The organism is Trinickia violacea, from assembly GCF_005280735.1.
GTDB classification, from domain to species: Bacteria; Pseudomonadota; Gammaproteobacteria; order Burkholderiales; family Burkholderiaceae; genus Trinickia_A; species Trinickia_A violacea.
The window spans coordinates 1,539,235-1,596,905 of record NZ_CP040078.1; the positions used below are offsets into that span (position 1 = coordinate 1,539,235).

Annotated in this window: 47 protein-coding genes and 1 pseudogene (2 of these 48 only partly in view); 36 read left to right on the forward strand and 12 right to left on the reverse strand. The window is 62.8% G+C overall.

Features of this window, described 5'->3' with window-relative positions; all coding sequences use genetic code 11:
• On the reverse strand, positions 1-713 hold the 5' portion of the coding sequence (locus FAZ95_RS29050; RefSeq protein WP_137335898.1) for a response regulator transcription factor. It extends 34 nt beyond the left edge of the window; the window shows 713 of its 747 coding nt (coding positions 1-713); the start codon lies at positions 711-713; the stop codon falls past the left edge of the window.
• 200 nt (positions 714-913) lie between these two features.
• Between FAZ95_RS29050 and msrB the strand changes: the two genes are divergently transcribed.
• The 3 genes from msrB to msrA all read left to right on the forward strand — a co-directional run bounded on the left by msrB (position 914) and on the right by msrA (position 4,152).
• A complete protein-coding gene (gene msrB / locus FAZ95_RS29055; RefSeq protein WP_137335899.1) occupies positions 914-1,426 on the forward strand; it encodes a peptide-methionine (R)-S-oxide reductase MsrB in 513 nt (170 codons plus the stop codon).
• A gap of 81 nt (positions 1,427-1,507) precedes the next feature.
• Positions 1,508-3,367 carry a cytochrome c biogenesis protein DipZ gene (locus FAZ95_RS29060; RefSeq protein ID WP_137335900.1) on the forward strand — a complete coding sequence of 620 codons (1,860 nt, stop codon included), beginning with the start codon at positions 1,508-1,510 and terminating at the stop codon, positions 3,365-3,367.
• A 47-nt stretch (positions 3,368-3,414) separates the two neighbouring features.
• The gene (gene msrA, locus FAZ95_RS29065) at positions 3,415-4,152 is read left to right on the forward strand and encodes a peptide-methionine (S)-S-oxide reductase MsrA (RefSeq protein WP_137335901.1); all 738 of its coding nucleotides are present in this window, start codon (positions 3,415-3,417) and stop codon (positions 4,150-4,152) included.
• Between the two features lie 28 nt (positions 4,153-4,180).
• On the opposite strand, the gene FAZ95_RS29070 is transcribed toward msrA, so the two are convergent.
• Complete coding sequence (locus FAZ95_RS29070) at positions 4,181-6,697, reverse strand: PAS domain-containing sensor histidine kinase (protein WP_217497483.1); 2,517 nt, start codon at positions 6,695-6,697, stop codon at positions 4,181-4,183.
• Positions 6,698-6,945: 248 nt separating this feature from the next.
• Between FAZ95_RS29070 and FAZ95_RS29075 the strand changes: the two genes are divergently transcribed.
• Together FAZ95_RS29075 and FAZ95_RS29080 are read left to right on the forward strand one after the other, a co-directional pair.
• A complete protein-coding gene (locus FAZ95_RS29075; RefSeq protein WP_137335903.1) occupies positions 6,946-7,584 on the forward strand; it encodes a response regulator transcription factor in 639 nt (212 codons plus the stop codon).
• A gap of 77 nt (positions 7,585-7,661) precedes the next feature.
• Positions 7,662-8,000, forward strand: a complete 339-nt coding sequence (locus FAZ95_RS29080) for a response regulator (RefSeq protein WP_254700329.1) — start codon at positions 7,662-7,664, stop codon at positions 7,998-8,000.
• Positions 8,001-8,006: 6 nt separating this feature from the next.
• On the opposite strand, the gene FAZ95_RS29085 is transcribed toward FAZ95_RS29080, so the two are convergent.
• Both FAZ95_RS29085 and FAZ95_RS29090 read right to left on the reverse strand, forming a co-directional pair.
• Entirely contained in the window at positions 8,007-8,549 is a 543-nt protein-coding gene (locus FAZ95_RS29085; protein ID WP_137335905.1) for an ureidoglycolate lyase, read from the reverse strand.
• 31 nt (positions 8,550-8,580) lie between these two features.
• A complete protein-coding gene (locus FAZ95_RS29090) occupies positions 8,581-9,522 on the reverse strand; it encodes a LysR family transcriptional regulator (protein WP_137335906.1) in 942 nt (313 codons plus the stop codon).
• Positions 9,523-9,715: 193 nt separating this feature from the next.
• Between FAZ95_RS29090 and FAZ95_RS29095 the strand changes: the two genes are divergently transcribed.
• The 3 genes from FAZ95_RS29095 to FAZ95_RS29105 all read left to right on the forward strand — a co-directional run bounded on the left by FAZ95_RS29095 (position 9,716) and on the right by FAZ95_RS29105 (position 13,060).
• Positions 9,716-10,408, forward strand: coding sequence for a DUF2848 domain-containing protein (locus tag FAZ95_RS29095; protein ID WP_137335907.1), 693 nt, complete (start codon positions 9,716-9,718; stop codon positions 10,406-10,408).
• Positions 10,409-10,413: 5 nt separating this feature from the next.
• Positions 10,414-11,775, forward strand: a complete 1,362-nt coding sequence (locus FAZ95_RS29100; RefSeq protein ID WP_137335908.1) for an amidase — start codon at positions 10,414-10,416, stop codon at positions 11,773-11,775.
• 157 nt (positions 11,776-11,932) lie between these two features.
• Positions 11,933-13,060 (forward strand): branched-chain amino acid ABC transporter substrate-binding protein, encoded by a 1,128-nt coding sequence (locus FAZ95_RS29105; protein ID WP_437437794.1) that lies wholly within the window; start codon positions 11,933-11,935, stop codon positions 13,058-13,060.
• Between the two features lie 41 nt (positions 13,061-13,101).
• On the opposite strand, the gene FAZ95_RS29110 is transcribed toward FAZ95_RS29105, so the two are convergent.
• Positions 13,102-14,808 (reverse strand): thiamine pyrophosphate-dependent enzyme, encoded by a 1,707-nt coding sequence (locus tag FAZ95_RS29110; protein WP_254700330.1) that lies wholly within the window; start codon positions 14,806-14,808, stop codon positions 13,102-13,104.
• Positions 14,809-15,055: 247 nt separating this feature from the next.
• On the opposite strand from FAZ95_RS29110, the gene FAZ95_RS29115 reads away from it, so the two are divergent.
• From FAZ95_RS29115 to FAZ95_RS29135, 5 genes are all read left to right on the forward strand, one after another.
• Positions 15,056-15,955 (forward strand): LysR family transcriptional regulator, encoded by a 900-nt coding sequence (locus FAZ95_RS29115; RefSeq protein ID WP_137335911.1) that lies wholly within the window; start codon positions 15,056-15,058, stop codon positions 15,953-15,955.
• A 133-nt stretch (positions 15,956-16,088) separates the two neighbouring features.
• Positions 16,089-16,763 carry a histidine phosphatase family protein gene (locus FAZ95_RS29120; RefSeq protein ID WP_137335912.1) on the forward strand — a complete coding sequence of 225 codons (675 nt, stop codon included), beginning with the start codon at positions 16,089-16,091 and terminating at the stop codon, positions 16,761-16,763.
• 30 nt (positions 16,764-16,793) lie between these two features.
• Positions 16,794-17,810 (forward strand): phosphotransferase, encoded by a 1,017-nt coding sequence (locus tag FAZ95_RS29125; RefSeq protein ID WP_137335913.1) that lies wholly within the window; start codon positions 16,794-16,796, stop codon positions 17,808-17,810.
• A gap of 42 nt (positions 17,811-17,852) precedes the next feature.
• Positions 17,853-18,617, forward strand: a complete 765-nt coding sequence (locus tag FAZ95_RS29130) for an SDR family oxidoreductase (RefSeq protein WP_137335914.1) — start codon at positions 17,853-17,855, stop codon at positions 18,615-18,617.
• A gap of 56 nt (positions 18,618-18,673) precedes the next feature.
• The gene (locus tag FAZ95_RS29135; RefSeq protein ID WP_137335915.1) at positions 18,674-19,918 is read left to right on the forward strand and encodes an acyl-CoA dehydrogenase family protein; all 1,245 of its coding nucleotides are present in this window, start codon (positions 18,674-18,676) and stop codon (positions 19,916-19,918) included.
• A 93-nt stretch (positions 19,919-20,011) separates the two neighbouring features.
• On the opposite strand, the gene pdxR is transcribed toward FAZ95_RS29135, so the two are convergent.
• The gene (gene pdxR, locus FAZ95_RS29140) at positions 20,012-21,559 is read right to left on the reverse strand and encodes a MocR-like pyridoxine biosynthesis transcription factor PdxR (RefSeq protein ID WP_137335916.1); all 1,548 of its coding nucleotides are present in this window, start codon (positions 21,557-21,559) and stop codon (positions 20,012-20,014) included.
• Between the two features lie 123 nt (positions 21,560-21,682).
• On the opposite strand from pdxR, the gene FAZ95_RS29145 reads away from it, so the two are divergent.
• Positions 21,683-22,321 carry an FMN-binding negative transcriptional regulator gene (locus FAZ95_RS29145; protein WP_137335917.1) on the forward strand — a complete coding sequence of 213 codons (639 nt, stop codon included), beginning with the start codon at positions 21,683-21,685 and terminating at the stop codon, positions 22,319-22,321.
• A gap of 41 nt (positions 22,322-22,362) precedes the next feature.
• Here FAZ95_RS29145 and FAZ95_RS29150 read toward each other — a convergent pair whose 3' ends face one another.
• Positions 22,363-23,349 carry a zinc-dependent alcohol dehydrogenase family protein gene (locus FAZ95_RS29150; protein WP_137335918.1) on the reverse strand — a complete coding sequence of 329 codons (987 nt, stop codon included), beginning with the start codon at positions 23,347-23,349 and terminating at the stop codon, positions 22,363-22,365.
• Positions 23,350-23,460: 111 nt separating this feature from the next.
• On the opposite strand from FAZ95_RS29150, the gene FAZ95_RS29155 reads away from it, so the two are divergent.
• Together FAZ95_RS29155 and FAZ95_RS39585 are read left to right on the forward strand one after the other, a co-directional pair.
• A complete protein-coding gene (locus FAZ95_RS29155) occupies positions 23,461-24,330 on the forward strand; it encodes a LysR family transcriptional regulator (RefSeq protein ID WP_137335919.1) in 870 nt (289 codons plus the stop codon).
• Between the two features lie 453 nt (positions 24,331-24,783).
• Entirely contained in the window at positions 24,784-25,182 is a 399-nt protein-coding gene (locus tag FAZ95_RS39585) for a hypothetical protein (RefSeq protein WP_175425802.1), read from the forward strand.
• Between the two features lie 1,140 nt (positions 25,183-26,322).
• Here FAZ95_RS39585 and FAZ95_RS29165 read toward each other — a convergent pair.
• The gene (locus FAZ95_RS29165; RefSeq protein ID WP_137335920.1) at positions 26,323-26,994 is read right to left on the reverse strand and encodes a TetR/AcrR family transcriptional regulator; all 672 of its coding nucleotides are present in this window, start codon (positions 26,992-26,994) and stop codon (positions 26,323-26,325) included.
• Between the two features lie 63 nt (positions 26,995-27,057).
• Here FAZ95_RS29165 and FAZ95_RS29170 point away from each other — a divergent pair, with 63 nt between their 5' ends.
• From FAZ95_RS29170 to FAZ95_RS29180, 3 genes are all read left to right on the forward strand, one after another.
• Positions 27,058-29,199: an alpha/beta hydrolase fold domain-containing protein gene (locus tag FAZ95_RS29170; RefSeq protein WP_137335921.1), complete on the forward strand. Its 2,142-nt coding sequence runs from the start codon at positions 27,058-27,060 to the stop codon at positions 29,197-29,199.
• Between the two features lie 106 nt (positions 29,200-29,305).
• Positions 29,306-30,970 (forward strand): long-chain-fatty-acid--CoA ligase, encoded by a 1,665-nt coding sequence (locus FAZ95_RS29175; protein ID WP_137335922.1) that lies wholly within the window; start codon positions 29,306-29,308, stop codon positions 30,968-30,970.
• A gap of 270 nt (positions 30,971-31,240) precedes the next feature.
• Positions 31,241-32,386, forward strand: coding sequence for a porin (locus FAZ95_RS29180; protein ID WP_137335923.1), 1,146 nt, complete (start codon positions 31,241-31,243; stop codon positions 32,384-32,386).
• 25 nt (positions 32,387-32,411) lie between these two features.
• On the opposite strand, the gene FAZ95_RS29185 is transcribed toward FAZ95_RS29180, so the two are convergent.
• Positions 32,412-33,092, reverse strand: a complete 681-nt coding sequence (locus tag FAZ95_RS29185; protein WP_254700331.1) for a Crp/Fnr family transcriptional regulator — start codon at positions 33,090-33,092, stop codon at positions 32,412-32,414.
• 215 nt (positions 33,093-33,307) lie between these two features.
• Here FAZ95_RS29185 and FAZ95_RS29190 point away from each other — a divergent pair, with 215 nt between their 5' ends.
• The 7 genes from FAZ95_RS29190 (at position 33,308) to FAZ95_RS29220 (ending at position 41,137) form a co-directional block, all read left to right on the forward strand.
• Complete coding sequence (locus FAZ95_RS29190) at positions 33,308-34,951, forward strand: fatty acid--CoA ligase (protein WP_137335924.1); 1,644 nt, start codon at positions 33,308-33,310, stop codon at positions 34,949-34,951.
• Between the two features lie 29 nt (positions 34,952-34,980).
• Entirely contained in the window at positions 34,981-35,457 is a 477-nt protein-coding gene (locus tag FAZ95_RS29195) for a MaoC family dehydratase (RefSeq protein WP_137335925.1), read from the forward strand.
• 46 nt (positions 35,458-35,503) lie between these two features.
• Positions 35,504-37,210 carry an alpha/beta fold hydrolase gene (locus FAZ95_RS29200; RefSeq protein ID WP_137335926.1) on the forward strand — a complete coding sequence of 569 codons (1,707 nt, stop codon included), beginning with the start codon at positions 35,504-35,506 and terminating at the stop codon, positions 37,208-37,210.
• Positions 37,211-37,281: 71 nt separating this feature from the next.
• Complete coding sequence (locus FAZ95_RS29205) at positions 37,282-37,704, forward strand: phasin family protein (RefSeq protein WP_137335927.1); 423 nt, start codon at positions 37,282-37,284, stop codon at positions 37,702-37,704.
• A gap of 59 nt (positions 37,705-37,763) precedes the next feature.
• Positions 37,764-38,606 (forward strand): poly(3-hydroxyalkanoate) depolymerase, encoded by an 843-nt coding sequence (phaZ, locus tag FAZ95_RS29210; RefSeq protein WP_175425892.1) that lies wholly within the window; start codon positions 37,764-37,766, stop codon positions 38,604-38,606.
• Positions 38,603-39,892: a DUF445 domain-containing protein gene (locus FAZ95_RS29215; RefSeq protein WP_254700332.1), complete on the forward strand. Its 1,290-nt coding sequence runs from the start codon at positions 38,603-38,605 to the stop codon at positions 39,890-39,892. Before phaZ ends, FAZ95_RS29215 begins: the two co-directional genes overlap by 4 nt.
• A gap of 177 nt (positions 39,893-40,069) precedes the next feature.
• On the forward strand, positions 40,070-41,137 hold the full coding sequence (locus FAZ95_RS29220) for a purine-nucleoside phosphorylase (RefSeq protein ID WP_137335928.1): 1,068 nt from the start codon (positions 40,070-40,072) through the stop codon (positions 41,135-41,137).
• Between the two features lie 29 nt (positions 41,138-41,166).
• Here the strand turns inward: FAZ95_RS29220 and FAZ95_RS29225 are convergent, their stop codons facing one another.
• The 3 genes from FAZ95_RS29225 to hppD form a co-directional block, all read right to left on the reverse strand.
• Positions 41,167-43,869 carry a winged helix-turn-helix domain-containing protein gene (locus tag FAZ95_RS29225; RefSeq protein WP_254700333.1) on the reverse strand — a complete coding sequence of 901 codons (2,703 nt, stop codon included), beginning with the start codon at positions 43,867-43,869 and terminating at the stop codon, positions 41,167-41,169.
• An 89-nt stretch (positions 43,870-43,958) separates the two neighbouring features.
• Positions 43,959-44,378 (reverse strand): RidA family protein, encoded by a 420-nt coding sequence (locus tag FAZ95_RS29230; protein ID WP_137335930.1) that lies wholly within the window; start codon positions 44,376-44,378, stop codon positions 43,959-43,961.
• Positions 44,379-44,413: 35 nt separating this feature from the next.
• Entirely contained in the window at positions 44,414-45,442 is a 1,029-nt protein-coding gene (gene hppD, locus FAZ95_RS29235) for a 4-hydroxyphenylpyruvate dioxygenase (protein WP_254700334.1), read from the reverse strand.
• 115 nt (positions 45,443-45,557) lie between these two features.
• Here hppD and FAZ95_RS29240 point away from each other — a divergent pair, with 115 nt between their 5' ends.
• The 10 genes and pseudogenes from FAZ95_RS29240 to FAZ95_RS29285 form a co-directional block, all read left to right on the forward strand.
• Positions 45,558-46,022, forward strand: coding sequence for an Lrp/AsnC family transcriptional regulator (locus tag FAZ95_RS29240; protein WP_137335932.1), 465 nt, complete (start codon positions 45,558-45,560; stop codon positions 46,020-46,022).
• Between the two features lie 97 nt (positions 46,023-46,119).
• Positions 46,120-47,037, forward strand: coding sequence for a LysR family transcriptional regulator (locus FAZ95_RS29245; protein WP_137335933.1), 918 nt, complete (start codon positions 46,120-46,122; stop codon positions 47,035-47,037).
• Positions 47,038-47,159: 122 nt separating this feature from the next.
• Positions 47,160-47,600: a MarR family winged helix-turn-helix transcriptional regulator gene (locus FAZ95_RS29250; RefSeq protein ID WP_137335934.1), complete on the forward strand. Its 441-nt coding sequence runs from the start codon at positions 47,160-47,162 to the stop codon at positions 47,598-47,600.
• Between the two features lie 406 nt (positions 47,601-48,006).
• Complete coding sequence (locus FAZ95_RS29255) at positions 48,007-49,515, forward strand: efflux transporter outer membrane subunit (RefSeq protein ID WP_137335935.1); 1,509 nt, start codon at positions 48,007-48,009, stop codon at positions 49,513-49,515.
• A 69-nt stretch (positions 49,516-49,584) separates the two neighbouring features.
• Complete coding sequence (locus FAZ95_RS29260; protein ID WP_137335936.1) at positions 49,585-50,745, forward strand: HlyD family secretion protein; 1,161 nt, start codon at positions 49,585-49,587, stop codon at positions 50,743-50,745.
• A 17-nt stretch (positions 50,746-50,762) separates the two neighbouring features.
• Positions 50,763-52,319, forward strand: a pseudogene (locus tag FAZ95_RS29265) (DHA2 family efflux MFS transporter permease subunit).
• Between the two features lie 109 nt (positions 52,320-52,428).
• Positions 52,429-53,613, forward strand: a complete 1,185-nt coding sequence (locus tag FAZ95_RS29270) for a thiolase family protein (RefSeq protein WP_137335937.1) — start codon at positions 52,429-52,431, stop codon at positions 53,611-53,613.
• A gap of 273 nt (positions 53,614-53,886) precedes the next feature.
• Complete coding sequence (locus tag FAZ95_RS29275; protein WP_137335938.1) at positions 53,887-54,909, forward strand: IS110 family RNA-guided transposase; 1,023 nt, start codon at positions 53,887-53,889, stop codon at positions 54,907-54,909.
• 340 nt (positions 54,910-55,249) lie between these two features.
• On the forward strand, positions 55,250-56,689 hold the full coding sequence (gene katE2, locus FAZ95_RS29280; protein ID WP_137335939.1) for a catalase KatE2: 1,440 nt from the start codon (positions 55,250-55,252) through the stop codon (positions 56,687-56,689).
• A 481-nt stretch (positions 56,690-57,170) separates the two neighbouring features.
• Positions 57,171-57,671 carry the start of a DUF2345 domain-containing protein gene (locus tag FAZ95_RS29285; RefSeq protein ID WP_254700335.1) on the forward strand. Its footprint extends 1,872 nt past the window's final position, so only the first 501 of its 2,373 coding nucleotides appear in the window; the start codon lies at positions 57,171-57,173; its stop codon lies beyond the right edge, outside the window.

Consider the following 57,671-nt stretch of genomic DNA (forward strand, 5'->3'; position numbering starts at 1 on the left):
GGCGAGTCGCCCGGCGCGGCCAACTTGTAGCCGCGCCCCCAGACCGTCAGGATGCGCTCGGGCTCGGCCGGGTCGGCCTCGATTTTCGTGCGCAGCCGGTTGATATGGGTGTTCACGGTGTGTTCGTAGCCCTCGTGCTGATAGCCCCACACGGCGTTGAGCAGGTCCATTCGCGAGAACACCTTGCCGGGATGCTGCGCGAAGTAATAGAGCAGGTCGAATTCGCGCGGCGTCAGTTCGATGGGCTTGCCGTCGACGCTCGCCTCGCGCGTCAGCGGATCGATCGTCAGGCCGGCGATGCGCAGACTGCCCGCGTCGATTCGCGAGTCTTTCGCCATGGCTTCGACGCGTCGCAGCAGCGCCTTGACGCGAGCCACCAGTTCGAGGACCGAGAACGGCTTGGCAAGGTAGTCGTCAGCGCCGAGTTCGAGGCCGAGTATCCGGTGCACTTCGCTCGAACGCGCGCTGGTGATGATGATCGGCGTATAGCGCGTCATCGCGCGGGCGCGCCGGCAGATTTCCAGGCCATCGACGCCGGGCAGCATCAGATCGAGGATCAGCGCGTCCCAGCCGCCTTGCTCGAGCAGGCGCAGCCCCTCGTTGCCATCGGCGCTGTGCACGACTTCGTAGCGCTCGTCGCGCAGATGCAGACTCAGCACGTTGGCGATGTCGACGTCGTCTTCGACGATCAGGATGCGCTTGGGGTGGTCCATGGAGGGCTTCAGACGCGAGTGAGAACGAGGTTCAAAGCGTTGAAAACAATGGGCGCGAGCAAAAGCCGCCCATTGCGCCATTGTGCAAAATTTCCGGCCGGCGAGTTATCACAATTAATTTAACTTTTCGTGAGGACTTCGACATCCCCGGCGCTCTAGGATGGGGCCACTTTCCGCAGATTCGCGTCAAGGAGCTCATCATGCAAAGCAGAAGGCGCTTCCTGTTTTCAGGCGGGGCAGCCGTGGCGGCGCTGGCGGCAGCCGGCCGTTGGCGCCCGCTGGCGGCCGCACCGGCGGAGGCCGGCAAGCCGGCCGGCAGTTTCGAAGTCGTGCATACGGACGCGCAATGGCGCCAGTTGCTGACACCGTCACAGTATGCGGTGCTGCGTCAGGAAGGCACGGAGCGACCGTATAGCAGCCCGCTGAACGACGAGCATCGCGCGGGCATGTTCAGTTGCGCCGGTTGCCGGCTCGATCTGTTTGCGTCGCGCACGAAGTTCGACAGCCACACCGGCTGGCCGAGTTTCTGGGCGCCGCTCGAGCATGCCGTGGCGACGCGCGAAGACAGTTCATTCGGCATGTCGCGCACCGAGGTCCACTGCCGGCGCTGTGGCGGCCATCTCGGTCACGTGTTCGACGACGGTCCGCGACCGACGGGGCTGCGCTATTGCATGAACGGCGTGGCGATGATCTTCACGCCCGCCGCCGCCTGAGCGCGCGTCCTGAACGAGTGCCCTCAACCCGCCGTTCTTTCAACGACAACCCAACGGCCGGCACCCACGCCCGGAACCGACATGCTACTGATCGTTCTCGCCTATCTCGGCGGCGCCCTCACGATTCTCAGTCCGTGCATCCTGCCGGTGCTGCCGTTTGTCTTTGCGCGCGCCGATCAGCCGTTCGTGCGCAGCGGGCTGCCGTTGCTCGCGGGCATGTCGCTGACGTTCGCCCTCGTCGCGACGTTGGCTGCGGTGGGCGGCGGCTGGGTCACCCAGGCTAACCAATATGGCCGCTGGCTCGCGATTGCGTTGCTCGCCGTGTTCGGACTGACGCTGTTGCTGCCGCGCTTCGCGGACCATCTGATGCGGCCGCTGGTGAGCGCCGGCAATCGCCTGTCGAACTTCGCCCAGGGCGGCGGTCAGCAGGCTCGCGCAGGTTCGTCGTTTCGTTCATCGTTTCGATCGTCGTTTCTATTAGGCATCGCGACCGGCTTGCTGTGGGCGCCGTGCGCCGGTCCGATTCTCGGCCTGGTCCTGACCGGTGCGGCGCTGCGGGGCGCGAGCGCCGGCACGACGCTGCTGCTGCTGGCCTACGCGGCCGGCGCGGCGACGTCGCTCGCGCTGGCGCTGCTGATTGGCGGGCGGCTGTTCACGGCGATGAAGCGCTCTCTCGGCGCAGGCGAATGGATCCGCCGCGGAATCGGTGCGGCGATGCTGTGCGGCGTGGCGGCAATTGCGCTTGGCTTCGACACGGGCGTGCTGGCGCGTGTATCGACCGTTGCCACCGGCGGCATCGAACAGAAACTGGTGGATAAGCTCTCACCCGGTGCGACGCCGGCCAACGCAGCCGGCCATGATGCCGTGATGGCCGCCAACCCCGCCGCGGCTACAAGCGCCTCAGTCGACTCGGGCGCGATGATGCGCGCTGCCGCGCAGGTCGCCCCGGCAGACGCGGCCCCGTTGCCCGTCGAAGGCGTGTTGCCGCCGCTGAACGGCGCCGTCCAATGGCTGAATTCACCGCCGCTCACGGCGCAGGACCTGCGCGGCAAGGTCGTTCTGATCGACTTCTGGACGTACTCGTGCATCAATTGCCTGCGTTCGCTGCCCTACGTCAAAGCATGGGCGCAGAAATACAAGGAGCAGGGCCTCGTCGTGATCGGCGTGCACGCGCCGGAATTCGCCTTCGAGCGCAATATCGACAACGTGAAGAAGGCCACCCGCGATCTCGGCGTCGACTATCCCGTCGCCATCGACAACAACTACGCGATCTGGCGCGCGCTGAACAACGAGTACTGGCCGGCGCACTATTTCGTCGATGCGCAGGGGCGGATTCGCCATCACCATTTTGGCGAAGGCGACTATGCGGAATCGGAACAGGTGATTCAGCAGTTATTGGCCGAAGCGGGCCATCCGAGCGCGTCGAAGGTCGCGCTCGGCATCACCGGTACGAGCGCGCAAGGCGTGGAGGCAGCGGCCGACAACGCCGATATCCGCTCGCCGGAAACCTATATCGGCTACGAGCGCGCGGAGAACTTCGCGTCGCCCGGCCGTGAGGCTGAGGACAAAGTGCACACCTATTCGGCGCCAACACAGCCCGCCGTCAACGACTGGGGGCTGGCAGGCGCATGGAACGTGGGCGCCGAACACGCCACGCTCGCGGCCGCCTCCGGGCGCATCGTCTATCGCTTTCATGCACGCGATCTGCACCTCGTGCTGGGTCCGGGCAAGGACGGCAAGCCGGTCCGCTTTCGCGTGAGCGTGGATGGCGCGGCGCCCGGCGCCGCTCACGGGTCGGACGTCGCCGCCGACGGCAGCGGCACCGTGACCGAACAGCGTCTTTACCAACTTGTTCGACAAACGGGCGATGTCGCGGATCACACGTTCTCGATCGAGTTTCTGGATCCCGGCGTGCAAGCGTATGCATTCACGTTCGGCTAATCCAGGCCGGGCGGCGTAGATCAACCACTTTTTGCAGGACTGACATCATGCACACGACCTCCACACCCAAGGCTCCCCGGAGCAAGCATTCGGGCTTTGCCAGACTCGCCGCTTGCGCCGCCATTGCGGCGAGCGTCTTCGCCGCGCAGCGCATTGCGAATTCTGCTGAAGCCGCGACTAAGATTCCACCGCCTGCCCAGGACGAAAAAGTCGTCGCGACGCATAGCGAAACGGCCGTGTTCGCAGGCGGCTGCTTCTGGGGTGTCCAGGGCGTATTCGAACACGTGCGGGGTGTGAAGCAGGTCGCCGCGGGCTACACGGGCGGTGCGGCCAACACGGCGCAATACGAAACCGTCAGCGATGGCAAGACGGGACACGCGGAGTCGGTGCAGATCACTTACGACCCGACTCAGATCACCTACGGACGGTTGCTGCAGATTTTCTTCTCGGTGGCGCACGACCCCACCGAGTTGGACTACCAGGGCCCCGATCACGGTACGCAATATCGCTCGGCGATTTTCCCAGCCAATCCCGAGCAGCGCAGTATCGCCCTGTCCTACATCGCGCAACTGGAAAAGGCGCATGTGTTCGAGGGGCCGATCGTCACGCGCGTGGAGGACTTCAAGGGGTTCTATCCGGCGGAAGCCTACCACCAGAATTTTCTCGTCAACCATCCCGACTACCCGTACATCGTGATCAACGATTTGCCGAAGGTGAGCGAACTGAAGCACATGTTTCCCGACCTGTATCGCAACGACCCGGTGCTGCTGAAAGTGAGCAACTAGTTTTATTACCTGTGCAGAACCGGGCGGCCTAGCCTGCCTCTACCGCTTGCTGAGGAAGAGAATAAGGCCCAACCGGAAGAACGACGCGAAAAGTCGCCCCGAAACCGGCATTATTGGACGCGCTAATCCGGCCCTCATGGGCTTCGACGATCGAGCGGGATACCGCGAGACCGATGCCCATTCCTTTCGTTTTGGTTGTGACGAACGGATCGAAGATGCTGTCGGTTTCGCGGATGCCGGAGCCGTTGTCGACGACTTCAAGCACGACGGACTGCTCGTCCTGCGCGCTTGCCGCGATCCGGATTGTCGGCGGACGGCCGGTGTTCTCCGTGGCCTCGATGCCATTGGAGATGAGGTTGATCAGCACCTGCTGGATCTGTATCTGATCGACGAACACGGGTGGCAGGTCATCGGGAAAGTCGAAGTCGATTTCCGCGCTGCGCTTGGTCTCGTCTTCCCGCAGCAGACGCACGGCTTCGAGCACCATGTCCTTGACGTTCCGTTCGCGCTTCTGAAACGTCTGCCGCTTGAATAGCGCACGGATGCTTTGCATCGTTTCGTCGGCGGAGCGCGCATCGCGAATCAGGCTGTCGACGGATGCTTTCGCCTCGGGCAAGTTCGGCGGAGACGCTCCGAGCCAACGCCTGCAAGCCTGGGCATTGGCGATGACGGAGGTCAGCGGCTGATTGAGCTCGTGAGCGATGGAGGCGGACAGCTCCGCAACGGTGGCGATCCGGGTGGCACGGGCAAGTTTCGCCTGAGTCTGTCTAAGCCGGTCTTCGGCGCGCTTCGGCTCATCGATATCGAGGCTGAGCCCATACCACTGGACGATGTTGCCGTTCGCATCTCGCATCGGCTCGCCCGTCTGCTGATGCCAACGATAGGTGCCATCCTTTCGACGCAGCCGGGTGACGTGGCTGTACGGCTCGCCGCTCTCGATCGCATGCGTGAAGGCCCGAATCATGTCGTCCCAATCGTCTGGATGAATGGACTTTTGATAGCCGAGGTCCACGAGATCCGATACTTCGACGCCGGTGTAGTCGCGCGTTCTTCGATTGACGTAGGTAGGCTGCCCTTGCGGGTCGGTGCACCAGATCATGCCGGGAATGGTCTCGGTAATTTCACGAAGCTGATGCTCTCTTGCTGTCAAGGCTTCCTGAGCCTTGATGGCCTCGTCGATTTCAATGCCGATGAGGTACCAGTTGATGACGTCTCCGTTGTCGTCGAGCAGGGGTTCGGCCAGCAGGTGCTGCCAACGGTAGACCCCGTCGTGCTGCTGCATTCGCACGGTGACATCGACCGGTTTGCGCGCCGCGATGTGCGCCTTCCATTGGCTGCGCGCAAAGTCTGCATCGTCCGGGTGGATGAACGCCATCCAGCGCTCGCCGATGATGTCATCAATGGGTTTGCCCAACGCGGCGACGCCGACCTTGTTGACATACACGAGCTCGCCGTCTGGATTGCCGACACAGACACACGCCGGAACACAGTCGACGATGCGCCGATAGGCTTCTTCCTTCGTTCGCAGGCGGGACTCCGCGGACTTGCGGTCATGGATGTCCCAGCCCACGCCGACCCACCGCAGTAGCTGTCCGCCCTCGTCGCTGACGGCTTTGACGTGGTACAGAAACCAGCGATACGCGTCATCCGTGCTCCGCATCCGGATTTCGAGTTCCCCGGGGTCTCCTCCGGCTTTGAGCACGTTCCAGTGCGCGTCATAGGCGGCAACGTCGTCCGGATGAATCGCGGCGAAATAGGCTTCGCACGGCGGTGCGTCCGCGTTGCCGATGTAGTCGCGCAGGCTGGAATTCAGATATTCGATGGAGCCATCCGGCAGCGCTGCCCACATGTGGCCCGGGCAGAGTTCGTTCATGGTTTCGAGCGTCTGGTTTCGCCGGCGAAGCTGCTCTTCCTGGCGCTTTTGCTTGTTGATGTTCCAGTGCATGCCGTAGACGCGGATCGGCCGGTTGTGCCGGTCCCGCTGCGTATGAAGCACGGCGGCGAACCATTCGTACGATCCGGCAGCGGACAGGTAACGGCATTGGTATTCCTGTGCTTCCCCGGTCTCCTGGGCCCGGGCGAAGGCGGCGACGGGAATCCCGACGTCGTCCGGATGGGTGAGGGTGAACAAGCGACGAAGTTCGTCGAACGTTCGTCCGCTGTAGTCGAGGATCGATTGACTGACGTACTCGAGTTGGCCGTCACCGGTTCTCGACCAGATAAAGCGGCTCAACTGGTCGATCGGCAGATCGAAGGGATGGTCCTTCAGCCTGACCGTCGAGCCCGGCTGGAGCGGGCGACGCGACACGATTTCGGCGCAAATCCATACGGCGACAATGGCGATGGCAGAGTGGACGATCGAACTCGCGCTCAGAGCAAGGGAATGTGCGCTGAGCGTCGCACCGACGATGCCGAGGGAAGCGAAGCCTGCCGCCAGGCGTCCAAAGCTGCGGCCGAGGAACAGCGTGAAGAGAACGACGATGACCGGGCTGAGATAGCCCGCTACGGGGTCGAGCCATCCTGCCGTCGCGGATGCGCCGGCCACAGCGGCGCAGAGGGCGGGAGCCCGAGATGAACGTGATAATTCCATGTCAAGCAAGTCACCCTCGCGTTCGTCAGGTCAAGCAAGATAGCGGCCTCTTCCTCGCGGCACGCTCAAGCGCCGAGCTTACGTCGATCTGTCCGATTGCGGAATTACATATTCATGTAATTAGGAACGCGGTCGCCGTGCTTTTAGCGGGTAGGTCGAATCGCTATAATTTTTGCTTCGGCGCGCAGTGAAAGAGAGGTTCCATGCAATCCGCAGACGAAGCGGTCTACGTAGTGGACGACGATGCGCGAGTGCGCGAAGCACTCTCGGCGCTGCTGCGCGCCAACGGAAAAAGCGTGCGCGCGTTCAGTTCGGGCAAGGCGTTCTTGGACGCGCCGCTTGGCGATGCGGTAGCGTGCGCCATTCTCGATATGAGGATGCCGGGCATGAGCGGCCTGGAGGTTCAGAAGCTGGTCGCGTGCGACTCGCACATCCCCGTTATTTTCGTCACGGGACGCGGCGACATCCCATCGACCGTGCTGGCGATGAAGGGCGGCGCTGTCGACTTCCTCACCAAGCCGATCGACGAGGATGTGCTGATGCGCGCCGTCGACGCCGCGCTTGCCAAGGCGTGTGTGCTTCGGCGAGAAGCGGCGGATGCGGCGGCGCTCGAGGCGCGCTATCAAACGTTGACGCCTCGCGAGCAGGAGCTCCTGCCGCTGCTCGCGCAGGGTCTGCTCAACAAGCAGGCCGCGGGGATTCTTGGCATTACCGAATATACCGTCCAGGTGCATCGCGGGCACATCATGAAGAAGATGCAGGCGGATTCCTTTGCGACGCTCGTCAAGCAGGCGGGCAAACTGCGGCTCGAGACGCCACCTGCCGCGGCGTCCGAAGCCTGAAAGCCGTCGCCGCTGCGTCCCCATTCGTATCGAGCCAGAGGTCGAACATGCACAAGCCTCCGGTTCGAATCGTTGCCGTGATCGATGACGACCGGCGCGTGTTGATGTCCCTTGCCAATCTGCTGGCGTCCGGCGGTTACCTGACACGGCTCTACGAAAATGCGGAAGCGTTCTTTTCGGCGGATCACTCGGGCTTGGTCTGCATCATCACCGACCTGGGCATGCGTCCGATAGACGGGCTTCAGGTGCTGCAACGAAGCACCGAATCGCCGGCGCCGGTGCCCGTCATCATCATTACGGGCAGGCCGAGCGAGCATTCGGACGACTACTTTCTTCAGCGAGGCGCCGTTGGTTTTTTTCGGAAGCCGCTTGACGGCGATGCGTTGCTGGAACGTCTCAATGACGTGACTCCATGATGTGAGTCAGCGATTCCCGGCGTCGAGCGTGCGCGTCTCGATCGTCTTGATCGCGCTCTCACAAGCCGGCGCGCCCGTCTTCAGATGCACCACCAGGTCATAGGTCGTCGAAGGGCGGGTCAGCATCAAGCAAGTGGCATCCCTGTCCATCACACGGGTTGCATGCCAGATGTTCGGCCGCATGCAAAGACCTTTGCCGACTGGAATCTCGAACGCGCGCAGCGAATTCAAGTCCGGCTCGCCATCTTCCAGTGAGGCCGCGACGAGGTGGATGACGGGCGCCGTCAAGGGGACGATGGCCTGCTGCGTCAATCGATGCATCTCCAGCGACGTGATGGTTCTGTCGCGATTCCGGTAGGCGACCCAGAGAATTTCCGTTTCGCCCGGCGTGCCGGTGTCGAACACATGCTCGCGCCAGAAATCCGACGCGGGACTGACGAACGATGGCGTGTCGCCGTCGGTGCGGACGGGCTTGCCGAGCATCCAGCCATAAGGTTCGCAGCGTGTCGCATCAAGAGGTTCGATCGGAATGGAAGGTGCGGTCGGCATGTCGGGATAGGTGTGTGGATGACGGGATCGATCAGACGCGCGAGTCGGCAGCGGTCGGCGGGAACAGTGCGAACTCGGGCCCATGCTTCAGGCTGAAGTCGAGCACGACATTGAGCGCGAGCCGGGCGATGGATTCGGCAAGCAGGCTGTCGGGCGTGCGCGGAAACGCGGCGACGAGCGGCAGCGCGGGCACTCGATGCGTCACTTGCAGCAGCTGCAATTGACCGGCTTCGAGTTCGCGCATGACGAACGCGGGAGGCAGCACGGCGATGCCGAATCCGTCGACGACGAGCCGGATGATCGCCGCCACCGACGACAAGCAATTGATTTGCACCTGCACGTCGCCGCTGGCGGCGAACAGCGCCGTCAGGAACTCGTGCGGCGGCGAATGACGCGCAAAGCTGATTACGGGGTAAGCGGCCAGCTCGGTCTCCGTCAGCGCCTGCGCGGACAGATTGAGCGCCGGGCTTGCCATCCAGCGCATGGGAAGACTGCCGAGGGCGACGCTTGTCATGTCCGATCCGGCGATGCTCGTCGTTTGAAACGAGACGTCGATGTGGCCGTTCACCAGTTGCGTCGACAGATTGGCGGTGGTGTCGCTCGTCAACTCGATCACGAGATTCGGATATTCCTCCCTGATGCGCTTGAGGAGATCCGGCAGCCACGTATGAACGATCGATTCGATCGCGCCTAGCCGCAGCAATCCCGACACCTTCGAGCGGTCGCCGACGGCCGAGAGCATCGCCTGATTCAGCTTGAGCATCTGCTCGGCAAACGGCAACGCCTTGGTGCCGTCCTGGGTGAGCGTCGCTTCCTTGGGGCCGCGCTCGAAGAGCCGCACGCCGAGCTCCTGTTCGAGCGCCGAAATGCGGCTGGAAATCGCGGCTTGTGTCGCGTGCAGCCGCTCGGCCGTCAGACGAAAGCTGCGCAGCCGCGCCAGCCAGACGAACGTTTCCAGAAATCGCAGATTCATTCAGGGCCCTGACGAGGCTTGCGGGAATGGCCCAGTGTAGCGCCGAGGCCGGCGCCATGTGACAAGAAAATTTTCATCCGCGCGACAACTTTAATTTGTTGGACAGGCGAGCGGCGCGCGCCAACACTTCGCAACGAATGCGGGTGCCGGCGGTCCGGCTGTGAAACGAAAAGACGTTGGAAAGGACGTTGCGATGAAGAAAGTGACATGCGAAGTCGAAGGCGGCGTATCGAGGGAAGCGATGGAAGTGACGGCGAACCGGCTCGTGATCGCGGGCTGGGCCGGTCGCGATAGCGCCGAGGTCGAGCATCATATCCGCGAGCTGGAAGCGATTGGTGTGCGCCGGCCGTCGACGGTGCCGTGCTTCTACGAGGTCGCGCCTTCGTTGCTGACGACGTCGGAGCGCATCGAGGTGATCGGCGAGCATTCGTCGGGTGAGGTCGAAGTCGTGCTCGTGCAATCGGAAGCGGAGGGCTTGCTGGTCGGCATCGGCTCCGATCACACGGACCGCAAGGTCGAAGGCTACGACGTGGCGGTGTCGAAGCAGATGTGCGCGAAGCCCATCGGGCGGACGCTCTGGCGTTTTGCCGAAGTGGCGGTGCATTGGGATGCGCTGATCGCGCGCAGCTGGCGTGTCGATTCGAATGGCGCGCGCACGCTCTATCAAGAAGGCACGCTCGCGCGGCTGATGCATCCGGACGCGTTGATTCGCCGCGCGTTTGGCGCGACGTCGATGTTGGCGGACACGGTGCTCTTTTGCGGCACCCAACCCGTGCTCGGTGCGTTGACGTTCGCGCGTGGCTATGAACTCGAGCTGCACGATCCCGTGCTCGGGCGCAGCCTTCGCCATCGCTATTCGGTCGATGCGCTCGCGCATACGGAGTGACCGCGATGCACACGATCCGTCAATCAGGTGAGGCGCTTGCAACCCGGACCGTATCGGCGGGGGCGTTGCTCGACGCGAGCCTCGCCGCCATCGATGCCGATCTTGCGCGAGGGGGATCGACCTATACGCAGGTCGACCGGTCGGCGGCGCGCGAGGCGGCCGCGAGCAGCGACGCCTTCCGCGATCGCGGTTATGTGCCGTCCGCGCTGGCAGGCGTGCCGGTTTCCGTGAAAGATCTGTTCGACGTCAAAGGCCAGGTGACGAGAGCGGGATCGCGCATCTTGCGCGATGCCGCGCCCGCTGTTCGCGATGCGGCTGCCGTCGCGCGGCTGCGTGAGGCGGGGGCCGTGTTCGCCGGCCGCACGAACATGAGCGAGTTCGCGTTCTCGGGCCTGGGGGTGAATCCGCATTTCGGAACACCGCTGAATCCTGTCGACCCGACTCGTCTGGCGGGCGGTTCGAGCTCGGGAGCGGCGACGTCCGTCGCGCTCGGGCACGCGGCCGCCGCGCTCGGCACCGACACCGGAGGTTCGGTCCGCATTCCCGCCGCATTCTGCGGGCTGGTCGGCTTCAAGCCGACCGCGCGGCGCGTGCCGCTCGACGGCATCGTGCCGCTGTCGGCGTCTTTCGATTCGATCGGGCCCATCGCGCGTAGCGTCGACTGTTGCGTGCTCGTCGATGCCATCGTCTCGGGGCAGTCGCTCGATACGGCGCCGCGCGCGTTGGCGGGACTGCGGTTCGGCATCACGTCGGACTATGTCTCTGACGACCTCGACGGCACCGTGAGCACGGCGTTCAATCGCACGATCGACAGGCTGAGGCGCGCGGGCGCGTCGGTCGAGCGCTTCGCCTTCCCGGAGCTGCATGAGGTGGCCGGCCGTCATCCGCTCGCCGGCATCACAGCCGCGCAGGCGTGGGCCTGGCATCGCGAGCACGTCGCGCGCGACGCCGATGCCTACGACCCGCGCGTGCTCAAGCGGCTGCGAGTGGGGGAAGGGCGCAGCGCCGCCGACTACATCGATCTGCTCGCCGCGCGCGAGCGCTTCGTGCGCGACGCGCGAGCCAGGCTCGCAAGGTTCGACGCATGGCTGATGCCGACGGTTGCGATCGTGCCGCCTGCACTCGCCGACGTCGAACACGACGAGGCTTTCTTTGCCACGAACGCGAAAGTGCTGCGCAATCCCAGTGTCGTGAACTTCATGGATGGTTGCGCGCTGACGCTGCCTTGCCATCACGAAGACGAACTGCCGGTCGGTTTGTCGATCTGCGGGCCGGCGCTCGCCGACGCCTCGATTCTCGCGATCGCGCGCAGCGTCGAAGCGTTGTTGCGGACCGGCGCGCCGGTCGTCCCAGTCGTGCCGGCATAACGTTTGTTTATCGGCAGCGAAAGAAATTTGTCGTTGGACGCGCAATTACGGCGCACGAATACTGGTTTTCAGGCGCAGCGCTTGTCGACAGCGCGTCCTTTCACCCTACATTTCCGAAGTGAGGCAGACCGTGAACCCAACTTTCCGCTCTTTTCGCTTGATCGCCGGCGTCGTTGCGTTGGCCGCCATTCAGACGTCGGCGCACGCCGCCGACGGCACGCCGGCCGTCGTGCTAATCGGCCACGCCGCGCCGCTCACGGGCCAACTCGCCAACATGGGCAAGGACAGCGAGAATGCGGCGCGTCTCGCCATCGACGAAATCAACAGCCGGCACCCGGTGATCGGCGGCAAGCCGGTGCGTCTGCAACTGGACTCGCAGGACGATGCCGCCGATCCGCGCACGGGAACCCAGGTGGCGCAGAAGCTGGTCGATGAAGGTGTGGTCGCCGTGGTCGGCGATATCAACTCTGGCGTATCGATTCCGGCCTCGCGCATCTATAGCGAAGCGCAGGTGGTGCAGATCTCGCAGGGCTCGACGAACCCCGCATTCACGCAGCAGGGCTACAAGACGACGTTTCGCGTCGTCGCGACGGACGCCTTGCAGGGGCCGGCGCTCGCGCGCTACGCGCTCGACGCGCTGCACGCGAAACGGATTGCCGTGATCGACGATTCGACGGCCTACGGGCAAGGGCTGGCCGACGAGTTCGTGAAGGCCGCGACGGCGCACGGAGCCACCATCGTCACGCGCGAAGCGACCAACGACAAGGCCACCGACTTCCGCGCGATTCTGACGAAGATCAAGGGGCTGCGGCCTGACGTCATCATGTACGGCGGTTCGGACGCGACGGCCGGGCCGCTCGTGAAGCAAGCCGCGAACCTCGGCATAACGGCAAGCGTGCTCGGCGGCGACGGCGCATGCACGGACAAGATGGTGAGCCTTGCCGGCGACGCGATCGGCAACGTCGTGTGCTCCGAAGCCGGCCTTGCGCTCTCGAAGATGCCGAAAGGGCAGGAGTTCGAGCGACGCTATACGACGCGCTACAACGTGCCGATCGATGCGTATGCCCCCTTCGCCTACGACGCCGTCTACGTAATCTACGATGCAATGAAGCGTGCCGATTCGACTGATCGCGCCAAGATCCTGGCCGCGATGCCCGCCACGCAGTACGACGGCGTGATCGGCAAAATCGCGTTCGATCCGCACGGCGATCTGAAAGACGCGGCCATCACGATCTACCAGTTCAAGGACAAGAAGAAGACCGTGATGGACGTCATCAAAATGTAGAGCGCAGCGTGACGCCGCCGCACTTTACGTGCACTTAGGGCTCAAAGAAAATTTTCACGCACCATTTCCAGCACATCGGCCCCGCGGCCGCTCAGCACCGCGCGAACGGAGTACAGCGCCATGCCGATCACGGGCTTCGCTTCGAAGAACGGCGGCTTGACCAGTTCGAGCGGATTGGTGAGGACGTCGAGCAGCGCGGGGCCGGGTTGGGCCAGCCACTCCTGGATGGCCGCCGGCAGCTCGGACGCGTGTTGTACGCGTTTCCCCCAGAGGCCAATGGCGGCGGCCACCTTGCCGAAGTCCGGATTCTTGAGCTTGGTGAACGTGTCGAGCATGCCCTCGGACTTCTGCTCGATTTCCACAAAGCCGAGCTTGCCGTTGTTGAACACGACGATCTTGATCGGCACCTCTTCCTGGATCGCGGTGAGCAGCTCGCCGAAGAGCATCGTAATGCCGCCGTCGCCGCACATGGCGATGACCTGGCGGCCGGGCGCCGCCTTTTGGATGCCTAGCGCGCTCGGGAGGGCGGTCGCCATGGTGCCGTGCAGAAGGCTGCCGAAGATCTCGCGTTTTCCGTTGGCCTGGAGCAAGCGGAGCGCCCACACGATCGGCGAGCCGTCGTCTGCGCAAAAGAGCGCGTCATCGGCGGCGTATTCGTCGATCAGCGACGTCAGATACGAGCCGGGAATGCTGTCGTTGTGTCCGGGCACGAGCTGCTTTTTTGTCGACGCCATCGTGTCGGTGTAGCGCTGAACGTATTTCTCCTGAAACGAGGCGTCCTCCTTGCGTTCGAGGAGCGGCAGCAACGCCTCCAGAGTGGGTTGAATGTCGCCGACCGCGCCTAGCGTGATGTGATGGCGCCGGCCCAAATGCGTGGGGTCGAGATCGATCTGAACGATCTTGGCCGAGTCGGGGTAGAACTGACGCCACGCAAAGTCGGCGCCGAGCAAGAGCAGGGTGTCGCATTCGAGCAGCGCGTTATAGCCGGCCTCGTTCCCGAGGATGCCCGTCATGCCGATGTTGTAGGGATTGCCCGGCTCGAGAAAACATTTGGCGCGAGACGTGTGGGCGATCGGCGCCTTGAGGCGGTCGGCGACCGCCACGATTTCGTCGAGCGCGCCCTCGCAGCCGGACCCCGCATAGATCGCGATTTTCTTGCCGGCGTTGAGGGTCCGCGCGATCTCGTCGATCTCCGCGTCGCTCGGGCGGACAGTCGGGCGGCTATGGTGAACGCGATACGGAAAATCGTCGGACACTTCGCCGTGGGAGATGTCGACCGGCACGATCAGCACGGCGACGCCTCGCTTGGCCAAGGCGGCCTGGCACGCCATCACGGTCTTCTTCCTGGCTTGATCGGCCGTCAGGATCATGTCGCAGAACACGGAACATTCTTTGAACACTGACTTGAAGTCCACCTCCTGAATGAACTCGAAACCCATCTCGCTCATCGTCACCTGACTCGCGATCAAGACGACAGGGGCGCGATTGCGGTTCGCCTCATACAAGCCGTTGATGAAGTGCAGGCTGCCCGGGCCGCAACTGCCCGCGCACGCCGTCAGGTTGTGGGTGAAGTTCGCCTCCGCGCCCGCGGCGAAGGCGCCGGCCTCCTCATGGCGCACATGGACCCACTCGATGGAACTGCGCTCCAGGTTCTCGGCAAAGAGATTGAGCGTATCGCCTACGATGCCGTAGCAGCGCTTGACGCCCGCTTGCTCGAGAACCTCGACGATGATCTCTGCGACTTTCATACCCATATCTATCTCCGGCTTGAATGAGGATCGAGTGGGGAAAGGCATGCGGGGCGACGCAGGCCGTGAAAATCGCTCCCCTGAAGCGTTGACGATAAGGCGATCTCAAGGTCGCGCCCACCGTCCTAGCGGGTGCGCTGGATACATACCTTGGTATAGGTTCGCTTTCGATTGCGTTACGGTTGGGCCGGAGCGTCCGGCGGCTTATCATTTGCCCCGGCGCCAGCACTCTTTGTGGGAACGTGACATGCCTCTGTCAAAGGTCGATCTGAATCTGTTCGTTGTCTTCGAAGCGGTCTATAGAACGCGAAACCTGACACGCGCGGCCGAGATGCTGTTCATCACTCAGCCAGCTGTCAGCAACGCGCTGGCGCGGATGCGCAAAGCGTTCGACGATCCGCTCTTTGTCAGCACATCGAGCGGCATGATCCCGACTCCGGTTTCGGAGAACATCATCGGCCGGGTGCGCGAGGCGCTGCAGTTGCTCGATTCGAGCACGCACGTGGGAGGACTTTTCGACCCCGCCACCTCCGAGCGCACGTTTCGGCTCAGCATGACCGACCTCACGGAAGCGCTCCTGCTGCCGGCCTTGCAGGAGGTGCTGCAGCGGCTCGCGCCCGGCATGCGCATCGAAAGCTACTTCACGACGCGTCGAGAGGTGCCCGAAGCGCTGGCCAGCGGCGCGGTCAATCTGGCGATCGACGCGCCATTGATCGATGACCCCTACCTCGAACAAGAGCCGCTGGGCCGCGACCGCTACGCCTGCATGCTGCGCCACGGCCATCCGTACACCAAGAAAAAGCTGACGATCGACGACTACCTCGGGTTCGGTCATGTCCATGTTTCGAGCCGCCCGCAAGGAACGGGTCTCGTCGACGCCGAACTGAACAAGATGGGCCTGAGGCGATCGATTCAGACACGGGTTCAACACTATCTGGTCGCCCCGTTGATCGCGATGCGAACCGATCTCGTCCTCACGGCTCCCCTGGTGCTGCTGCAGCGGTATGACGCGCGTATCCTCGAACTGCCGTTCGATCTCCCGGATCTCGAGACGCATTGCTACTGGCATCGAAGCGTGACGGGAGACCCGGCTCATCGTTGGCTGCGCGAGCAGATTGGGCGTCTCATGCGGGAAAAGAACCGGTAGCCGGGCCGGATGAAGCAGGCGTGGAGCCTGTGCACTCGGTGTCACGAATAGTTATGGCCCGCTATCACAACAATAAATTTCCTGAATGACGCGGCGCTAGGTAATCTGCTATCCAAGTTGAAGCGAGGATGGCATGGCAGAACTCTATCTCGTACGGCATGGCCAGGCGTCGTTCGGCGCCGAAAACTATGACGAGCTCTCACCTTCCGGGCGTACCCAATCGCATTGGCTGGGCGAGTACTTTGCGCAGGCGAAGTTGCGATTCGATCGCGTGGTCATTGGAACGATGCGGCGGCATCGGCAGACCGCCGACGCCATTCTCGACGCCATGGAGGGGCCGCAAGCGGAGATCGCGCCAGACGCGGGCTTGAACGAGTACGACTTCCAGGCGTTGTTCGCGGCGCTCGGTGAAGCGGACTTGGCACCGGGTATGACGGCCGCAAGCTCAAAGAAGGACTTCTACAAAGGGCTCAAGCACGTGCTTCAGCTTTGGGCCGACGACCGATTGCCGGGCTGCGTTCCGGAGACATGGCGGCAGTTCCAGGCGCGCGTCGAGCGTGCGCGCAGCGACATCCAGCGCAGCGGCGGCAGGTGTGTTCTCGTGGTGAGTTCCGGTGGCCCGATCGCGGTCACGGCGCAACAGGTTCTGCAGGCGCCCGATGCCGCCGCGATTGCACTGAACATGCAGATTCGGAACAGCAGCGTTTGCCAGTATGTCTTTAACGAAAGCGCGATGTCGCTCGTCAGCCTCAATGGCGTGCCACATCTCGAACGCGCCGACCGGCATGAATTCGTCACTTACGGCTGACCTCATTCAGACAAGGACTTCCGCTAGATCATGAACGCCAGCCTTCAATTCGACATCGAAGCACTCACGCGTTATCTGACCGCGCACGTGCCCGGGTTTCGAGGCCCGATGTCCGTCGAGAAATTTGCCGGCGGACAATCCAACCCGACGTTTCTCTTGAATGCGCAAAGCGGCCGCTACGTGCTGAGGCGTCAACCTCCCGGCACGCTGCTCAAGTCCGCGCATGCCGTCGATCGCGAGTTTCGCGTGCTGTCGGCACTGAGCCGTACACCTGTGCCTGTCGCCCGTGCCTATCACCTGTGCGAAGACCGCGACGTCATCGGCAGCCTGTTTTACGTCATGAGCTACGAAGACGGGCGCATCTTCTGGAATCCGGCTCTGCCCGAAGTGCCTGTCGAGAAGCGTGGTGACATCTTTGACGCCCTGCTCGGCACGATGGCGGCGCTCCACGACGTCGATATCGACGAAGCCGGCTTGTCGGACTACGGCCGGCCCGGCAACTATTTCGAGCGTCAAATCGACGTCTGGACCAAGCAATATCGCGCCGCGCAGACGGATGATCTGGAGGCCATGGAGTCGCTGATCGAGTGGCTGCCTGTCCACTGCCCGGAGGAGACAGGAAAGCCGTCGCTCGTGCATGGCGACTTCCGTATCGATAACCTCATCTTCATGCACGATGCGCCGCGAGTTCGCGCGGTGCTCGATTGGGAGCTGTCCACGCTCGGCAATCCGCTCGCTGACATCGCGTACTTCTGCATGTGTTTGCGACTGCCGCCCGGGGGACATATCGCCGGGCTCGGTGGATTGGACCGAAGGGCGTTGGGGGTGCCGGACGAGGCGGCGATCGTCGAGCGCTACTGCGAGCTGCGGGGCATGTCGTCGATCGAGAACTGGAATTTTTACCTGGCGTTCGGTTTCTTCCGGCTCGCCGCGATCGCGCAGGGGGTAAAGAAACGCGCTTTGAGCGGTAACGCATCGAATGAAAAGGCGAGACAGGTGGGGGAGATGGCTGGAGCGCTGGCAAAGATGGGTGTGGACCTGATCTGAAGACAGGCACAAAACCGAAACGTAGAGATGTAGGAGACGAACTTGACGACTAATTTGTTCGACCTGAAGGGGAAGATTGCTTTGGTGACGGGCGCGAGCCGCGGTATCGGCGAGGAAATCGCCAAGCTGCTCGCCGAACAGGGCGCGCATGTGATCGTGGCGAGCCGCAAGCTCGAGGATTGCGAAGCCGTGGCGCGCGAGATCCAAGAGGCGGGCGGAAGCGCCGAAGCGCAGCCGTGCCATGTCGGGCGCCTCGAGGACATCCTCGCGATCTTCCAGCACATTCGTGCACGGCATGGCCGCCTGGACATTCTCGTCAACAACGCAGCGACGAATCCGTATTACGGCCACATTCTCGATACCGATCTGACGGCATTCGAAAAGACCGTTGAGGTGAACCTGCGCGGGTACTTCTTCATGTCCGTGGAAGGGGGCAAGCTGATGCGGGAGAACGGCGGCGGCGCGATCGTCAACACGGCTTCGGTGAACGCATTGCAGCCAGGCGACAAGCAGGGGATCTATTCGATCACGAAAGCCGCTGTCGTCAACATGACGAAGGCATTCGCGAAGGAGTGCGGGCCGTTGGGAATACGCGTGAATGCGTTGCTTCCCGGCTTGACCAAAACCAAATTCGCGGGGGCGCTGTTCGCCGATCAGGCCACGTATGAACACTGGATGTCCCGCATTCCGCTGCGGCGTCACGCGGAACCGCGCGAGATGGCGGGGACGGTGCTTTATCTCGTGTCCGACGCCTCGAGCTACACCAATGGCGAGTGCATCGTCGTCGACGGCGGACTGACGATCTAGCCACGCGGTCGACGCCATGCGCCGACGCCTTTAATCACGATTCTGGAAGAGTAAAAATGGATTTTGCCTACAGCCCCAAGGTCGAAGCTCTGCGCACGCAAGTGCGTACGTTCATGGACACACACATCGTCCCGCGCATCCGGCAATGGCATGACGAAGTCAGCGCGGGCCAGTATCCGGTCTCCTTCATGGAGGACCTCAAAGCGCGGGCGCGTGAGGAGGGTCTCTGGAATCTTTTCCTTCCGCATCTGCGCGATGACGAGCCCGGTACGCGCCTCACCAATCTCGAGTACGCGCCGCTGGCCGAAATCATGGGGCGCGTGTCGTGGGCGTCGGAGGTGTTCAACTGCAATGCGCCGGACACCGGCAACATGGAACTGCTCCATATGTTCGCCACGCCGGCTCAGCGCGAGCAGTGGCTCGAACCGTTGCTCGACGGCAAGATCCGCTCGGCGTTTGCGATGACGGAGCCGGCCGTGGCCTCCTCGGACGCGACCAATATCACGACGTCGATTCGCCGCGACGGCGACGACTATGTCATCGACGGCCGCAAGTGGTTCATCACGAACGCCGCCCACCCGAATTGCCAGCTCTTCATCGTGATGGGCAAAACGGATCCGGACGCGCCGAGCCATCGTCAGCAAAGCATGATTCTCGTGCCGCGCGATACGCCGGGCGTCAAGGTGATTCGCAATATCACGGTCGTCAATCACGTGGCGCCGGAAGGTCACTGCGAGATCGAGTTCAAAGGCGTGCGCGTGCCGGCATCGAATCTCCTCGGCGATGAGGGTAGCGGCTTTGCGCTCGCGCAGGCGCGCCTTGGGCCGGGACGGATTCACCACTGCATGCGTTCGATCGGCGCGGCCGAGCTGGCGCTCGAGTTGATGGTGGAGCGGGCCCAAGCGCGCACCGCATTTGGAAAGACGCTGGTTGAACACGGGACGGTCGCCGAGTGGATCGCGAAGTCGCGCATCGAAATCGATCAAGCGCGCCTATTCGTTCTGAAAACCGCGTGGATGATCGACAACGTGGGCGCGAAAGACGCTCGCAAGGAGATCTCGATGATCAAGGTGCTCGTGCCGAGCGTTCACACGGCAGTGTGCGACCGCGCGATGCAGGTGTTTGGCGCGATGGGGTTGAGTCCCGACACGCCATTGGCCGATAGCTGGACGTGGGGTCGTGCGCTGCGCTTCGCGGATGGCCCCGACGAGGTTCACTTGCAGAACATTGCCCGCATGGAGCTCAAGGCGCGGCGATACGAGCCGGGGAAGGACAATCCCTATCTGACGCCGTTCGCGTAGGGCATCGCGCACAAGCGTGTTCGGCTCGCGCCTGCAATTGCCATACCTTACTGTATGGGATGCGTGCCGGGCCCGAGCGTACCAGTGAGGCGTTCACGGTTCTCTTGAACCGGATGCCTTTCGTATAGCACGCCGTTTTCGTTTGCGTGAATTCATCACTTCAGCGATAACCGCGGCAAGACGTTGCGCAGCCGCCTTCATTTGCGCGCTGCTGAATCCCCCGAATCCAAGCACCAGGCCGGGCCGCCCTGTTCCCGGCGCGAACATCGGCGATACGGCGCGCACAGCCACTCCAGCCCGGGCGGCTAATTCAACCACTGTGCGGTCGTCCACGCCCTCCGCCAGCCAAAGGACGAGGTGCATGCCCTGATCGCCGGGTTCCAGCCATGCCCAATCCTTGGGGAGCAGCGCTTCGAGCGTTTCTATCAACTGAGCTCGATGGTCGGCGTACACCGTTCGAACTCGGCGGATGTGGCGCTCCAGATGGCCCTCCGCCATGAAGGCCGCCAGCACGTGCTGGTCAGCGTTCGGCGGATGGCGGTCCATCAGCACACGCGCACCACAGAAGGCGTCGACCAGCTCATCGGGGACGATCACATAACCGGCCCGCAACGACGGAAACAAGATCTTGCTGAACGTGCCGAGATAAACCACTCGATCCGGGGCCGATCCCTGCAGCGATGGAAACGGATAGCCCTGGTATCGGAGTTCGCTGTCGTAGTCGTCTTCCACGACCCATGCGTGGCTTGCACGCGCCCACGCCAGCAGCGCGTTGCGCCGCGCCATGCTCATCGGCATCCCTAACGGATATTGATGCGACGGCGTGACGAACGCAGCCCGGGCATGAGGCGCCAGCCGGATCCCGGCTTCGACGTCGATGCCTTCGGCGTCGACCGGTACGCGGACCATCGCATCGCGATGCCCGGTACTTTCGAGGATGGCTGTAATGCCGCGATAGGCCGGGTTCTCTACCCAGGCTTGATCGCGCGAACCCAATAGCACCTGGCGCGCGAGATAGAGCCCCTGCTGTGTTCCGCTGGTAACGATGACCTGATCGGGTTCGCAGCGCACAGAGCGCGACTTGCGCACATAGCCGGCTATCGCTTCACGTAGCGGCAGCGCGCCGAGCGGATCCGTATAACCGGCCGGCGCTCCGGGTCCCTTGGCGCGCAGACGGTTGCCGAGCCGGCGCCAGATGTCGGCGGGCGCCGTCAACCCTATGGGTACGGAAATCGCGAACGGGACCGGAGGCAGCGGCCTGAATTCGCGCGCAATCTGCGCAAACGCTGCAGCGGGCTCGGGCAAGCTGGATCGGGCTGTCCGTCGGGGGCCTGCACTTGCACGAGGTTCGCTTGCCCGATGTGGCTCGGCCAGCGCTTGAGCGACGCGCGTGCCCGCGCCTCCCTTCGATTCCAGAACGCCCTCGGCGATCAACTGCTCGTAGGCGTCGACCACCGTGCCGCGCGCCATTTGCAGCGACGCCGCCAGCGAGCGCGTGGAAGGCAGCGCATCGCCAGGCTCGATATCGCCTTGGCGCACGGCCTCTCGCAAGGCCTGCGCCAGCTGGCGGCTCAGGCTGCCAGCCGCGCGGTCCAAGGTGCCGAGAGACGGAATGTCCGCGACCCGGGCCGTTCTCGCCATAATTCTGGTCCAATAAAAATGGTCTAAACTGGCTCTTTAGGATAAACCAGTTTTTCATCAGAATGCGAACAGGAGACGTTCGAAACAGTACCGTTCAACACCTCAACACTTCTTGGAACCAGCATGTACGTACCCGCCCACTTCGATGAGTCCCGCACCGAAATCCTGCACGCGCGCATCGCCGAATATCCATTCGGCACGCTGATCACAAATGGGAAAAATGGGCTGGACGCCAATCACATTCCGTTCGAACTGGCATCGGGTGAAGGCGAGCTGGGCGTGCTGCGCGCGCATGTCGCGCGGGCCAATCCGGTATGGCAGGACGTCGCGAACGGCGACGAGGTGCTCGTGGTCTTTCGGGCCGGCGATGCCTACATCTCTCCAACCTGGTACCCGAGCAAGCACGAGTTCCACAAGCAGGTGCCGACCTGGAACTACATCGTCGTCCACGCGTACGGACGCGTCACGGTTCAGGATGACGAGCGATTCGTGCGCGGTCTCGTTGGCCGGTTGACTCGTACGCACGAGGCCTCGGAAGCCAAGCCCTGGAAGATGGGCGACGCTCCAAGTGACTACATCGATACCCTGCTCAAGTCGATTGTCGGCCTGCAGATCGACATCACGCGCCTAGTCGGTAAAACCAAGCTCAGCCAGAACAAGGAAGCAAGGGACATTCAGGGCGCGGGCGAAGCGCTCAAGGCGCGCGAAAACCATCAGATTGCCGACGCGATGCTCGCTCGAGCAGCGGGGAAGCAGGAGTAGGCGTTACGGTCGACGCGTCGGGCACGCTGACACGTTCGATCTCACGCGACGTCCACCACGATTTTCCCTCGTGCGGTGGCGTTCGTGATGGCGTCGTAGGCGAGTTCCGCGGATCGCAGGTCGAACCGGCGAGGATCGAGATTCGGCGTGAGCTTGCCGGCTTCGATCAACCGTGTGGCCTCGCGCAGCATCGCTCCGTGATGCGCGCGATGCATGCCCGTCAGGAGCGGATAGAGGGTGAAGACTCCTGAGTACGTCGCTTCTCGAAACGACAGGGGAGCCAGCGCATGCGTACCCCAGCCCAACGCGCTGACGACATGGCCAAAATGCTTGACTGCCGCAAACGACGCATCGAGCGAAGGGCCGCCGACGGTGTCGACCACGACGTCGAAGCCTGTGTCCTGCGTCAACGATGCAACGTACTGCTCGACCGATTGCGACCGGTAGTCGATGGGCGTAGCGCCCAGACGCGTAATGAGATCGTGGTCGCGTGAACTCGCTGTTGCAAAGACCTGCGCGCCGAGTGCGCGCGCCAGTTGCACCGAGACATGCCCGACACCGCCTGCCCCGCCTTGCACCAGCACAGTTTGGCCCGCTTGCAGATGGGCCCGGTCGACAATGCCGGAATAGGCGGTGATGAACGCGAGCGGCAGCGCCGCGGATTCACGCATCGACAGATTGGCCGGCTTGATCGCAAGCAGGTCGGCATCGACCGCCGCATACTGGGCCAGCGAGCCCTGAATGCCACCGACGCCGCCCGTCATACCGTAGACCTCGTCGCCGACATTGAAAGCGGTCACGCCCGGCCCGACGGCATCGACTACGCCAGCCATATCGATGCCGAGCACCAGCGGGAGCGGATGCTTAGCATGCGCTGCGCTGCCAGCGCGGATCTTGGTGTCGAGGGGATTGAGACCGCTTGCGGCAATGCGTACGCGCACCTGGCCGTGTGCGGGTTCGGGCATCGAGATTTCAGTCAATTCGAGCGGGCCGTTGTAGCGATTGAGAACGAGCGCCTGCATGGTCATAGTGGGTTCCTATCGGGTTGCTTTCCCGTCGAGCGAACGGGTCAATGCGTTCATCATGATTTATGCTAGAACGCATGTAAATCAATGTTTCTGAACATGAGCCATGCAAAAATGAATGAGCCCTACCTGGATTGGGGCGATGTCCGGATCTTTCTGGCGATTGCCCGCTGCGGCACGCTGGGGGCAGCAGCGAAGCGCGTGGGCCAGACCCAGCCCACCATGGGGCGCAGGTTGCGTGCACTCGAAGAAGCGCTTGGGCATACGCTGTTCCAGCGCACGAGCGATGGCTTTGTCCTGACGGATGAGGGCGCAGCGGTGCTTGCCTATGCAGAGCGAATGGAGGAGGAAGCGCTTGGCTTCACGCGCGCGCTCACCGGGAAAGAGACCCAGTTGACCGGACTGCTGCGAGTCTCCTCGTCGGACTGGTTCGGCATGCACATACTCACGCCGGTGTTCGCGCGCTTTCTGGTTAAGCACCCGGGCATCTCGTTGGAACTCCTCACGGATTCGCGCCTCTACAACCTCGCGCGGCGCGAGGCAGATCTGCTGTTCCGAATCACGCCGTTCGACGAACCTGACGTCATCCAGCGCAAGCTGATGCGCATCGACTATGCGTTGTACGGGCACGTCGATCTCGTCCCGCCGTCACGCGGCGAGGGTGATGGCTACACGCTGATCAGCATGGACAGCGCGTTCGGTTCGCTGCCCGACGTCGAGTGGGTCAAGCGCATGCTGCCTCGGGCCAGGATCGTGTTCGGCAGCAATAATCGTGGCGTACAGGCACGCATGTGTGCTGAAGGATCTGGCTTCGCCGTGCTGCCGTGTCCGCTTGGCGATGCGACGCCGGGCATCCGACGGGTCGATTTAGGCGAAGCGCCGCCGGGTCGCGATGTCTGGCTTGGCTTTCACCGTGATTTACGTCGCGTCGCGCGACTGCGCGCACTTCTGGATGCAACGATCGATGCACTAGCGAACGTTTGAGCGAGGCGGGCGACTTGTGCGTCCGCGTGGTCTGCGTCCGCTTCGCCGGACCGCTTTTCACACAAAGCGACCAGGTTATCGCAGCGATTGTCCTCAAGTGGCGATACGGGATTGCTCAAGCCCCCGGCCGCGCGGGATTACTCGTCCGGTAGCCGCCATGACCTTCGTCTCTTGGACGAAAGGGCAGCTGGAAACAAGGCGGCCGATTACTTTGACCCGCCTGCGCCCGAACTGCCTCCGCCGTGACCGCCCGCGCCCGCACCCGAACCGCCTGCGCCGTGACCGCCCGCACCCGAACTGCCGGCGCCCGAACTGCCTGCGCCCGAACTGCCTGTGCCGTGACCGCCCGCGCCCGAACTGCCCGCGCCCGAACTGCCCGCGCCCGAACTACCCGCGCCCGAACTGCCTGCGCCCGAACTGCCCGCGCTCGAACTGCCTGCGCCGGAACTGCCTGTGCCGGAACTGCCTGTGCCGGAACTGCCTGTGCCTGAACTGCCCGCGCCCGAACTACCCGCGCCCGAACTACCCGCGCCCGAACTGCCCGCGCTCGAACTGCCTGCGCCGGAACTGCCTGTGCCGGAACTGCCTGTGCCTGAACTGCCGGCGCCCGAACTGCCGGCGCCCGAACTACCCGCGCCCGAACTACCCGTGCCCGAACTGCCTGCACCCGAACTGCCGGCGCCCGAACTGCCGGCGCCCGAACTGCCCGTGCCCGAACTGCCTGTGCCCGAACTACCTGTGCCCGAACTACCTGTGCCCGAACTACCCGTGCCCGAACTACCCGTGCCCGAACTACCTGTGCCCGAACCGCCCGCGCCCAAACTGCCTGCCCCCGAAGCACCTCCGCCGTGACCGCCTACAGGCTGTCCTTCACCCAACCGCAATGAAGCGGAATTCGGAGAAGGTGCATCGGGGTGATCGACCGAAGCGGAAGACACGGGCGGGGCGAGCTCATCACTGTCACTTGCAGTTCCCTGGGCAGGAGGTGACGATGATTCCGCGACATAACCAGACGAAGACGCTTGTTGCGTCGGAGATGTGGGTTGGGTGATCCCAGGCGCATGCGGCGCGATTGCATTCACGTGCGGCGCCGAATGGCGGCGATTCCGTGTGGCGGCATAGCTTGCTTGACCACGCTCTCGCGTAACCGACTGCGGCGCAGCAGAATCCGGAGTAGGCCCAGCGCGGTAATCGGACGGAGCGGAAGACACAGGCGGGGCCAGCTCAGCACTGGCAACCGCGGTTTCGCGAGCGGGAGGCGACGGTGGTAGCGCGACATGACCCGACCAAGACGTGTGTTGTGCTGGCGACGTGGGTCCGATGATCCCGAGCGCCTGATCAAAGTCGAACCGATCGCCGTACGAGACGATACCCATGACCCCGACAGCCAATGCGCTTGCCGACGCAACCCAAAGCGCAAGGCGTCTGCCCCGCGCAGGCGGAGCGGCCTTGATGTGTGCATCCGGGCTACCTGCACCCGAATGCGCAAGCTCGGCTTGCCTGAACAGTACAACACGCTTCGGAGCGTTTCGTCTGATCCTTCCATTCGCTACGTTCATGTGCTGTCCCCTTGCATTCCGCCACGGCAATCGGAGCGGTGTACCGGGTTTTCTATCGTAGGCCTTTGAGCTATGAAAACGCTCGCCATCTTCGTGGCCGATCTCGACGGAGTCGCCGACCACAATGCAGGTGGAGCATTCGCTGTGCCTGCTAGGCCGAACCCCAATCGAAGTGTGAGATCGTGGACATAGCTTGGGCATACGCGTCGACAGAAGATCGCGGAAGCGCTAAACGACGGACTTCGCAAGGCAATCGAAGCGCGGGGGAAAAAGTCTGCCTACCCAATACCATTCATGTGAAGAAGCCGGGGTGATTTAGCAGCACGAACCGTCGACGTGCTGGCAGGTGGTTGGCTGATGGACGAGGCCGACCAGCTCCAGCGGCTATCGTCCGAGAGCAGCGCCTGGATCATCGGGCCGATGTCGTTGGGGTCTACCGCAAGAGCGACTGCGTTTCCTCCGACGGCTCCGCGGTCAGCACGCTTTCGAAGGTGTCCATCAAACTGGACACTGCATATTGCGGAGACCAAAGCGTTCCGGAATCCTCATTGTCTCGACTGGCTTCCCAGGCGGCCAACGCGGCATTGCCATAGATGCCCACCAGCGACAGCCGGTGATCGACGATCGCCGGCGGAATATCTGAAAGCAGATCACGGAGCAGGGCGTTGCAGCGCTGATAGCCCAAATTCCACTTGTTTTCCAAGGCCTCTCGCAAGAACGCGCGATTGTTCAACTGCAGGTTGGCGATCATGCGGATGTATGTCGCCTGCCCGGTGCGATCCGCCAATTCGAGCATCGGATAGAGCAGCGCGCCCAATACCGCGCGCACGTCGATCCCTCCCTTTGCCTCCAATTTGTCGAGACGAGTTTGACGGTCCTCGTCGATGAGACGCGCACCGTCGACCACCAGCTCGCGCGCCAACTCCAGCTTGTTCCCGAAGTAGTAGCGCAGCGAGGCGCTGTTTCGCTGCTCCGCAGCCGAGATGATGTCCTGCACGGACACGCCATCCAATCCGCGCAGCGCGAACAGGCGTTGGGCTTCTTCTTTGAGTCGAGCCCGCGTCTCCGCTCCATCCGAGCGAAGGGTTTTCCCTGACGTCGTCATTACTTTACCGTGTCGAGTTAATTAACTACACTGGGTTAACTAACCCAGTAGGAGAAACTTAGCATGAAAGTTGTCGTCGTTGGAGGAGGCATTGGCGGGCTCACGACCGCTCTGGCGCTGCTGCGCCACGGCATCGAGCCGATTGTACTGGAGCGGGCGCCGCAGTTGACCGAGGTGGGGGCGGGCGTCCAGATCGCCGCGAACGGCACGATCGTGCTGCGGGAATTGGGGCTGGAACCGGCGCTCGCGAAGGTCGCGACGGTGCCGGAGCGCTTCGACTATCTCGAGTTGTCGACGGGTCGTCTCTTGTACGTCGCCCCGCTCGGCAAGGAGGCCGAGGCGCGGTATGGCGCATTGCTCTACAACGTTCACCGCGCCGATTTGATCGATTTGCTCGCGAAGGCTTTGCCGCCCAACGTGGTGCGGCTCGGGGTGGAGTGCGCGTCGGTTTCTCAGGATGACGAAGGCGCTTACGTCACGCTGCAAAACGGCGAAGTGATCCGCGGCGACGCCGTGATCGGCGCGGATGGCATTCACTCCGCCGTTCGTACGGCCCTGCGGGGACCCGAAGAGAAGCAGTTCGCCAACATTCTGATGTGGCGCTCGCTGATCCCCGCCGACCGACTCGCCGGTCTGCGGTTGCCGGTGGCGGGGAACAACTGGTTCGGCGTGGGCAGGAACATCGTCTCGTACTGGGTGCGCAAGGACCTCTACAGCATTCTTGCGTCGGTGCCGGCCACTGAAGTGAGCCGCGAGTCGTGGACGCAGTCCGGGGACGTCGCGCAACTGCGGCGCTCGTTCGAGGGTTGCGAGCCGACCGTCAAGAAGATGCTCGAAGCCGTGGACTCGACGTTCATCACGGGCATGTACCACCGCGACCCGATCGAGCACTGGAGCACGGGACGCATCGCGCTGCTCGGCGACGCGGCGCATGCGATGGTGCCGTATCTCGCGCAAGGCGCCTGCCAGGCGATCGAAGACGCATGGGTCCTCGCCACCTGTCTCAAGAACCATGGGCGGTCTGGCGTGCAGGACGCGCTGCTCGAATACGAGCGGCGGCGCCAGCCGCGCACGACGCGGATTCAGGCGGGCGCCCGGTTCGTCGTCGATTGGGCGCATGAGCCCGACGAGGCGCGGGTGCGCCAACGCAATGGACGCTTGAAGGGCCTCTCGCGTATCGATCCGCTGGCTGAGGCTTCGTGGTCGTTCGCCTGGGGGCACGACATCCTCGAGGCCGTCAAACTGCCGCCGGGCGAGGTCGTGGGTCTGAGCGCGGCGCGCGAAGGCAAGCGGATGGCGCGGCCCGAGAGCCAGCGCGCGTTCGATCTCTGGAAGGGCGTGTTCAAGCCGGATGACATCGCGCGCGGCGACCGGGGGCAGCGTGCCGCCTACGAACGGTTTCTGCTCGAGCAGTTCCCTGCGCCGGCAGGCACCGAAGTGACGGATGTCGATCTTCATGGGGTGAGCGCGTTGCGGGTGACGGCGGCAGGGGCCGGGCAAAAGGCAACCGCGAAGGCAACCGTGCTGCATTTCCACGGCGGCGGCTACGTGCTCGGTTCGGCGAAGAGCTCGGTCGAGTACGCCAGCCGTCTCTCGCACGCCCTGAACGGTCCGTGCTACACGGTCGACTATCGCCTCGCGCCCGAGCATCCGTATCCGGCGGCCTTCGACGACGCCTTCAGCGCCTATCGCGGCTTGCTCGCTTCGGGTGTCGATCCGTCGACGGTATTCCTGAGCGGCGAATCGTCCGGGGGCGGCCTCGCCCTGGCGTTGGCGGCTGCGTTGCGTCGCGCGGGGCTGCCGTTGCCGGCCGGTGTCATCGCCATCTGCCCGCTCACCGACCTCACGCTTGGCGGCCCCTCCGTCAAGGCGAATTCGGGAGACGATCCGGCCGCGAATCGCGAGACGCTGTCGAACCTCGTCGCGTCTTACTTCCAGGGCCACGAGCCGACCGATCCGATGGTGTCGCCGCTGTTCGCCGACCTTGCGGATCTTCCGCCGGTATTCCTCTCGGCCGTGGAGGGGGAGGTGCTGGAAAGCGATACGACTCGCTTCGCGGAGCGGGCCAAGGCAGCGGGCGCGAACGTGAAGTTGAAGAGGGTGGCCGATTCGGTTCACGTGTTCACGCTGTTCCCGTTCCTGCCGGAAACCGCCGAGACGCTCGAAGAAATCGGCCAGTGGAGCCGGCAGCTCCTTCAGAAGTAGCAAGGCGCATCCGCCTGGCGCACGGCGCCAGGTTCGGATGCGGCGGCGCAGTCCGTGTCGACTGTTGCGCCAACTCACTGCATTTCGTCTCAAGCCCGGAGTAGACATGACGGCAAACTCAACGCGTCGGCTGATCGACGCGCCGCAGACATCGCTTTACACGAATCTTGAAGTCTCCTCGAACCGGCATCCGGACAAGGCCGCCATCCTCTACTACGGCGGTATGGTCAGCTATCGGCAGTTGCGCTCCGAAGCCGATGCGATGGCCGGATTCCTGCAACAGCACTGCGGCGTCGCGCGGGGCGACCGCGTTGTCCTGTACATGCAGAACAGCGTGCAGTTCGTCGTCGCGTTCTATGCGGTGCTGCGCGCGGATGCGGTGGTCGTGCCCGTCAATCCGATGAACCGGAGTTCGGAGCTGCAACACATTCTGGAAGATAGCGGGGCTCGCGTCGCCTTCGTTGGCGAAGAGCTCATGGAGCATGTCCGGACGCTGCCGCGCGGCCAGTTGGACCATGTGATCCCCGCGCGCTACGCCGATTATCTTCACGAGGGGATCGATCTGCCGTTGCCCGACGTGCTGACATCGTCTTGCTCGCAGCCTCTTGCGGAAAAGATCGGCGGCCATGCTGTCGTCATCGGCTGGAACGACGCGCTCTCGCGTGCCTGTGCGCCGCGCGAGCACGAATCCAGGCCCGAGGATCTGGCGTGCATCCCTTACACATCCGGCACGACTGGCCGCCCCAAAGGTTGCATCCATACCCATCGCAGCGTGATGCATTCGACGGTCTCGTGCGCGAAGTGGCCGGACCTCGCGAGCGAGAGCGTGATGCTGTGCTCCGTGCCGCTCTTTCACGTCACCGGCATGCAGAACTGCATGAACATGCCGATCTTCATCGGTGCCACGATGGCGGTCACGACCCGCTGGGACGCGACCTGTGCCGCGCACCTGATCGAACGCCACCGCGTCAGCGCATGGATCACGGTCCCCACGATGCTCATCGACCTGCTGAATCTCGCGAACGTCGACAAGTTCGACCTGAGCTCCATTGCGTATTTGAGCGGCGGCGGGGCCGCGATGCCGCAGGCGGTCGCGCAGCAGATCCAGCAGCGTTGGGGCATTCCGTACGTCGAAGGCTACGGCCTCACCGAGACGATGGCGGCGACCCACATCAATCCGCCGAAGCGCAGCAAGCCCCAGTGCATGGGGGTGCCGGTCTTCAACACGAGTTCGCTCGTCGTGGACCCCGAGACGCTCGAACCGCTCGGGGAAGGCGAAACAGGCGAGATCCTCGTCAGCGGGCCTCAAGTATTCGACGGCTACTGGAAGTCGCCGGACGCCACGCGAGAGGCGTTCGTTCTGATCGACGGAAAGCGTTACTTGCGCACGGGAGATCTCGGCTACGTCGACAGCGACGGCTATTTCTTCGTCGTCGACAGGCTGAAACGGATGATCAACGCCTCCGGCTACAAAGTCTGGCCGGCCGAGGTCGAGGCCATGCTGTTCGAGCATCCCGCCGTGCAGGAAGCGTGTGTCATTGCGACGCTCGATCCGCGTCGAGGCGAATCGGTCAAGGCGGTCATCGTGCTTCGGAACGGCGAGCACGCGACGGAAGCCGACATCGTGTCGTGGGCCCGCGAGCGCATGGCGTCCTACAAGGTTCCGCGCGTCGTTCAGTTTGCCGACAGCTTGCCGCGCACCGCGAGCGGAAAGATCCAGTGGAGACTGCTGCAGGAAGAGGAAACGCGGAGTCGAAACGCTCGATCCTGAGGCCGCCGTCCGGATTGACCGGCTTCTTGCCAAGCCCCTAGGGAAATCCCCCACGCCCGGCCCATGCGATGGAATAAGGCGTGCCGCGGCGGTCGATGCGTCCGCGCCACGGAATGTAAATTTTCTGGCAGTTGGCGCCAAGGTTTCCCGGCAACGTGTCGTTTTGGGCGCGACGCCTTGACCGAAGTCGCACGGTCAGCGAGCAACCAAAGAGCGATGGATGTGGTTCATATTGTTCGTAGTACGACATAATAATATTGGAGTTTCTACATGAGGCAGGTAAGGAGATTGAAGGAGCGGTATCGGCACAAGGCGGGCCTGTTGGCCGCCGTCATGTCGACCGCGACGCTGTATTCCGTCACGGCAGCCGCGCAGTCGACGGTCACGCTCTATGGTCTCGTCGACCAGGGCATTCGCTATACGACCCACGCGAATACGAAAGGCGATTCTCAAGTCCAGATGCAAAGCGGCGAAAGCGAAAGCCACTTCGGATTCAAGGGCGTGGAAGACATTGGCGGCGGAACGAAGGTGCTGTTCCAAATCGAAAGCCGTTTCTTCCCGAACTCCGGCGTGACCGACCCCGCCTATCCGTTCTTCAATACGGCGTTTGTCGGCCTCCAGTCGAGCACGTACGGAAAGTTGACGATGGGGCGGCAGATCAACCCGCTGGCTGACGCCGTGCTGAGCGCCTTCATAACCAATCCCTGGCTCCCGACCTACTACCAGTTTCGGCCGGAAGTCATGATGGCCCAGGGCGTGTGGACCAGCAACATGGTCAAGTACGCGGCGCGGTGGCAATACCTGACGGGCGAGGTGTCGTATGCGTTCGGCGGCAATGCGGGCGCATTCGGCTCGGGAAGCCAGATTGGGGCATCGCTGATCTTTTTGCCCGGCCTGCCATTGCGTCTTGCCGCTGCGTATCTGGACTCGCGCGATGCCGTGAACACGTCGGCGCACCTCCGATCGTGGACCGCCGGCGGGTCCTATTCGTTCGGCAGTACGACGGTCACGGCCGGCTGGGCCGTGAACCGGCAGGATGCCGGCTTTGAAGGCAATTTCCCTAACGGCCCATTCAGCACGCCGGAACTGACCGCACTCAAGTTCAATACGTTCGGTACCCGGCAAATGTTTTATGGCGGCGTCTCGCAGGAGCTGGCGGACAAGATCCACCTTTCCGCGAACGTGTGGCGCACGATTCAGACCGGTAAAACGCAAGCCGCCGACGGCAACGCGACGCAATTCCAGGTGCTCGCGGACTACTACTTGTCGAAGCGCACGGATGTCTATCTGGAGACCGACTACTCGCTGTATCGCGGCGGCATGGTGGGCGCCCAGTTCCAAGGCGTGAATGCGCTGAGTTCGGCGTTCGGTACGACGCAGCTAGGCGTCATGGCCGGCGTGCGGCACTTGTTCTAGCGAGGGAGGCCGGCGGGAGCGATCGCTACGAATCCTGAAAGGACACCAGAGTTTCCCTCGAACAGATTTCGATGCGGCCATACCTGAGCGCGATCGCTCCTTTTTCGGCCATCGCCTTGAGCTCGAGCGACAGCGTCTGGCGCGTGATGCCGAGCATCATGGCCAGCGTGTCCTGGGAGACGCTGACGTCGGGGCGGCTCTGCGGCCACGCCGTCACGTCGCCCGATGCGAGCAGCAGCAGGCGCCGCGCAATGCGTGCGCGCGTCGAGTGAAGCGTGGCGTCTTCGACCATGCGATAGAGCCAGTTCATGTGGAGGGACTGCAGTTCGGCGATGGCCCGAAAGAAGGTCTGGCTTTGCATCAGTTCCTCGAAGGCCGGCGCCCGGATCATGAGGACGGTCGATCGCTCGATGGCCGCGACGTCGCGCAGGCGTGGCTGACGCGTGGTCAAGGAGGCTTGACCGAACCAGTTGCCGGCTTCGATGACGGCCAGGATCGCCTCCTTGCCGTCTTCTCGCAGCGTGAAGGCTTTGAGTCGGCCTTTCTTCAGACCATAGAAGCCGCTCGGCGTATCGCCCCGGCGGAACACGTATTCGCCGGGCTGAAGCGTGATCAATTCGCCTCGCTGAATCAGCGCCTCCTGCTCGGACGCAGGCAAGGAGCAGAACCATTGGTTGGTCCGCATCTCTTCGGACGTGTCGGTCATGGACGCCATGTTTGAAGCAGTAAAAAGTACGCGGGGCTCAATTCATTCTATCCACCCCAGTGCGGACGGCACTCCCCCATTCAGGGGGTATTTCCGATGCCCCGATACCCGCATGATTCTTCCAACGAAATACCGCAGGAATACCGCAGCAGGGCGAGAAAAATTAATAGATCCGAATTCGCCTGCTATCCATTTGGACACTGAAGGAGACATCGATGCAGGACACCGCCAAGACGACCGCTTCCACCGCCTACGCCTATCCGCTGCTGATCAAGCAGTTGCTGCTCACGCCGTTCGTACAGGCGCAGGACGAGGAGATCGTCTACCGGGACCAGTTCCGGATGACTTATTCGACGTTGCGCGAGCGTATCGGTCGCCTCGCCAACGGCTTGAGCCAGCTTGGCGTGCAGCACGGCAGCACCGTCGGGGTCATGGATTGGGACAGCCACCGCTACCTCGAATGCTATTTCGCCGTGCCGATGATGGGCGCTGTCTTGCAGACCGTGAATGTGCGTCTGTCGCCGGCGGAGATCGCCTACACGATCAATCACGCCGGCGCTGAAGTCCTGCTCGTTCACACCGATTTTCTGCCGGTCGTCGAAGCGATCAAGGACAAACTGGAAACGGTGAAGACCTTCATCTGGATCGACGAGCCAGGCAGCGTGGCGGACGCGCACAGCATTCCGTTCTCGGCGGAATACGAGGCGATGCTCTCGGCGAACAGCACGAGCTACGCGTTCCCCGACTTCGACGAGAACACGCGCGCCACCACGTTCTACACGACCGGCACGACCGGTCTTCCGAAGGGCGTCTACTTCACGCATCGGCAGCTGGTGCTGCACACGATCACGCTCATGGCGGCGCTGGCGAGCCCCGTCTCGGGACAGCGCTTTCATCGCGGCGACGTGTACATGCCGCTCACGCCGATGTTCCATGTCCACGCGTGGGGCATGCCGTATATCGCCACGGTGCTGGGCGTGAAGCAGGTGTATCCCGGCCGCTATGTACCGGACCGGCTCGCCCGGCTGGTGCGCGACGAGGGCGTCACGTTCTCGCATTGCGTCAGCACGATTCTGCACATGCTGCTCTCGTGCGAGGAAGGGAAGGCGACGGACATGAGCAAGTGGAAGATCGTCATCGGCGGCGGCGCGCTGCCGCAAGGTCTCGCTCAAGCGGCGGTCAAGCGGGGCATCGACGTGTTCGTCGGATACGGGATGTCGGAAACCTGCCCGGTGCTCAGTCTCGCGCAGCTTCCGCCCGGGGCGGAAGCGCTCGACGTCGATGAGCAAGTTCGTCTGCGTTGCAAGACGGGGCGGCCGGTTCCGCTCGTCGACCTGCGCGTCGTCGACGACAACATGGACGATGTCGCCCGCGACGGCCACGCCACCGGCGAAGTCGTGGCGCGCGCACCGTGGCTCACGCAGGGCTATCTGAACAATCCCGACGCTTCCGAGACGCTGTGGGCCGGCGGTTATCTCCACACGCAGGACATCGCCCAAATCGATCCGACGGGCAACCTCCAGATCACCGACCGTCTCAAGGACGTCATCAAGTCCGGTGGCGAATGGGTGTCGTCCCTCGAGATAGAAAACCTGATCTCTCAGTACGCAGGCGTCTCCGAAGTGGCCGTCATCGGCATCAAGGATGACAAGTGGGGCGAGCGGCCGGTGGCGCTGGTCGTGCTCCAGGAGGGGGCGGCCGTCACGGAGGACGACATCAAGCAGCACGTCTTGTCGTTCAGCGCATCCGGAAAGATATCGAAGTACGCGGTGCCGCAGATTGTGAAGTTTGTCGATGCGCTAGCCAAGACGAGCGTCGGCAAGATCAACAAGAAGGGGCTGCGCGAGCAGCTCGTCTGAACGGCAAGCGGATTTGGAGGAGACAAGCGATGAGTAGCACGAGTAACAGCGGGAATTACAGCGTTGCCACGATCAATGATTTCGTGGGTCGCGAACTGGGTGTGTCGAGCTGGGTCGTCGTCGATCAAGCGCGCATCGATGCGTTCGCCGAGTGCACGGGCGACAAGCAATGGATTCACGTGGACGAGGAGCGGGCGAAACGCGAGAGTCCTTTCGGCGGCACGATCGCGCACGGCTATTTGACGCTCTCGTTGCTTGCGAGCATGGCGATCGAGATCGGCATCGTGCCCAAGGACGCAACGGCCGGGCTCAACTATGGCCTCGACAAAGTGCGCTTCATGACGCCCGTGAAGGCGGGGGCGCGCGTGCGCAGCCGTGTCACGCTCGTCTCGGCGGAGCAGAAGGGCGGCGGCCGCATTCTGATCAAAGCCATGAACGAACTGCAAATCGATGGCGAGGACAAACCCGCGCTGGTTGCGGAAACCCTCGCGATGCTGGTCGCCTGAATCGTGAATGCAGGCGTTGCGAACGTATTCCTGAAGGAGCAGTGAAATGGCGGTAACCACTGAAAGCCCGCGGCAAAGCGAAAAGGCCGACGATCTCGCGGCATCGGCCGCCGATGGCATGCTGGGACCCAATCCCTTTGTCGGCCTGCGGCCGTGCGATATCGTCGCCACGGCGCAAAAAATCGGCGCTCAGGCGTGGCGGCAACCGGGGTTGGTCATGGAGCAGGAAATGGCCCTGGCTCGCCAGCTTTTCGAGCTGTTCTCGGGTCGCGCGGAGTCCGCGCCCCCGAAAGGCGACAAGCGTTTCACCGACGCCGCATGGCAGAACAATTCGCTGTATCGCATGACGCTGCAAGGCTACCTCGCGTGGCGAAATGCCCTCGAGGGTTTCGTCGAGCGCTCCGGGTTGAATCCCGATAACAAGGAGCGCGCGCGGTTCGTGATGTCGCTCATTACGGACGCGGCGTCTCCGACCAACACGCTCCTCGGCAATCCCGCCGCGCTCAAGAAGGTCATCGATACCGGCGGCGCGAGCCTGCTGGACGGCTGCAACAACATCGTGATGGACCTGCTCAAGAATCGCGGCATGCCCGCGCAGGTCAACAAGACCGCTTTCGAGGTGGGCAAGAACCTCGGCACCTCCAAGGGCGCGGTGGTCTTTCGCAACGAGGTGCTCGAACTGATCCAGTACGCGCCGGCGACTCAGCAGGTCTACAGCCGGCCGCAACTGATCGTGCCGCCGCAGATCAACAAGTTCTATGTCTTCGATCTCTCCGAAGGCAAGAGCATCGTCGACTATCTGGTCAAGAACGAATTGCAGGTCTTCGTCGTCAGCTGGCGCAATCCGACCGCGGCGCAAAGCCACTGGGATCTGGACACCTATGTGAGCGCGCTCATCGAAGCGATCGCGGCGGTGCGCGAGATCACCGGGTGCGACGACGTCAACCTGCATGGCGCGTGCTCCGGCGCGATGACCATCTCGGCTTTGCTGGGACATCTCGCGAGCCGGGGCGAGAAGACGGTGCATGCCACCACGCTGATGGTCGCCGTACTCGACAATACCGCCGACTCGCAACTCGGTCTCTTTGCGACGCCCGAGGCCATCGCGGCCGCCAAGCAGCACAGCATTTCGCGCGGCGTGCTGGCGGGCGAGGAGATGGGACGCGTCTTCGCCTGGATGAGGCCCAACGATCTGGTTTGGAACTACTGGGTCAACAACTACTTGATGGGCAATGCGCCGCCCGCGTTCGACGTCCTTTACTGGAACAACGATACGACTCGCCTCCCTGCGAAGCTGCATGGGCAATTGCTCGACATCTTCACGCAGAACCTCTTCAGCAAGCCGGGCGGACTGACGATACTGGGCACGCCGATCGACCTGTCCCAAGTCACGTGCGACAAGTACGTGGTGGCAGGCATCACCGATCACATTACGCCGTGGAAGGGCGTGTACAACACGGCCACGACGTTTGGCGGCAATACGCGCTTCGTCTTGAGTTCGAGCGGTCATATCCAGAGCCTGATCAATCCTCCCGGCAACCCGAAGGCGAAGTACTACCTCAATCCCGAGTTGCCCGCGAACGCCGATGCGTGGCTCGCCGGCGCGCAGGCTGAAGCGGATTCGTGGTGGGGCAACTGGAGGGACTGGCTGACCGCGCGATCCGGAGAAAAGCGCGCAGCGCCCGTGGCGCTGGGCAGCGAACGGCACCCGGCCGGCGCGACTGCACCTGGAACCTACGTATCGGAAGCGTGACCGGCCTCATGGCCGCTTATCGATAACGTCTTCAAGAACGACTCTTTGACACTCTCTCTAAGGAAATCATCATGGCAGCGACCCAACCCAACACGCTCTTTGCGGAATACACGAAGCTCATCACGCAGTTCAAGCTGCCGGGCCTCGACCTCGCCGCCATTCTCGAATCGCGGCGCAAGGACATCGAAGCGCTGGCCGAGGCCAACATGACCGCGCTCGCCGGCGTGCAGCAACTCGGTCAGAAGCAGATCGAGATCATCCGTTCGACGACGACGGAACTGCAATCGCTCGTGACACGCTTGCGGTCCCCCGGCAGCGAAACGCCTGCGGCAACGGGAGAGGGCGTGCAAAAGACGCTGCAAAAGGCGTTCGTCGACATGCAGGAGCTCGCGGATGCGGCGTACCGCGCTCAAACCGACAGTATCGCTGTCGTCACGAAGCGCTTCGCGGAGCATGTCGAAGAATTGAAAGCGCTCGTGCAGCCCAAGAAATGATCTAGCAAATGCGCGCGAACCGCCGCCGCAACGAAGAGCCTAACCAGGAAAACGACCGGATGACCGACATACCAACAAGCCCGGAGTTAGTCGACGCCATGCACATTCAGACGATCGATCTGGACGGCCAACTGCTGCGCGTCGCTGTGCGGCCTGGCAGCGACGCCTCGCCGCCGCTGCTCGTGTTCAACGGCATCGGCGCGAATCTCGAACTGGTCGAGCCCTTCGTCGAAGCACTCGATGACGTGACGGTCATCATCTTCGACGTCCCCGGCGTCGGCGGCTCGCCGGCCCCGTTGATCCCGTATCGGTTCTCGACGTTGGCCGTCCTGTCCGACAAGCTGCTGACGCGGCTCGGCTACGCCGGCGCTGTCGACGTGCTCGGCGTCTCGTGGGGCGGGGCGCTCGCTCAGCAGTTCGCGCTCGTTTATCCCAGACGCTGCCGCAGGCTGATTCTCGCGGCCACGTCGCCGGGGGTGATCATGGTGCCTGCGCGGCTGTCGGTGCTTTCCAAACTGATCGGGCCGCGACGCTATACCGATCCGGACTACCTGCGGCAAATCGGGGCGGAAATCTACGGCGGCGCGTACCGGCGCGATCCGTCGCTGCTCGAGGCGCACAGCCGCCATATCCAGGCGCCGCGCGGCCGCGGCTATCTCTATCAATTGCTGGCGGCATCGGGGTGGACCAGCTTGCCGTGGCTGGGCGCGCTTCGGCAACCGACACTCATCCTGCACGGCAACGACGATCCGATCGTGCCGCTCACGAACGCCAAGATTCTCGCGGCAAGGATTCGACATGCGACGCTGCATGTGATCGATGACGGCCATCTTTTTCTGATCACGCGGGCAAGCGAAGTCGCTCCCATGGTGAAGCGGTTTTTGCGGGAGGAGTCGAGTTGAGCTTCGTCACGGAGCGAGACGGGAATGCCGTGCGCGACGAGAGCGACCCGGCCGGGGACGAGAAGCGCGTTCGGCTGAAGCGCATGCGCGCGACGGCGACCTGTCTGCTTGCGGTGATGATCGTCCTGCTTCTCACGTGTGCGTTCTGGCAGTCCGCGTATCCGTGGCTAGCGTGGCCGCGCGCGTTTGCCGAGGCGGGTACGGTCGGTGCGATTGCAGACTGGTATGCGGTGGTCGCGTTGTTCCGGCGACCGTGCGGCCTACCGATCCCGCACACGGCGATCATTCCTCAAAACCAGCAACGCATCGCCGAGAGTCTCGGCAACTTTGTCGAAGAGAACTTCCTGACACCCGAAGTGATCATCGGGCGACTGCGTGGCTACAACGCCGCGCAAGCGCTGGCGGGGTGGCTCGCGGTACGGAAAAACAGCGCGGTCATCGCGGACGCGGTGGCCGCCTCGCTGCCTCGAATGCTCGGGGACATCGACGAGACGGACGTCGCACACCTCTTCGAGCAATTCGTGATGCCACGATTGCGCGCGCTCGATGTCTCTCGCGTCGCGAGCCGGGTCCTGAATATCCTCACCGAAGGCAATCGTCATCAGCCTCTGCTGGATCGCGGACTGATCGCAGTGGAAACGTGGTTGAGCGGCAACGTGGACTTGATCCAAGCGAAATTCAGCGAGGCGTCGAAGTTCACGCCGGCGACGCTGGACGCTTACATCGTCAAGAAGTTTATCGATGGCATCGTTGCGCTGATTCATGAGGTCGTCGCGAATCCGGGGCACGAACTCAGGGGCCGGTTTGACGCAGCCGTGCACGATTTGTCCAATGAGCTCGGCACGTCAGCGGTGTATCGCCGGTATGGCCGGCTGTTGTTCCGCGACTGTATTCGGCATCTGGAAGAGGGCGGCTATTACCGTGTCCTCCTCGAACACGTCCGCGCATTCGTGCTCGCCGATCTCGGAGGCGAGCGCTCTGTCGTGCGGGACATGCTTGCCGGTGCCCTTGCGTCCTTGGGCAAAGGCGTGGCGAGCGACGCTTCCATTCAGCAGAAGTTGAACGTGTGGTGGCTCGATATCGCCAAGCGCCTTGTGGCGCAGCACCGTCATCAGCTGTCGGCGCTGATCACCGACGTCGTATCAGGCTGGGACGCGAAAGAGGTGAGCGGAAAGATCGAGGCGGAGATCGGTCGAGACCTGCAATACATTCGAATCAACGGCACGTTTGTCGGCGGTATGGTGGGGGTGCTAATCCATACAGGTCTGTTCGTCGTCTTGCGCTAAGGCAAGCTCTAGCGCTTGCCAATCCCTTTTTTTCTCCGCTTATACTCACTCTCGCCTAAGCGGCTCACGCCAAGGTCCCACGCTGCACGCCGACAAAAAACACGACATCCGTCGACAACACGGCACGCGATTCACGTGTCGCAACCGCAGTTCTTACATAAAAAGGTGGGACCTCTTATGCTAATTCGTGCTTTTGGCGCAGTGATTTCATCGTTGCTCTTGGCCGGCGCGGCCTTTGCTCCGGCCATCGCGCATGCCGACGACAGCTTCGCGCAGGACGACGGCGCGTCGCATGGCCGTCCGGTCAAGGTGATGATCATTTCGATGTTCGGTCCAGAAGGCCAAGTGTGGCTCGATCATCTCGGACCTTGGCAGGACATCACCGTGGCGGGTCTGTCTCCTGACTACCCGGCCGTGCACTGCAATCGCCAGGATGTCTGCGTGATGACGACGGGCATGGGGCACGCGAATGCCGCCGCGTCGATCATGGCGCTGACGTTCTCGCCGCGTTTCGACTTGCGTCATACGTACTTCATGGTGGCGGGCATCGCCGGTATCGATCCGATGCAGGGAACCGTCGGTTCCGCTGCCTGGGCGAACTGGCTCGTCGACTTCGGCATTCAGTGGGAAATCGACGGACGCGAAATTCCGCCGGGCTGGAACACCGGCTATCTCGGCATCAACACGACGGGCCCGGCGCAGAAGCCGCCGCTCGACTATCGCACCGAGGTGTTCCAGCTCAATCCGGCGCTCTCGAACGCGGCATTCGCGCTGTCGCGCAACGTGACGCTCACCGACGACGCACAGGCGCAAGCCGCCCGCGCCAAATACAGCTATGCGCCCGCGAACCGTCCGCCGACCGTGATCCAGTGCGACACCCTGGCGGGCGATACCTGGTGGTCGGGCACCGACCTTGGCGAGCGCGCGCGGCAATGGACGAAGATCCTGACCGACGGCAAGGGCACCTATTGCACGACGCAGCAGGAAGACAATGCCACGTTCGAGGCGCTGACGCGCGCGGCTACTGTGCATCGCGTCGACCTGAACCGTGTCGCGGTGCTGCGCGCCGGCTCGGACTTCGACCGGCCCTACGCGGGCCAATCGAGCGCGGACAATCTGCTCAACTACGCGTCGCAGGGCGGCTTCACGATCGCGATCGGCAATCTGTTCCTCGCCGGCAATCCGCTCGTGCAGGACATCGTCACGCATTGGGGCGAGTGGCGCGAGGGCGTACCGCAGAGGTAGCGCGTGTGCGGTGGCCGGCTGCTGCGAGGCTAGTTGAGCTTGACCAATCCCAGCGCCTGCGCGCGCGAGACGGCTTGAGCGCGTTTGTCGACGGCGAGCTTCATGAAGATGCTCTTGACGTGGGACTTGACCGTTTCGGGTGTGATCCCGAGCGTGCGCGCAATTTCTTTGTTGGACTGTCCCTGTGCGATCAACTCGATGATGCCGCGCTCTCGTGAGCTGAGCAGGTCTCGCTCAGCTTCTCGCCGGGGCTTGCTGTCGGGTTCGTGCAGGGCTTGCCAGCGCTCCAGCAGACGGTCCAGCCACGCGACGATTTCCGGTGCCTTGGCGGAGGTGCGGGCCTGGTCGCGCGCCAACATCAATAGCGGGCCGATCTCTGGCCCTTGATCGATGATGGACTGGCAGACGCCGGCCGGCGCCGCGACAGCCGCCACGTCAAAAAATATCTCGAGCGCCTGCTCGCGCTCGCCTGCGTTTAGCCACGCGAGCGCGAGGACGGTCCGCAGGCGCAGCGCGAAATACGTTCCGTTGAAGCGTTCGAGACGCGCCACTACATCGGTGAGCCGCTCGACAGCCTCTTGCGTCTGATGCCTTCCGATCGCGAGATACGCGGCCCCGAAGTCCCGGTAGTTCTCGATCTCCGGCGACACCGGCATGGACGACTCCGCGTTGGCGGCGGCCAACTGTCGGAGTTGGGTCACGCACGCGCTTGCTTCGGCAAACCGGCCTTCTCTTAGATTGAGCCGGGTTCGCTCCGAGAGCGCGGCGGCGACCAGCCGGTTCCATCGACGCGCTTGACCCAGGGCCTGTGCGCTATCCAGCAGGGCATACGCGTGCGAAAAATTGGAGCGCGCCACGGCGATTCGAACGAGCACGCGATAGCCAATCAGGACGCTGTCGAGAAATACGGCAAGTTCGATGACCGGCATGAGCTCGACCAGCATCGCCTCGGCTTCGTCAAGCCGGCCCTGCTCATAGCGCAATTGAGCCAACATCGGGGCGCACAACGCGGCCGCGATCGAGTGCCGTCCGGAGTGGCGCTCGGCGAGATCCATCGCTTCGCTAAACAGGCGCTCCGCATGCGAAAGGTGCACTTGCTGCATTTCCGCATGGCCGAGCAGGCAAAGGCGATAGACCGTGGAGAATACGCTGCGCTGGTCTTCCTCGATCGAATCGGGAATCCAGGGCATGGCGTGCAGGGCCTCGAGATTGCCCGTTTTCCAGTGAGCGAAACGCGCCACGTTCGAGACCGCGTTGGAGGTCCATGAATCGCGCGTCGATCGCGCCAGATATTGCTGCGCGAGCGAGAGCGCGGTGTGCGGATCATCCTGCAAGGCGGCGAGCGCCGAGCGAATCGCTACGCACTCCCAGTGGAGGTAGTCGGCGTCGACGGCCTTGTTGGCGGCATCGCGCTCGATCGATTCCACCATCGAGGCCGCGTCGTCGAAACGCATGGCGAGGGCCGTGCCCCAAGCCGTCGCAAGCGTGACGGTGATCTGGGCTCGCATCAAGTCGGATGGGAATTGACGCTGCCAGCCGACCAGCGTAAGCAGATCGCCTTTTTTAAGGAGCGACTTGGCGCAGTGCTCCATGAGGCGAATCGCGTCGTCGGTCGCACCGGCCGCTATGGCATGCCTGACGGCGTCTGTCCACTGGCGCTCTGCCGCGTACCATTGCCAGGCCCGCCGATGCAGTTCGGTGACCTCGTCGCGGTATCGCGCCTCCAACTGACGCTGGAGGTATTCGGCCATCAGCGGGTGATAGCGGAACCAATGCCCTTCGACGTCCATCGGCTCCAGCAGCAACTGGCGCGCGACGATCGCGTCCAGCATGATTTGGCTCGGACCGACGCCAAGGCCGGTGACCGCCTCGCAAAGCGGTGCGCTCAGACGATCGAGTATCGCGGAACGCACCATGAACTCGAGCATCCCGGCCGGTAAGGACTGAAGGATGTCTTCGAGGTAATCCGCAAGCGGCCTCGATGCGCCGGTCGGAACGCTCGCCGTCCAGCCCCGGGGGCGATCATCGCGCGCCAGCACCGACGCGGAGATGCGCAACGCGGCGGCCCAGCCTTCGGTCGTCGCGAACAGCGATTTCACGTCGGTGCCGCGGACCTTGCCGGGGCATTCGTGCTCGACGAAGCGGCGCGTCTCGTCGAAGTTGAATCTCAACGTCGACGCGTCGAGTTCCAAGAGATCGTTTCGCGCTCGCAGCTTGGCCGTGGGAAGCGGGGGATCGGTTCGGCTGCAAATCACCACGTGGACCTGCGAGGGCATGTTGGCGATGAAGAGCGACATCGCTTCGTGAATCGGGGCCTCGCGGATCAGGTGGTAGTCGTCGATGAACAGGTAGACCTCGTCGTCGACGTCGATCAGCTCGTTGATCAGCGTCGACGCAAGCGCATTCGCCGGCACAAACGACGCTTCGGCGGTCAAGCCGATCACGGATGCGCCGACGTCGCCGCAAGCTTGCCGCAACGCATGCGCGAGATGATTGAAGTAGCGAGCGGGCTCGTCGTCTTCGGCGTCGAGAGAGAGCCAGGCGATCCGCGCGCTGCTCGCCCCGAGCACCTTTAGCCAAGTGAGGGCGAGCGACGTCTTGCCAAATCCGGCGGGAGCCTTGATCACCGTCAGGCGCTTCTTTTCTGTCTGCGCGGCGAGGCCGGCGAGGCGCGGGCGGTCGATCAGGCCCGTGGGCAAGCGTGGCGGAACGACCTTGGTGGCAAGCAGCACGGGTTGCCTCGTCGAAGGCGTTGCTCGGAGAGAGACGATCTTAGTGCGACGCACAACCCAGGGCAACCGGTAAAAGACCGGGTGTCCGCTCACACGCCGCGTATCGCCGCCACCGCCTTGATCTCGACAAAGAGCGTCGGCCTCGCCAATGCCGCGACCCCGAGAATGGTCCATGCCGGAGGGTTTTCCTTGATGTAGCGGTCCTTGATCTCGCGAAACGCCGCAAGCTGGCGGTCGATATCCACGTGATAGCTGACGAGCTCGACGAGATCCTCGAAGCCCAGTCCGGCGGCTTGCAGGATCGCGCCGAGCCGCTGAAACGCGAGATCGATCTGTTCTTCGACGCTCGTGGGAATCGTCCCGTCAGCCCGCAGCCCGATCTGGCCGGCGACGAACAGCAGACCGCCGGCCGCAACCGCGGGCGCGTAGTTGAACGTCTTGAACACGTCCGTGCTGCCGAGAACAGGATGGGGATTCGAAAGGGCGAGGGTGGTTTTGGAGGCTTGCATGATGATGTCCTTGAAAAAGATGATCACGGGTTGAGCTACGAAGCGTTGAGCGACCCGCGCCGAACCTGATCCTGTTCTTGCGATTCGAACAGCGCTTTGAAATTGCCCTCGCCGAAGCCGTCCTCGCCGCGTCGCTCGATGATCTCGAAGAAAATGGGGCCGATCTGGCGTCGCGTGAAGCGCTGCAGCAAGATCCGTTCATCGCCCTTGCCGTCGAGGAGGATTCCGCTGCGTTCGATGGTGTCGAGCTTCTGACCGTGACCAGGAACGCGTGCGTCGAGATTCTGGTAATAGGTCTTCGGCGGCGCATCCATGAACTCGATCCCGGCCGACTCCAAAGCCGCAATGGTCAGTTCGATGTTCGACGACAGCAACGCAATGTGCTGAATCCCTTCGCCGTGGTAGTCGCGGATGAATTCGTCGTTCTGATTCAACACGCCGGGCTGGTCGTGTGCGGCAGCGGCAATCGGGATCGAGACCTTCCCGCACGGGCTGACCATCGACCTGGCCCGCATGCCGGTCTGTTTTCCTTTCACATCGAGGTATTGCTTCTGGACGAATGAAAAGGTGTCCTGATAAAAGTCGGCCCACCGATCGAGGTTTTCCGGCTTCACGATATTCGATGTGTGGTCGATCGCTTCGATCGCGGCATCGACAACCGCCGTAGAGGGGTCCCGCCGATACGGAACAGAAAACTCGGATGCGAAGTCATGTTCGACGAAGTAGACCAAGCTGTCGCCGATCCCCACGATGGCGGGCGAGTTGACGACGTGTTCGCCGAAATCTTCGCGCGTCGCCAAGCGCGCTCCACCTTCTAGCGCCTGTGCCAACGCCTTCGCTGCGCTATTCACCTTGATCGCGATCGCCCGTGCCGAAGCGCCGTGGACATCGCGAAACGGGTTCGGTTTGGGATTCACGATGAAAATCGCCTCGTTCTGACGCAGAAGAACGGCACCGGTCTTTTCATGTTGCCCAAGCACCCTGAACCCGAACTTCTCGAACAGGGAAACGAGCGCCTCCGGGTCCGGGCCGACAAACTCGACGAAGGCGAATCCTGCAGTCATAACGTTTCTCATAAGGCCGTCCGCAAATAAATTAGCAACGGCTAAATTTTGCTTCTGATTTGCTTCCCTAGCGCTTTAGAATCAAAAGTCATTGTGCGCAGATACTTTTGTTTTCATGGAAAACACGGACCGAAATTTTCTCGATGCGACAGACCTGAAGCTGGTCAAGATTCTGCTTCGTGACGGCCGCGCGCCTTACAAGTCGCTTGCGGCCGAGGTCGGGCTCACGGCGCCGGCCTGTGCCGAGCGGGTTCGCCGCCTGAAGGAGCGAGGAGTCATCAAGGGGTATCGCGCCGAAGTGGACTGGACGCGCCTTGGCTTCCCGATCAACGCGGTGATCCGGATCGCCGCTTCAGCCGAGCGAGGCGCGAGTCTTCTCAAGACGTTTCGCGAGACGCCGAACGTCGTGGAGGTGCTGCGGGTAACCGGCTCGGATAGCTACATCCTCCAGGTGCTGGCCCGGTCGAGCGTGGAGCTGGAGGCTGTCATCGACAGAATCGGCAGCTTTGGCACAATCACCACTTCCCTGGTGCTTTCGATACCCGTGCCTGCGTCCGAACGCGTAAGCCAAGTGCTCTAGAGCCTGTTATCGGCGTGAACGGGCCCAGGACTGACTAGCAAGGCGATCGAGCCGCCGGCCAGCCATTCGGTCAGAAGTCTAAACAGCGAGGATTCCGATGGACTATCTCGAGAACTTGCGGGTTTTCCGTGCCGTGGTGGAGGCAAAGAGCTTCAGGCGGGCAGGGGACATGCTGGGCTTGGCGCCGCCCATCGTTTCGCGCGCGATCGCCTCACTCGAGCAACGCCTCGGCACCCGCTTGTTCAATCGCACCACTCGACAGATTTCGCTGACCGAATCGGCAGAGCGCGTCTACGAACGGTGCTGCCGTGTTCTGGACGACCTGGGAGCGCTCGAAGCCGAAGCAACGACCGAGACGCATGTTCCGGCCGGCATCCTGCGACTGGTGGCTCACACCACCGCGGCGGTCGAGCGGCTCGTGCCTTTGATTTCAAGCTTCAAACTGAAGTATCCGAACATCAGCCTCGATGTGACGCTGACCGAGCGGCCTGTCGACCTCGTCGCGGAAGGTTTCGATCTTGGCATCGTGTTGCCGTTCATGCTGAGTACGGATACGGCGGTGACGCGGCTGTTGGAGCGCATGCCGTTGGCGGTCTTCGCGACGGACGAATACTTGAAAAGTCATCCCCGTCCGGCCCATCCGGCGCAACTCGAAGAACACCTGTTCGTCACCATGCCTCCTGCGCTACGCAAGCCTCACGTGACATTCCGGACCGAGCAGGAGGAGGTGGCGGTGAACATCAAGTACGACATCGTGTCGAACAACGCCGTGTTCAATCGGGAAATGGTCTTGAAAGGTCTGGGTCTTGGCCTTTTGCCTTTGGCGCTCGTGGAGCCGGAGGTCCGGGCGGGACGGCTGGTCCGTCTTCTCGACGAGTACGAGATCATGGAGGAATCGATCGAAATCCGGCTGGCCTACGCGACGCGGACGCTGTTACCGGCCAAGGTCAGGGCATTCATCGATCACGCCACGGGGTTCTACGAGGAGCTGGCGAGCGAGCAGCCGTCGTCGTGAAGTATTGGCCATCGAGATTCGCGGGCCCTGACCAATGCCTTCGGGGATTCTTCTCGCTTTGGTGACAAATTGGTGCGCCGCAGAGGATGGATCGACGGTAACCGCGCCGCTATGCTGCGGCCATGAACCTACTCCCCCCCGAAAGCGACGATTGCTTCGCCGTCCGCCAGGCCGCTCGACATATCTCGAAGCTGTACGAGCGCCATTTGTCCGAAGCCGGCGTGACGCCGACGCAGTTCAGCATCATGAACGAATTGGTCCGCCGACCCGGCACGACGATGATCGAGCTGGCCGACGCGATGGTGATGGACAGGACGTCGCTCGTGCGAGCGCTGAAGCCTTTGCTCCGTGACCGGCTCGTGGCCGAATCGGCCGAGGAGCATGGGAAGCGCCGCCTGCGGCTCGCGCTGACCGAAAGCGGCTGCACGAAGCTGGAAGAGGCGGCGGGGCACTGGCGTATGGCCCAGGCCAGCTTCGAGGGCAGTTTCGGGCAGCAGCAGGCCACCGACCTGAGAAACGAGCTCTTCCGTATTACGCGCGACGTTTCCTACGCTAAGCGGTGACGGGATCGGTCGAGCCGACCGATTGCCCGATGTTTGCCGTGTGTGCCGCGCCGAGATGTGACAGCGCCGTGACAGCCGCGCGCCGCCGCAACCGATTGTTGTTCTCGCTGTAACACCTGCCTCTCTCCCACCCGTAGTTCGATTCCCGATCTGACCGTTCCGATTCTCGGTACCTAGGTATCCGAGAGGGCGACGCATTCCCGATCTCGAGCGGTATCGGGCAATGTAAATGGGCGCTGAGTTGCCGAGTCCGCGCCGAGTCCTCGCCGAGTCCGATAACGGAAGTGAAACAATCAGATGTCGTCCCGTGCATTGAAGGTGGGCTGGGGGATCAATATTCTGTGCGTATGCACGTATCGACGTGCGCAAGCAACCAACAGCAACCTTCTTTGATACGGAAACGACGATGAAACTCAAGCCCTCGGTACTACGCATCGGAAGCTGGGCAACCCCGTTGGCGACCGCTGCGGCCGCTCTTGCCTTGGCCGGATGCGTCAACTACGCCGGCATCAAAAGCGACAAGCATATCGCTGCCCCGTCCAGCTACGAGGCAAGCGAGAGCCTGCCGACGGAAGGCGGCAAGTGGCCGTCGCTCGATTGGTCGGAGCAATTCGGCGACCCGCAATTGCCGCAGTTGATCGATGAGGCATTGAAGGACAACCCCACCATCGACGAAGCCCGCGCTCGTATCGACAAGGCGGCCGCTTTTGCCGGCAGCGCGAAGTCCGCGCTCTATCCGAATGTGAGCGGGAGCTATTCGTGGTCGCGCGAGATCGAGTCGGACAATGCGCTCTTTCCGCCGCCGCAAGGGGGGAGCTGGGAGAGCGAAAACACTCTCCTGACCAGCGCTTCGTTTGACCTCGACCTGTGGGGAAAGAACCGGGCGCGGCTTCAGCAGGCGACCTCCGAACAGAAGGTCGAGGAAGCCGACATGGAGGAGGTGCGGATCTCGCTGGCGGCGTCGGTGGCGGGAACGTACAACCAGTTGGCGCGCCTGTATGTGCTGCGCGATATCGCGCAACGCGAGCTGAGCAACCGCGAGCAGATCGAACGCATCACGAACGGCCGGGTCGGCGCCGGGCTCGACACCAACGTCGAGAAGCAGACCGCCATCGGCGATATCGCCACCCAACGCACGAGCGTCAGCAATCTCGACGGCCAGATTACGACGGTGCGCTACGAACTCGGTGCGCTGCTCGGCGCGGGACCCGATCGCGGTTTGCAGATCGCGGTTCCGTCGCTCGGAAAGGGGGACGTCGTCGCGTTGCCCGATAACTTGCCCGCCGATCTCGTGTCGCGCCGGCCGGACATCGTCGCCGCGTTCTGGCGCGTCGACGCCGCCACGCATGGCGTCAAGGAAGCGAAAGCGGAGTTCTTTCCGGACATCAATCTGTCGGCTGCCGCCGGGCTGGACGCGTTTGGCTGGGGGCGCTTGCTGACGGCATCCAGCCGCCAGATCGCGGCAGGTCCGGCGATCCATCTGCCGATCTTCGACGCAGGCGCGCTGCGATCGCAACTCAAGGGACGTTATGCCGACTTCGATCTCGACGTCGCGAACTACAACAAGACGCTGATCGACGCGCTGTCGGATGTCGCGACCCAAGTGTCGCTGATCCACTCGACGGATAAGCAGCAGGTCGATGCGCAGCAGGCGCTCGACGCGCAGACCAAGGCCTATCGACTCGCTGTCGTGCGCTACAGCTCGGGCTTGAACGAGCAACTGCAGGTGCTGAACGCCGACGACAACCGTCTCGCGGCGGAACAGGCCGTCGCCAACCTGGATATGGATCGCCGCAATCAACAGATCGCGCTGATCAAGGCATTGGGCGGCGGCTTCGATTCGGAGAAATCGAACCTTGCGGCCACGACAGACGCGCCTGCCTCGCCTCATCACGCCGACACGGCATCTAACTGAATTTTCGACTTGTCAATCATCTAGCCGCGCCCATGGCGGGTGCTAACAAAAGTTTACAGGAGTCCTAACATGAATCAGCCTAACCCCCCTCTGAAGAACGAGCAAGCGAGCAAGCCCGGAAAGCGGAAGGTGCTGATTGCCTCTCTCATCGCGGCGCTCGCCGTGGGCGCTGCCGCTTACGCGTCCTATTACTTCCTCGACGCGCGCTATCACGTCGATACCGACGACGCGTATGTGAACGGCAACGTCGTGCAGATCACGCCTCAAGTCACCGGGACGGTCGTCGCGGTCAACGCCGACAACACGCAGACCGTCAAGATGGGCGACCCGATCGTCAAGCTCGATCCGGCCGATACGCGCATCGCGTTGCAGCAGGCCGAGGCGGATCTCGGGCAGACGGTGCGCCGGGTGCACGGTCTTTACGTCGACGATGACCAGTACCGCGCCGATATCGCGCAGCGCGAATCCGATCTCTCGAAGGCGCAGGACGATTTGCGCCGCCGGCTCTCGACGGGCGAATCGGGCGCCGTGTCCGAGGAGGAGATCTCGCACGCACGCGACGCGGTCAACTCGGCCAAGGCCGCGCTCGACTCGGCGAAGCAAAAGCTCGCAGCCAATCGCGCGCTGACCGCGAACATCGGCATCGAGCAGCACCCCGACGTGATGGCCGACGCGGCCAAGGTCCGCGACGCCTATCTCGCGTATTCGCGCACCACGCTGCCGGCGCCCGTGACGGGCTACGTCGCGCAGCGCTCGGTGCAGGTGGGGCAGCGCGTGTCGCCCGGCACGCCGCTCATGTCGGTGGTGCCGCTCAACCAGGTCTGGGTCGATGCGAACTTCAAGGAGTGGCAACTGCGGCACATCCGCGTCGGACAGCCGGTCGAGCTGACCGCCGACGTCTACGGTTCGTCGATCGTCTACCACGGCAAGGTCGAAGGCTTCTCTCCGGGCACCGGGTCCGCGCTGGCGCTGTTGCCGGCGCAAAACGCGACGGGCAACTGGATCAAGGTCGTGCAGCGTTTGCCGGTGCGCATCGAGATTCCGGTCGAGGAACTGGAAAAGCATCCGCTGCGAGTGGGCCTGTCGATGAACGTCGACGTCGACGTCAAGAACGCGAACGGCCCGCAGCTCGGCACGGACCCGGCGTCGACCTACAAGACCGACGTCTTCGCGAACTACGGCGACGACGCCGAAGCGGCGATCGCTCGCATCATCGCGGCCAACGAATAACCGGACTCGAGACGACCATGTCTAACGCTCACCCCAATCACCCCCCGCTAACGGGGGCCAAACTGGCCCTCGGCTCGCTGTTCGTGGGCCTGGCGGGCTTCATGACGGTGCTCGATTCGTCGATCGCCAACGTCGCCATTCCAACCATCTCGGGCAACCTCGGCGTGTCGGTCGACGAGGGCACGTGGGTCATTACCGTCTTTGCGGCGGCGAACTCGGTTGCGATTCCGTTGACCGGCTGGCTGACTCAGCGTCTGGGTCAGGTGCGTCTGTTCATCGGCTCGATTCTGCTGTTCGTCTTCGCATCCTGGCTGTGCGGGATCGCGCCGACCTTGCCGATCCTGCTGGCTGCGCGCGTGCTGCAAGGCGCGGTGGCCGGGCCGCTGATTCCGATGTCGCAGGCGCTCTTGCTCAGCTCATGGCCTAAGGCCAAGTCGTCGCTGGCGCTGGCGTTGTTCTCGATGATCGTCGTCACAGGGCCGATCGTGGGGCCGGCGCTCGGCGGCTGGGTGACCGACAGCTACAGCTGGTCATGGATCTTCTACATCAACATTCCCGTCGGGTTGATCGCCGCAGGCGCGGTCTGGATGCTCTATCGCGACCGCGATACGCCAGCCAGGAAACTGCCTATCGATGTCGTCGGACTCCTGCTGCTGATCACATGGGTGGCGTCGCTCCAGATCATGCTCGACAAAGGCAAGGATCTCGACTGGTTCTCCTCGACCACCATCGTCGTGCTGACGATCGTAGCGGCAGTCGGCCTCGTGTTCTTCATCGTCTGGGAGTTGACGGACAAGAATCCCATCGTCGACCTGACACTGTTCAAGCAGCGCAACTTTCTGGGCGGAACGATATCGATCGCGGTGGCGTACGCGATTTTCTTCGGCACCCTCGTGCTGCTTCCGCAGTGGATGCAGGAATACCTCGGCTACCGGGCCGTGGATGCGGGGCTCGCCACGGCGCCGCTCGGGATCTTCGCGGTGATCGGCGCCCCGATCATGGGGAAAATCCTGCCGCGCTCGGACGCGCGCATCATCGGCACCTTCGCGTTCATCGGGTTTGCGATCGTGTACTACATGCGCTCGTTCTTCTACACGGATCTGAGCGAGGGCTTCATCGTCCTGCCGACGCTGCTGCAAGGGATTCCGATGGCGCTGTTCTTCGCGCCGCTGACGGTGATCATCCTGTCCGGGCAGCCGCCGGAGAAGGTGCCCGCAGCGGCCGGTCTCTCCACCTTCGCGCGGATGTTCTTCGGCGGAATCGGGACGTCGCTGGCGAACGTGGTGTGGAACAACCGGACGATCATGCATCACGAGATCCTGAACTAGCAGTCCAGTCCGACCAACCCGATGTTCACGAATCAGCTCCATCAATACCATTCGCTGCTGGGGCTGGGAGGGAACGCTTCGTATGCGCTGTTCGATCAAGTCGTGCAGACGCAGGCGGCGATGATGGGCCTGAACGACGTGTTCTACGGGTCGGCGATGATCATGATCATCATCATCCCGCTGATCTGGATTACGAAGCCTGGCAAGGCGGGTGGTTCCAGCGATGCCGCGGCGGCCGCTCATTGATGGATAAACACCCTTTCTTTAAAGGGTGTATATGCATACTTGTGATAAGGTGTATATGCATGTGTGTGGTGCACTGTTGAGTTTGTGACACGAAATAGGAGTCAGAGCGATGAGTACGCGAGAGGTGGTGATTTGCAATCCGGTGAGAACGCCGATCGGCGCGTTCGGCGGAACGCTGAAAGAGGTGCCGGCCACGGCGCTGGGCGCAGTAGCGGTGCACGAGACGCTGCGGCGCAGCGGTCTGGACCCGAAAGAGATCGGGTCCGTGGTGATGGGGAATGTGATTCAGGCGGGCAACCGGATGAATCCGGCCCGCCAGGCGGCAATCGGCGGCGGTGTGCCCGTGGAGGTTCCCGCTCTCACGGTGAACCGGGTGTGCGGTTCGGGCGCTCAGGCGATTGCGAATGCGGCGCAGGAGATCTGGCTCGGATTCGGGGACGCAGCGGTGGCCGGTGGTATGGAGAATATGGACCGCGCCCCCTACCTGCTCGAGAGCGGCCGGTGGGGGCAGCGCATGGGCAACGCGGAAGTGATCGACAGCCTGCTCACGGACGGATTGAATGACGCGTTCTCGGACAAGCATTCCGGCTGGCACACGGAGGACCTCGCCGCGAAGTTCGAGATCACGCGCGCGGCGCAGGACCGCTGGGCTGAGCGCTCGCAACGGCGCTTCGTGGCGGCGCAACAGCAGGGGCTCTTCGACGCGGAGCTGGTGGCGGTCGACGTCAAGGGCCGCAAGCAGCCGATCCGGTTCGATCGCGATGAACAGCCGCGTCCCGACACGACGCTCGAGACGCTCGCCAAGCTGCGTCCGGCGTTTCGGCCGGACGGTACGATCACCGCCGGCAACGCGCCCGGCTTGAACAGCGGCGCGGCCGCGATGGTCGTGGCCGAGCGCGGTTTTGCGGAGGCCCGGGGGATCGAGCCGATCGCCAGGCTCGTGTCGTATGGGGTGGCGGCAGTCGAACCCGGCATGTTTGGATTGGGGCCGGTGCCGGCGGTGCGCATGGCGCTCGCGCGGGCAGGGTGGTCGTTGGCGGATGTCGAACGCTTCGAGATCAACGAGGCGTTTGCCGTGGTGCCGATTGCGGTCGCGCACGAGCTCGGCATCAACGAAGAGCTTGTGAACGTCGAAGGCGGCGCGATTGCCCACGGTCACGCCATCGGCGCCACCGGCGCGGTACTGACGACGCGTCTCGCGCATTCGATGCGTCGCGACGGCATCAAGCGTGGCGTGGTCACGCTGTGCATCGGCGGCGGACAAGGCATTGCGCTCGCGTTGGAAGCGCTCTAAAACGCTGGTTGCGCAACAAGCGGGAAGTCGACGGGCATGTGTGCCCGTCGACGACTCGCGCGAACGTCATTCTCTGCAGTCAATTCACAATTCACGCATCCGTTACAACGATGCGCAAATGATGGTGCTATCCTGCCCACTCTTCGGTCGAGATGGGATGGACACCGCCCTCCCTGCGGGGAAGCGGGCACGATTGAGGGCCCCCAGGACCGAATGGCATCAATGTGCCAAAGTGGAGTTGCGACACAACCACTTGAGGAACGGAGGCCCCAGATGGATGCTACGACATATGGACTCGACATTGCGAAACGGGTGTTCCAGCTGTACTGGGTCGACGCCCAAACCGGCGAGATCGCGAATCGGAAGTTCGGACGTGACGAATTAATTGCATTTCTGGCGCAGCGCCCGGCCGGTCGCGTCGCCCTCGAGGCGTGCGGAAGTGCTCACTGGTGGGCGCGTAAGATCCGCACGCTCGGACATGAGGTGGTGCTATTACACGCCCAATTCATTCGACCTTTCGTGCAAACGAACAAGACCGACGCGGCCGATGCTCGGGCAATCTGGGCTGCAGTGCAGCAACCCGGCATGCGCACGGTTGCCGCTAAGACAGAGGATCAGCAAGTGATGCTAAGCCTGCATCGTATGCGTTCGTTGCTCGTCAAGTTTCGAACGATGCAGATAAATCAGCTGCGTGGGTTGCTGTATGAATTCGGCGTTACGTTTCGCGCAGGACGCGTAGCAGGACTCGACGAGATCAGAGAGCGCATGGCAGAACTCGAAGACGCACTGCCACGATCAATAGTTCTTAACCTTCTCGAACAGTTGCGCCGCATCAACCTGTTTGAGGAAGACATCAATCAACTCGAGAAGCGGATTGGAGCCTGGCAGAAACACGAAGCGGCATGCCGAGCGATCTCCGATGTGCCGGGCATTGGCCGCCTGACTGCAACGGCCTTAGTAGCAACAATTGGAGATGCGAAGACATTCAGGTCGGGGCGCGAGTTCGCAGCGTTTCTGGGGCTTGTTCCTCGCCAGAATGGTACAGGCGGAAAGATCCGGTTGGGCTCGATCTCCAGACGAGGTGATCCATACCTGCGTACGTTGTTGATACACGGGGCACGTTCTGTTCTGTGTCACACCAAGATGCCAACCGCATGGCAGAAGGCAATACAGGTGCGACGTCCAGCAAATGTAGTAACAGTGGCCTTGGCGAACAAAATGGCGCGAGTCGCCTGGGCGATCCTCGCTCACGGGACTTCGTACGAAGCGCATCATGTAAGCCTCAAGCCCTTATAGCAGAATGGTCACCTTGACGCGTTGAAAAACTGGTAGGTTGCTAGGGTTGATTTCAATGTGATGGCGAGACAGGTCGGACCGCAGGAACGCAAACCTGAACACAGTCTTGTGCTTCGAGCACGTGGCCGAGATGAGGACGTTCCTGGCGAATTCCATCAGGGCCCCGCAGCTTCGGCTTGCAAAAAGGCCGCATATAAGACCGCAGCCGATACCTCGTTCACGTATCACACAAGATCAACTTGGCAAACCGGGCGGTGTCCATATAAGACCGTGTGAGCAGGTCGATGTCCAAGCATGGGCTCCCGTCGTTTGCGTTCACTCACTCCACGAGGAGGTAACGATGTCTGAGAAGAAGCTCACCACAGCTGCAGGCTGTCCGGTCGTCGACAATCAGAACACGATGACGGCTGGCCCGCGTGGTCCGGCACTGCTGCAGGACGTCTGGTTGCTGGAGAAGCTCGCTCACTTCGACCGCGAGGTCATTCCCGAGCGCCGCATGCACGCGAAAGGGTCCGGCGCATACGGCACCTTCACCGTCACGCACGACATCACCAAGTACACGCGCGCCAAGATCTTCTCGACGGTCGGCAAGAAGACCGACTTGTTCGCGCGCTTCACGACCGTCGCCGGCGAGCGCGGCGCGGCCGACGCCGAGCGCGACATCCGCGGCTTCGCGGTCAAGTTCTATACCGAGGAAGGCAACTGGGATCTGGTGGGCAACAACACGCCCGTTTTCTTCCTGCGCGATCCGCTCAAGTTTCCCGACCTCAATCACGCGGTCAAGCGCGATCCGCGCACCAACATGCGCAGCGCGCGCAACAACTGGGACTTCTGGACGTCGCTGCCGGAGGCGCTGCATCAGGTGACCATCGTGATGAGCGATCGCGGCATTCCCTCCAGCTATCGCCACATGCATGGCTTCGGCTCGCACACGTTCAGCTTCATCAATGCCGCCAACGAGCGGCACTGGGTCAAATTCCACTTCAAGTGCCAGCAGGGCATCAAGAACCTCACGGACGCCGAAGCCCAGGCGACCATCGGCAAGGATCGCGAAAGCCACCAGCGGGACCTCTACGACGCGATCGAGGGAAAAGACTTCCCGAAGTGGACGCTATCCGTCCAGATCATGCCGGAGAAGGACGCGTCGAAGGTTCCCTATAACCCGTTCGATCTCACGAAGATCTGGCCGCACAAGGACTATCCGCTGATCGAAGTCGGCGTCATGGAGCTGAACCGCAATCCGGAGAACTGCTTTGCCGAAGTCGAGCAATCGGCATTCAATCCGGCCCAGGTCGTCCCCGGCATCGGCTTTTCTCCTGACAAGATGCTGCAGGCGCGTCTGTTCTCGTATGGCGACGCGCAGCGTTACCGGCTCGGCGTCAATCATCATCAGATTCCGGTCAACGCGCCGCGCTGCCCCGTGCACAGCTATCACCGCGATGGGCCGATGCGCGTCGACGGCAACCATGGCGGCACGCTCGGCTACGAGCCCAACAGCTATGGCGAGTGGCAGGAGCAGCCGGATTTCCGCGAGCCGCCGCTCTCGGTCGAAGGCGCGGCCGATCACTGGAATCATCGCGCGGACGAAGACTACTATTCACAGCCGGGCGCGTTGTTCCGTCTGATGACGCCTGCCCAGCAGAAGGTCTTGTTCGAGAACACGGCCCGTGCGATGGGCGACGCGCCCGAGGAAATCAAGCGCCGGCACATCGCGAACTGCAGCAAGGCCGATCCGGCCTACGGCGCCGGGGTGGCCGCGGCGTTGGAAGGGAAGGTCTGACTGACAAGCGTTTGCTTAAGGAACAGCGGCTGGCAGGCGACTCGCCGGCCAGCCGCTTTGATGTAGAACGCTAATGGCCGTTGCCGGTGCGCGATCCGCGCGTGCTGTCTGAGCGTCTCTAACGCGCTTCCTCTACCCCGCAATTCCATCTTAAAAAATAAGGAAAGCGAAATTTAACATTCATTGACGGAATCGTTGTAAATCCCAGACGCTCTTCGTGGAGCCAGATTGACGTCCTCCCATTCCTGACTCTAAATCCGTATTTCGCCGGAATCCGAGAATTCATGGGCTTCGATTCGCATAACGAACAAAAATGCATATGAATGCTGTGACGAAGAGCTTCGCAGATGCGCTGCGCCACCCCAGCGCGCGGCTCACCCAGCATCTGAAAATATGGATCGGCACGCTCGACCTCGGCCTCGACGTGCTCAAGTTCAAGGTGCGCGCGGGTTTCTGCAAAGACTATACGGTCGACGTCACAGTGACGTCGCCGCGCCTCGATATCGACGGCAAGCAGTGCGTCGGGCGGCGAGCGGGCCTGCAGATCGACGAGCAGGCGGCAGTCCCCTCGGCGAACTACGTCGAACCCGTCAACCACGAAGCCGCCACGTTCAATGGCGTCGTCACGCGCTGGAAACGCCTCCGTACGAGCCGCGACGAGGCGACGTACCGGCTGCGCATCGAGCCGCGATTCGCAGCCCTGTGCAAGCGCATGATCAGGTCGGACACCTTCAAGGACGTCACCTTCCAGGAGATGGCCACGAAGGCGGTGGTCGACCGGAAAAACTTCGACGCCTTCGATGTCGAATTCGATCTCGAAGGCGAGCAGGAGAAGATGGCGCAGGTCGTGATGTACGAGGAGTCCGTCTGGAACTTCCTCACACGACATGCGAAACGCAAGGGCATTTTCTGGTTCTACAAGCAGGGGCGCGGCCGGAAGGGGCAGCTCGACACGCTCGTCTTCGCGAACCATCCGCGCGCC

Bases quoted from the DNA above. Each gene is read 5' to 3' on its own strand.
- FAZ95_RS29190 (WP_137335924.1), top strand. From the start codon at position 33,308: ATGCAGGACACCGCCAAGACGACCGCTTCCACCGCCTACGCCTATCCG.
- FAZ95_RS29170 (WP_137335921.1), top strand. From the start codon at position 27,058: ATGAAAGTTGTCGTCGTTGGAGGAGGCATTGGCGGGCTCACGACCGCT.
- FAZ95_RS29075 (WP_137335903.1), top strand. From the start codon at position 6,946: ATGCAATCCGCAGACGAAGCGGTCTACGTAGTGGACGACGATGCGCGA.
- FAZ95_RS29175 (WP_137335922.1), top strand. From the start codon at position 29,306: ATGACGGCAAACTCAACGCGTCGGCTGATCGACGCGCCGCAGACATCG.
- FAZ95_RS29270 (WP_137335937.1), top strand. From the start codon at position 52,429: ATGAGTACGCGAGAGGTGGTGATTTGCAATCCGGTGAGAACGCCGATC.
- FAZ95_RS29250 (WP_137335934.1), top strand. From the start codon at position 47,160: ATGAACCTACTCCCCCCCGAAAGCGACGATTGCTTCGCCGTCCGCCAG.
- FAZ95_RS29185 (WP_254700331.1), bottom strand. From the start codon at position 33,092: ATGACCGACACGTCCGAAGAGATGCGGACCAACCAATGGTTCTGCTCC.
- FAZ95_RS29120 (WP_137335912.1), top strand. From the start codon at position 16,089: ATGGCAGAACTCTATCTCGTACGGCATGGCCAGGCGTCGTTCGGCGCC.
- FAZ95_RS29245 (WP_137335933.1), top strand. From the start codon at position 46,120: ATGGACTATCTCGAGAACTTGCGGGTTTTCCGTGCCGTGGTGGAGGCA.
- FAZ95_RS29195 (WP_137335925.1), top strand. From the start codon at position 34,981: ATGAGTAGCACGAGTAACAGCGGGAATTACAGCGTTGCCACGATCAAT.
- FAZ95_RS29200 (WP_137335926.1), top strand. From the start codon at position 35,504: ATGGCGGTAACCACTGAAAGCCCGCGGCAAAGCGAAAAGGCCGACGAT.
- msrB (WP_137335899.1), top strand. From the start codon at position 914: ATGCAAAGCAGAAGGCGCTTCCTGTTTTCAGGCGGGGCAGCCGTGGCG.
- FAZ95_RS29180 (WP_137335923.1), top strand. From the start codon at position 31,241: ATGAGGCAGGTAAGGAGATTGAAGGAGCGGTATCGGCACAAGGCGGGC.
- FAZ95_RS29115 (WP_137335911.1), top strand. From the start codon at position 15,056: ATGCCTCTGTCAAAGGTCGATCTGAATCTGTTCGTTGTCTTCGAAGCG.
- FAZ95_RS29150 (WP_137335918.1), bottom strand. From the start codon at position 23,349: ATGACCATGCAGGCGCTCGTTCTCAATCGCTACAACGGCCCGCTCGAA.
- FAZ95_RS29275 (WP_137335938.1), top strand. From the start codon at position 53,887: ATGGATGCTACGACATATGGACTCGACATTGCGAAACGGGTGTTCCAG.
- FAZ95_RS29110 (WP_254700330.1), bottom strand. From the start codon at position 14,808: ATGAAAGTCGCAGAGATCATCGTCGAGGTTCTCGAGCAAGCGGGCGTC.
- FAZ95_RS29135 (WP_137335915.1), top strand. From the start codon at position 18,674: ATGGATTTTGCCTACAGCCCCAAGGTCGAAGCTCTGCGCACGCAAGTG.
- FAZ95_RS29255 (WP_137335935.1), top strand. From the start codon at position 48,007: ATGAAACTCAAGCCCTCGGTACTACGCATCGGAAGCTGGGCAACCCCG.
- msrA (WP_137335901.1), top strand. From the start codon at position 3,415: ATGCACACGACCTCCACACCCAAGGCTCCCCGGAGCAAGCATTCGGGC.
- FAZ95_RS29085 (WP_137335905.1), bottom strand. From the start codon at position 8,549: ATGCCGACCGCACCTTCCATTCCGATCGAACCTCTTGATGCGACACGC.
- FAZ95_RS29090 (WP_137335906.1), bottom strand. From the start codon at position 9,522: ATGAATCTGCGATTTCTGGAAACGTTCGTCTGGCTGGCGCGGCTGCGC.
- FAZ95_RS29260 (WP_137335936.1), top strand. From the start codon at position 49,585: ATGAATCAGCCTAACCCCCCTCTGAAGAACGAGCAAGCGAGCAAGCCC.
- FAZ95_RS29125 (WP_137335913.1), top strand. From the start codon at position 16,794: ATGAACGCCAGCCTTCAATTCGACATCGAAGCACTCACGCGTTATCTG.
- FAZ95_RS29220 (WP_137335928.1), top strand. From the start codon at position 40,070: ATGCTAATTCGTGCTTTTGGCGCAGTGATTTCATCGTTGCTCTTGGCC.
- FAZ95_RS29145 (WP_137335917.1), top strand. From the start codon at position 21,683: ATGTACGTACCCGCCCACTTCGATGAGTCCCGCACCGAAATCCTGCAC.
- FAZ95_RS29165 (WP_137335920.1), bottom strand. From the start codon at position 26,994: ATGACGACGTCAGGGAAAACCCTTCGCTCGGATGGAGCGGAGACGCGG.
- FAZ95_RS29230 (WP_137335930.1), bottom strand. From the start codon at position 44,378: ATGCAAGCCTCCAAAACCACCCTCGCCCTTTCGAATCCCCATCCTGTT.
- phaZ (WP_175425892.1), top strand. From the start codon at position 37,764: ATGACCGACATACCAACAAGCCCGGAGTTAGTCGACGCCATGCACATT.
- FAZ95_RS29205 (WP_137335927.1), top strand. From the start codon at position 37,282: ATGGCAGCGACCCAACCCAACACGCTCTTTGCGGAATACACGAAGCTC.
- FAZ95_RS29155 (WP_137335919.1), top strand. From the start codon at position 23,461: ATGAATGAGCCCTACCTGGATTGGGGCGATGTCCGGATCTTTCTGGCG.
- FAZ95_RS29240 (WP_137335932.1), top strand. From the start codon at position 45,558: ATGGAAAACACGGACCGAAATTTTCTCGATGCGACAGACCTGAAGCTG.
- FAZ95_RS29100 (WP_137335908.1), top strand. From the start codon at position 10,414: ATGCACACGATCCGTCAATCAGGTGAGGCGCTTGCAACCCGGACCGTA.
- FAZ95_RS29060 (WP_137335900.1), top strand. From the start codon at position 1,508: ATGCTACTGATCGTTCTCGCCTATCTCGGCGGCGCCCTCACGATTCTC.
- hppD (WP_254700334.1), bottom strand. From the start codon at position 45,442: ATGACTGCAGGATTCGCCTTCGTCGAGTTTGTCGGCCCGGACCCGGAG.
- FAZ95_RS29095 (WP_137335907.1), top strand. From the start codon at position 9,716: ATGAAGAAAGTGACATGCGAAGTCGAAGGCGGCGTATCGAGGGAAGCG.
- katE2 (WP_137335939.1), top strand. From the start codon at position 55,250: ATGTCTGAGAAGAAGCTCACCACAGCTGCAGGCTGTCCGGTCGTCGAC.
- pdxR (WP_137335916.1), bottom strand. From the start codon at position 21,559: ATGGCGAGAACGGCCCGGGTCGCGGACATTCCGTCTCTCGGCACCTTG.